General features: G+C 73.1%; 55 protein-coding genes and 2 tRNA genes (2 of these 57 running past the window's edge). 28 read left to right on the plus strand and 29 right to left on the minus strand.

Translation table 11 applies throughout. The features are described from left to right. The 4 genes from IH61_RS0115430 to snpA (IH61_RS0115445) form a co-directional block, all read right to left on the minus strand. Positions 1-982, minus strand: partial view of a phosphocholine-specific phospholipase C gene (locus IH61_RS0115430; protein ID WP_031069915.1) — the beginning only. It extends 1,094 nt beyond the left edge of the window; only the first 982 of its 2,076 coding nucleotides appear in the window; the start codon lies at positions 980-982; the stop codon falls past the left edge of the window. A 186-nt stretch (positions 983-1,168) separates the two neighbouring features. After that, complete coding sequence (locus IH61_RS0115435; RefSeq protein ID WP_031069917.1) at positions 1,169-1,828, minus strand: pentapeptide repeat-containing protein; 660 nt, start codon at positions 1,826-1,828, stop codon at positions 1,169-1,171. Positions 1,829-2,002: 174 nt separating this feature from the next. Beyond that, positions 2,003-2,638, minus strand: a complete 636-nt coding sequence (gene snpA / locus IH61_RS0115440; protein WP_031069919.1) for a snapalysin — start codon at positions 2,636-2,638, stop codon at positions 2,003-2,005. A gap of 310 nt (positions 2,639-2,948) precedes the next feature. After that, positions 2,949-3,623, minus strand: coding sequence for a snapalysin (gene snpA / locus IH61_RS0115445; RefSeq protein WP_031069921.1), 675 nt, complete (start codon positions 3,621-3,623; stop codon positions 2,949-2,951). A gap of 272 nt (positions 3,624-3,895) precedes the next feature. Between snpA (IH61_RS0115445) and IH61_RS0115450 the strand changes: the two genes are divergently transcribed. After that, positions 3,896-4,879 carry a LysR family transcriptional regulator gene (locus IH61_RS0115450; protein ID WP_234327190.1) on the plus strand — a complete coding sequence of 328 codons (984 nt, stop codon included), beginning with the start codon at positions 3,896-3,898 and terminating at the stop codon, positions 4,877-4,879. A 40-nt stretch (positions 4,880-4,919) separates the two neighbouring features. On the opposite strand, the gene IH61_RS0115455 is transcribed toward IH61_RS0115450, so the two are convergent. Next, positions 4,920-6,116, minus strand: a complete 1,197-nt coding sequence (locus IH61_RS0115455; RefSeq protein WP_031069925.1) for a low temperature requirement protein A — start codon at positions 6,114-6,116, stop codon at positions 4,920-4,922. 568 nt (positions 6,117-6,684) lie between these two features. Here IH61_RS0115455 and IH61_RS0115460 point away from each other — a divergent pair. The 4 genes from IH61_RS0115460 (at position 6,685) to IH61_RS0115475 (ending at position 10,791) form a co-directional block, all read left to right on the plus strand. After that, positions 6,685-6,758 (plus strand) — tRNA-Lys (locus tag IH61_RS0115460). A gap of 175 nt (positions 6,759-6,933) precedes the next feature. After that, a tRNA-Lys gene (locus tag IH61_RS0115465) sits at positions 6,934-7,007 on the plus strand. A gap of 259 nt (positions 7,008-7,266) precedes the next feature. Further along, positions 7,267-9,597: a transglycosylase domain-containing protein gene (locus IH61_RS0115470; protein WP_051837126.1), complete on the plus strand. Its 2,331-nt coding sequence runs from the start codon at positions 7,267-7,269 to the stop codon at positions 9,595-9,597. Between the two features lie 147 nt (positions 9,598-9,744). Further along, positions 9,745-10,791 carry an EamA family transporter gene (locus IH61_RS0115475; protein ID WP_078911126.1) on the plus strand — a complete coding sequence of 349 codons (1,047 nt, stop codon included), beginning with the start codon at positions 9,745-9,747 and terminating at the stop codon, positions 10,789-10,791. On the opposite strand, the gene lepB is transcribed toward IH61_RS0115475, so the two are convergent. Next, positions 10,758-11,525, minus strand: coding sequence for a signal peptidase I (gene lepB, locus IH61_RS43945; RefSeq protein WP_063763206.1), 768 nt, complete (start codon positions 11,523-11,525; stop codon positions 10,758-10,760). The two genes, IH61_RS0115475 and lepB, sit on opposite strands and share 34 nt — an antisense overlap. 182 nt (positions 11,526-11,707) lie before the next feature. Then, positions 11,708-12,043 carry a chorismate mutase gene (locus IH61_RS0115485; RefSeq protein ID WP_031069932.1) on the minus strand — a complete coding sequence of 112 codons (336 nt, stop codon included), beginning with the start codon at positions 12,041-12,043 and terminating at the stop codon, positions 11,708-11,710. A gap of 245 nt (positions 12,044-12,288) precedes the next feature. Between IH61_RS0115485 and IH61_RS0115490 the strand changes: the two genes are divergently transcribed. Both IH61_RS0115490 and IH61_RS0115495 read left to right on the plus strand, forming a co-directional pair. Further along, complete coding sequence (locus tag IH61_RS0115490; protein ID WP_031069934.1) at positions 12,289-12,714, plus strand: OsmC family protein; 426 nt, start codon at positions 12,289-12,291, stop codon at positions 12,712-12,714. A gap of 468 nt (positions 12,715-13,182) precedes the next feature. Continuing rightward, a complete protein-coding gene (locus IH61_RS0115495) occupies positions 13,183-15,273 on the plus strand; it encodes a putative bifunctional diguanylate cyclase/phosphodiesterase (RefSeq protein ID WP_234327191.1) in 2,091 nt (696 codons plus the stop codon). A gap of 20 nt (positions 15,274-15,293) precedes the next feature. Here IH61_RS0115495 and IH61_RS0115500 read toward each other — a convergent pair whose 3' ends face one another. Further along, the gene (locus IH61_RS0115500; RefSeq protein ID WP_031069938.1) at positions 15,294-16,388 is read right to left on the minus strand and encodes an LLM class flavin-dependent oxidoreductase; all 1,095 of its coding nucleotides are present in this window, start codon (positions 16,386-16,388) and stop codon (positions 15,294-15,296) included. A 177-nt stretch (positions 16,389-16,565) separates the two neighbouring features. On the opposite strand from IH61_RS0115500, the gene IH61_RS0115505 reads away from it, so the two are divergent. Together IH61_RS0115505 and IH61_RS0115510 are read left to right on the plus strand one after the other, a co-directional pair. After that, on the plus strand, positions 16,566-17,162 hold the full coding sequence (locus tag IH61_RS0115505; protein ID WP_051837128.1) for a DedA family protein: 597 nt from the start codon (positions 16,566-16,568) through the stop codon (positions 17,160-17,162). A 334-nt stretch (positions 17,163-17,496) separates the two neighbouring features. Beyond that, a complete protein-coding gene (locus tag IH61_RS0115510; RefSeq protein WP_031069942.1) occupies positions 17,497-18,816 on the plus strand; it encodes a hypothetical protein in 1,320 nt (439 codons plus the stop codon). A 78-nt stretch (positions 18,817-18,894) separates the two neighbouring features. Here the strand turns inward: IH61_RS0115510 and IH61_RS0115515 are convergent, their stop codons facing one another. Continuing rightward, positions 18,895-19,776 (minus strand): alpha/beta fold hydrolase, encoded by an 882-nt coding sequence (locus IH61_RS0115515; protein ID WP_031069944.1) that lies wholly within the window; start codon positions 19,774-19,776, stop codon positions 18,895-18,897. Between the two features lie 275 nt (positions 19,777-20,051). Here IH61_RS0115515 and IH61_RS0115520 point away from each other — a divergent pair, with 275 nt between their 5' ends. Continuing rightward, positions 20,052-22,172, plus strand: a complete 2,121-nt coding sequence (locus tag IH61_RS0115520) for a glycosyltransferase family 2 protein (protein ID WP_051837130.1) — start codon at positions 20,052-20,054, stop codon at positions 22,170-22,172. Continuing rightward, positions 22,169-24,103, plus strand: a complete 1,935-nt coding sequence (locus IH61_RS0115525) for a kelch motif-containing protein (protein WP_031069947.1) — start codon at positions 22,169-22,171, stop codon at positions 24,101-24,103. Before IH61_RS0115520 ends, IH61_RS0115525 begins: the two co-directional genes overlap by 4 nt. A gap of 71 nt (positions 24,104-24,174) precedes the next feature. Here IH61_RS0115525 and IH61_RS0115530 read toward each other — a convergent pair whose 3' ends face one another. From IH61_RS0115530 to IH61_RS0115545, 4 genes are all read right to left on the minus strand, one after another. Continuing rightward, positions 24,175-25,203 carry a glycoside hydrolase family 6 protein gene (locus IH61_RS0115530; protein WP_031069949.1) on the minus strand — a complete coding sequence of 343 codons (1,029 nt, stop codon included), beginning with the start codon at positions 25,201-25,203 and terminating at the stop codon, positions 24,175-24,177. Between the two features lie 225 nt (positions 25,204-25,428). Then, positions 25,429-26,157 carry a uracil-DNA glycosylase gene (locus IH61_RS0115535; RefSeq protein ID WP_199823322.1) on the minus strand — a complete coding sequence of 243 codons (729 nt, stop codon included), beginning with the start codon at positions 26,155-26,157 and terminating at the stop codon, positions 25,429-25,431. A 57-nt stretch (positions 26,158-26,214) separates the two neighbouring features. After that, positions 26,215-27,396, minus strand: a complete 1,182-nt coding sequence (locus tag IH61_RS0115540; RefSeq protein ID WP_063763207.1) for a low temperature requirement protein A — start codon at positions 27,394-27,396, stop codon at positions 26,215-26,217. A gap of 149 nt (positions 27,397-27,545) precedes the next feature. Next, positions 27,546-28,325: an HAD-IIA family hydrolase gene (locus IH61_RS0115545; protein ID WP_031069956.1), complete on the minus strand. Its 780-nt coding sequence runs from the start codon at positions 28,323-28,325 to the stop codon at positions 27,546-27,548. Between the two features lie 167 nt (positions 28,326-28,492). On the opposite strand from IH61_RS0115545, the gene IH61_RS0115550 reads away from it, so the two are divergent. Then, positions 28,493-29,566 (plus strand): Gfo/Idh/MocA family oxidoreductase, encoded by a 1,074-nt coding sequence (locus IH61_RS0115550; RefSeq protein WP_031069958.1) that lies wholly within the window; start codon positions 28,493-28,495, stop codon positions 29,564-29,566. 44 nt (positions 29,567-29,610) lie between these two features. Further along, positions 29,611-30,225 carry a hypothetical protein gene (locus IH61_RS42900; protein ID WP_051837132.1) on the plus strand — a complete coding sequence of 205 codons (615 nt, stop codon included), beginning with the start codon at positions 29,611-29,613 and terminating at the stop codon, positions 30,223-30,225. Here IH61_RS42900 and IH61_RS0115565 read toward each other — a convergent pair. Together IH61_RS0115565 and IH61_RS0115570 are read right to left on the minus strand one after the other, a co-directional pair. Beyond that, positions 30,212-30,634: a type II toxin-antitoxin system VapC family toxin gene (locus IH61_RS0115565; RefSeq protein WP_037972789.1), complete on the minus strand. Its 423-nt coding sequence runs from the start codon at positions 30,632-30,634 to the stop codon at positions 30,212-30,214. The two genes, IH61_RS42900 and IH61_RS0115565, sit on opposite strands and share 14 nt — an antisense overlap. Continuing rightward, positions 30,627-30,911 carry a type II toxin-antitoxin system Phd/YefM family antitoxin gene (locus tag IH61_RS0115570; protein ID WP_031069963.1) on the minus strand — a complete coding sequence of 95 codons (285 nt, stop codon included), beginning with the start codon at positions 30,909-30,911 and terminating at the stop codon, positions 30,627-30,629. The genes IH61_RS0115565 and IH61_RS0115570 overlap by 8 nt, the downstream gene beginning before the upstream one ends. A 139-nt stretch (positions 30,912-31,050) precedes the next feature. Here IH61_RS0115570 and IH61_RS46965 point away from each other — a divergent pair, with 139 nt between their 5' ends. Both IH61_RS46965 and IH61_RS0115580 read left to right on the plus strand, forming a co-directional pair. After that, the gene (locus IH61_RS46965; protein ID WP_037972791.1) at positions 31,051-31,341 is read left to right on the plus strand and encodes a DUF6412 domain-containing protein; all 291 of its coding nucleotides are present in this window, start codon (positions 31,051-31,053) and stop codon (positions 31,339-31,341) included. 72 nt (positions 31,342-31,413) lie between these two features. Next, positions 31,414-32,103 (plus strand): YidC/Oxa1 family membrane protein insertase, encoded by a 690-nt coding sequence (locus IH61_RS0115580; RefSeq protein ID WP_031069967.1) that lies wholly within the window; start codon positions 31,414-31,416, stop codon positions 32,101-32,103. A gap of 14 nt (positions 32,104-32,117) precedes the next feature. On the opposite strand, the gene IH61_RS0115585 is transcribed toward IH61_RS0115580, so the two are convergent. Both IH61_RS0115585 and IH61_RS0115590 read right to left on the minus strand, forming a co-directional pair. Continuing rightward, positions 32,118-32,810 (minus strand): HAD family hydrolase, encoded by a 693-nt coding sequence (locus IH61_RS0115585; protein ID WP_031069969.1) that lies wholly within the window; start codon positions 32,808-32,810, stop codon positions 32,118-32,120. Positions 32,811-32,832: 22 nt separating this feature from the next. Then, positions 32,833-33,378, minus strand: coding sequence for an NUDIX hydrolase (locus IH61_RS0115590; RefSeq protein WP_037972792.1), 546 nt, complete (start codon positions 33,376-33,378; stop codon positions 32,833-32,835). A gap of 228 nt (positions 33,379-33,606) precedes the next feature. On the opposite strand from IH61_RS0115590, the gene IH61_RS0115595 reads away from it, so the two are divergent. The 4 genes from IH61_RS0115595 (at position 33,607) to IH61_RS0115610 (ending at position 36,872) form a co-directional block, all read left to right on the plus strand. Continuing rightward, entirely contained in the window at positions 33,607-34,374 is a 768-nt protein-coding gene (locus tag IH61_RS0115595) for a CDP-alcohol phosphatidyltransferase family protein (protein WP_031069974.1), read from the plus strand. A gap of 183 nt (positions 34,375-34,557) precedes the next feature. Beyond that, positions 34,558-35,151, plus strand: a complete 594-nt coding sequence (locus IH61_RS0115600) for a hypothetical protein (protein WP_234327192.1) — start codon at positions 34,558-34,560, stop codon at positions 35,149-35,151. Positions 35,152-35,385: 234 nt separating this feature from the next. Next, positions 35,386-36,114 carry an RNA polymerase sigma factor gene (locus tag IH61_RS0115605; protein ID WP_037972794.1) on the plus strand — a complete coding sequence of 243 codons (729 nt, stop codon included), beginning with the start codon at positions 35,386-35,388 and terminating at the stop codon, positions 36,112-36,114. Further along, positions 36,111-36,872: a hypothetical protein gene (locus tag IH61_RS0115610; protein ID WP_031069981.1), complete on the plus strand. Its 762-nt coding sequence runs from the start codon at positions 36,111-36,113 to the stop codon at positions 36,870-36,872. Before IH61_RS0115605 ends, IH61_RS0115610 begins: the two co-directional genes overlap by 4 nt. Here IH61_RS0115610 and IH61_RS0115615 read toward each other — a convergent pair. Beyond that, a complete protein-coding gene (locus IH61_RS0115615; RefSeq protein ID WP_051837134.1) occupies positions 36,838-37,221 on the minus strand; it encodes an ArsR/SmtB family transcription factor in 384 nt (127 codons plus the stop codon). The two genes, IH61_RS0115610 and IH61_RS0115615, sit on opposite strands and share 35 nt — an antisense overlap. Before the next feature lie 111 nt (positions 37,222-37,332). Here IH61_RS0115615 and IH61_RS0115620 point away from each other — a divergent pair, with 111 nt between their 5' ends. The 3 genes from IH61_RS0115620 to IH61_RS0115630 all read left to right on the plus strand — a co-directional run bounded on the left by IH61_RS0115620 (position 37,333) and on the right by IH61_RS0115630 (position 40,154). Next, on the plus strand, positions 37,333-38,319 hold the full coding sequence (locus tag IH61_RS0115620) for a quinone oxidoreductase family protein (protein ID WP_031069986.1): 987 nt from the start codon (positions 37,333-37,335) through the stop codon (positions 38,317-38,319). A gap of 72 nt (positions 38,320-38,391) precedes the next feature. Next, positions 38,392-39,324: an alpha/beta hydrolase gene (locus IH61_RS0115625; RefSeq protein WP_031069988.1), complete on the plus strand. Its 933-nt coding sequence runs from the start codon at positions 38,392-38,394 to the stop codon at positions 39,322-39,324. 29 nt (positions 39,325-39,353) lie between these two features. Further along, the gene (locus IH61_RS0115630; RefSeq protein ID WP_051837135.1) at positions 39,354-40,154 is read left to right on the plus strand and encodes a helix-turn-helix transcriptional regulator; all 801 of its coding nucleotides are present in this window, start codon (positions 39,354-39,356) and stop codon (positions 40,152-40,154) included. Here IH61_RS0115630 and IH61_RS0115635 read toward each other — a convergent pair. Both IH61_RS0115635 and IH61_RS40920 read right to left on the minus strand, forming a co-directional pair. Further along, positions 40,111-40,899, minus strand: coding sequence for an SDR family NAD(P)-dependent oxidoreductase (locus IH61_RS0115635; protein WP_051837138.1), 789 nt, complete (start codon positions 40,897-40,899; stop codon positions 40,111-40,113). The genes IH61_RS0115630 and IH61_RS0115635 overlap by 44 nt on opposite strands. A 62-nt stretch (positions 40,900-40,961) precedes the next feature. Beyond that, a complete protein-coding gene (locus IH61_RS40920; RefSeq protein WP_051837140.1) occupies positions 40,962-41,759 on the minus strand; it encodes a serine/threonine-protein kinase in 798 nt (265 codons plus the stop codon). A gap of 130 nt (positions 41,760-41,889) precedes the next feature. Here IH61_RS40920 and IH61_RS0115645 point away from each other — a divergent pair, with 130 nt between their 5' ends. Further along, complete coding sequence (locus tag IH61_RS0115645) at positions 41,890-42,729, plus strand: SDR family oxidoreductase (RefSeq protein ID WP_031069993.1); 840 nt, start codon at positions 41,890-41,892, stop codon at positions 42,727-42,729. Between the two features lie 98 nt (positions 42,730-42,827). Here the strand turns inward: IH61_RS0115645 and IH61_RS0115650 are convergent, their stop codons facing one another. Then, positions 42,828-43,763: a DUF6891 domain-containing protein gene (locus tag IH61_RS0115650; RefSeq protein WP_031069995.1), complete on the minus strand. Its 936-nt coding sequence runs from the start codon at positions 43,761-43,763 to the stop codon at positions 42,828-42,830. Positions 43,764-43,884: 121 nt separating this feature from the next. Between IH61_RS0115650 and IH61_RS0115655 the strand changes: the two genes are divergently transcribed. Further along, positions 43,885-45,033, plus strand: a complete 1,149-nt coding sequence (locus tag IH61_RS0115655) for a hypothetical protein (RefSeq protein ID WP_031069998.1) — start codon at positions 43,885-43,887, stop codon at positions 45,031-45,033. Between the two features lie 469 nt (positions 45,034-45,502). Here the strand turns inward: IH61_RS0115655 and IH61_RS0115660 are convergent, their stop codons facing one another. Continuing rightward, positions 45,503-45,718: a hypothetical protein gene (locus IH61_RS0115660; protein WP_031070000.1), complete on the minus strand. Its 216-nt coding sequence runs from the start codon at positions 45,716-45,718 to the stop codon at positions 45,503-45,505. A gap of 138 nt (positions 45,719-45,856) precedes the next feature. On the opposite strand from IH61_RS0115660, the gene IH61_RS0115665 reads away from it, so the two are divergent. Continuing rightward, positions 45,857-46,402: an AAA family ATPase gene (locus tag IH61_RS0115665; protein ID WP_199823323.1), complete on the plus strand. Its 546-nt coding sequence runs from the start codon at positions 45,857-45,859 to the stop codon at positions 46,400-46,402. Here the strand turns inward: IH61_RS0115665 and IH61_RS0115670 are convergent. Beyond that, positions 46,392-46,556 carry a hypothetical protein gene (locus IH61_RS0115670; RefSeq protein WP_158844999.1) on the minus strand — a complete coding sequence of 55 codons (165 nt, stop codon included), beginning with the start codon at positions 46,554-46,556 and terminating at the stop codon, positions 46,392-46,394. The two genes, IH61_RS0115665 and IH61_RS0115670, sit on opposite strands and share 11 nt — an antisense overlap. Positions 46,557-46,699: 143 nt before the next feature. On the opposite strand from IH61_RS0115670, the gene IH61_RS0115675 reads away from it, so the two are divergent. Together IH61_RS0115675 and IH61_RS0115680 are read left to right on the plus strand one after the other, a co-directional pair. After that, complete coding sequence (locus IH61_RS0115675; RefSeq protein ID WP_199823324.1) at positions 46,700-47,479, plus strand: class I SAM-dependent methyltransferase; 780 nt, start codon at positions 46,700-46,702, stop codon at positions 47,477-47,479. A gap of 244 nt (positions 47,480-47,723) precedes the next feature. After that, positions 47,724-48,857, plus strand: a complete 1,134-nt coding sequence (locus tag IH61_RS0115680) for a serine hydrolase domain-containing protein (protein ID WP_031070006.1) — start codon at positions 47,724-47,726, stop codon at positions 48,855-48,857. 102 nt (positions 48,858-48,959) lie between these two features. On the opposite strand, the gene IH61_RS0115685 is transcribed toward IH61_RS0115680, so the two are convergent. Further along, positions 48,960-49,964, minus strand: coding sequence for an NADP-dependent oxidoreductase (locus IH61_RS0115685; protein WP_031070008.1), 1,005 nt, complete (start codon positions 49,962-49,964; stop codon positions 48,960-48,962). Positions 49,965-50,102: 138 nt separating this feature from the next. On the opposite strand from IH61_RS0115685, the gene IH61_RS0115690 reads away from it, so the two are divergent. Further along, positions 50,103-51,002 carry a LysR family transcriptional regulator gene (locus IH61_RS0115690; RefSeq protein ID WP_031070010.1) on the plus strand — a complete coding sequence of 300 codons (900 nt, stop codon included), beginning with the start codon at positions 50,103-50,105 and terminating at the stop codon, positions 51,000-51,002. Positions 51,003-51,185: 183 nt separating this feature from the next. Here IH61_RS0115690 and IH61_RS0115695 read toward each other — a convergent pair whose 3' ends face one another. The 5 genes from IH61_RS0115695 to IH61_RS0115715 all read right to left on the minus strand — a co-directional run. Next, on the minus strand, positions 51,186-51,971 hold the full coding sequence (locus IH61_RS0115695) for an ABC transporter permease (RefSeq protein ID WP_031070011.1): 786 nt from the start codon (positions 51,969-51,971) through the stop codon (positions 51,186-51,188). Further along, a complete protein-coding gene (locus tag IH61_RS0115700; protein ID WP_031070014.1) occupies positions 51,968-52,921 on the minus strand; it encodes an ATP-binding cassette domain-containing protein in 954 nt (317 codons plus the stop codon). Before IH61_RS0115700 ends, IH61_RS0115695 begins: the two co-directional genes overlap by 4 nt. Next, positions 52,921-53,760 (minus strand): DUF4097 family beta strand repeat-containing protein, encoded by an 840-nt coding sequence (locus IH61_RS0115705; RefSeq protein ID WP_031070016.1) that lies wholly within the window; start codon positions 53,758-53,760, stop codon positions 52,921-52,923. Before IH61_RS0115705 ends, IH61_RS0115700 begins: the two co-directional genes overlap by 1 nt. Before the next feature lie 134 nt (positions 53,761-53,894). Continuing rightward, complete coding sequence (locus IH61_RS0115710) at positions 53,895-54,476, minus strand: toxin-antitoxin system HicB family antitoxin (protein WP_031070018.1); 582 nt, start codon at positions 54,474-54,476, stop codon at positions 53,895-53,897. Between the two features lie 273 nt (positions 54,477-54,749). Continuing rightward, on the minus strand, positions 54,750-55,283 hold the 3' portion of the coding sequence (locus IH61_RS0115715) for an adenosine deaminase (RefSeq protein ID WP_420713932.1). It continues 537 nt past the right edge of the window; 534 of the gene's 1,071 nt are visible here — the last part of the coding sequence; its start codon lies beyond the right edge, outside the window; the stop codon is at positions 54,750-54,752.

The raw sequence follows: 55,283 nt of genomic DNA on the forward strand, positions 1-55,283 counted from the left end.
TGTGGACGAAGTGGGCGCCGTCGGCCGGGGTGGCGTACGGGTGCTCGGAGGAGCCCTGGTCGGGGACGATCCAGGAGACCTGGGGCAGGGTGCCGGCGAGGACGTCGGCCTTGATGGCGGCGACGATGTCGTCGGGGGTCCGGCCGGTGACGGCGGGCACGGAGCCCATGCCCTTGACCGCCAGGGCGCTGCCCGCGGGGGCGTTGGCGAACTGGCTGAAGTAGGCGAGCGCGTTGTCGCCGTAGTTGTCGGAGGCGTTCTGGTAGACCTTCCAGCTGACGCCCGCCGTCTCGAGGGCCTCGGCGTAGGTCTGCCAGCGCAGGCCCTTCTCGTCGCCGCCGTCGTACGCCGGGCCGCCCGCGGCGCCGGCCGGGTCGATCTGGCCGGACCAGTGGTAGGTGCGGTTGGGGCCGGTCGCGCTGAGCACCGAGCAGTGGTACGCGTCGCAGATGGTCCAGTTCTCGGCGAGCGCGTAGTGGAACGGGATGTCCTGGCGGGTGAGGAAGCCGAGGGTGCGCACGTTGCCCTTGGCGGCGACCCAGGAGTCCATCTTGCCGCTGTTCCACGCCCTGTGCTGGTCGCTCCAGCCGTGGGAGAGGTCGCCGTTGCACTGGGCGAGGCGCTCGGGGTCGGCGCCGCCGGCGGGCTTGGTCTGGCTGAACTGCCACGGGTACTGGCGGCCCAGGCCGTTGGGCTGGTTGAAGACGCTGTAGCCGTTGGCGATCTGGATGGCGCTGCGGTCCGCGAAGCCGCGCACGCCCTTCAGCATGCCGAAGTAGTGGTCGAAGCTGCGGTTCTCCTGCATGAGGATCACCACGTGCTGCACGTCGGTGATGGTGCCGGTCGTGGTCAGGGTGGTGGTGGAGGCGGGCGCCGCCGCGTTGCCGGTGGTGGCCCCGGCGGCGCCGGTACCGGCGATCGCGAGGCCGGCGGCGGCGGCGCCGGACAGCGTGACGAACTTCCTACGACTCAACTCGGCCATCAGCCCAGTCCGTCCCTTCACTGGCGATGTTGTGTACACAAGTCGGGGCTTGGATCGCGCAGCAGTCTCCACCGCGGCCTCGGCGGCCCACCAGATGCCCGCGGCAGGGTTGGCGGACTGTTCGCCCGGCCGTCACCGAGCGACGCCGGGCTGAACGAGGGACGGATGGAGGAAGGGGGTGCTGCGTCAGCGGTCCTTGACCTCGATGCCCAGCGCGTGGGCGAACTGCGGTGCCAGCTCCATCAGTTGGAGGGAGTTGATGACCGCCCCACGCAGGCCCTCGTGGCCGTCGGCCAGGCCCAGGCGGGAGGCTCCGCGCAGGTCGACCTTGCTGAGCCTGGCCCCGCGCAGCCGGACCTCCTCCAGCGTCGAGCCGGGGAAGGACACCTCGGTCAGCTTGGCCTCGCCGAAGTCCACGTCGCGCAGCAGGCAGTCCTCGAACACGACGTCCCGCAGCACGGCCGCGCGCAGGTTGACGGCCTCCAGCTTGCAGCCGCGCAGCACCACCCGGCGCAGCGCCGAGCCGTACGCGGAGATCCCGGCCAGCACGCCGCCGACGATCGCGCCGTCCTGCCACTCGCTGTCGCTCAGGTCGCAGGCGACCCAGCGGCCGGCCTGCACCCAGACCTCGTTGAACCGGGCCTGGCGCAGCTTGACGCCGCTGAGCGCGACGCCGGTGAAGGCGCACTCGAGGAAGGACGCCCCGGAGGCGGACTCGTCGGTGTGCTCACCGCCCTCGAAGTGCACGGTGTCGTAGCGCTCGTCGCTGCGCAGCGGCCCGGCGTGGGGGCGCAGGAGGTCGGCGTACGGCAGGTCGGTGAGCTGCTCGGGGGCGGGACGGGGCATGGCGGTGGCACCTTTCGGACGGGTCTCGCCCGCATGCTCGCACGCACCGCCGACAACGCCCCGCCGACAACGCCCGGCCGGCAACGCGCGGCCGACAACACCGGGCCGACACCGCCCGGCCGACAACGCCCCGGAGCGGCGAGGCTCCGGGGCGTTGCCATGGCGGCAAAGGGCTCAGCCGCGCGCCCACAGGGAGTTCACCCGGGTGCGCTCCGCACTGTTCGGGTACGGGTTGGTGCAGCTGGTGCCGGGGCCGCCGCCGGACATCAGCTCGCTGCACGGGCCGGAGTAGTGGTCCGGCAGGCCCAGCACGTGCCCGGTCTCGTGGGCGGTGACGCGGACGGAGTTGTACTGCCGGTTCTGCTGGTAGTCGAGGAAGATGTAGCCGCGCCCGTGGCCGTCGGTGCTGGCGTAGGAGCCGCGGCTGTCGTTGCCCTCGTAGTACTTGAAGTCGCCGCCGGAGCCGGCCCTGAGCTGGACGTTGCGCACCGAGCTGTTCCAGATCTGCGCGGCCTGGGCGATCTGGTTGCGGAAGGTGGGCGCCGAGCTGGCGTCGTAGGTGACGGTGACGGTGGCCAGGCCCGGATCGGCGGCCTGCTTGGCCTTGGCAGAGGCCATCACGGCCTTGAAGAACGCCTCGTTGTTCGCCGTCTCGGCGACCGAACCGGCGTACTGGGCACCGGAGTTGACCGAGGCGGTGTACCCCTGGACGGCCGGGGCGGGCGCGGCCGAGGCGGCGGTGGCGGGCAGGACCGCGAGGCCGGCGGCGAGGGCCAGGCCGAGGGTCGCGGACAGCAGGGATCGCTTCATGTGGGGGCTCCGATTCCTGTGGCGCCGCGGCCGGTTGGGGACGGCCGGTGGGGTGGCGCCTGGTGAACGGTGGGTGTCCCCAGAGCTTCGGGCAGGCCGGCGCGCGAGCGGATGATGCCAACCCGCGATAGCCCGGACCAATAGCCCGACTCCTCCGGCGATTCGAGTCGTCTTTAATCAGCCTTGACCCGACCATGTCCCTGGCATTCCCTTCGGGCGGCGGCTAGGCTCCCCGGCGGGGAAGTAACCGAGCGGCGGGCCGACCGCTTCCGGCCGGCCCGCCGCGCGCCCACTTCCCCTTGCCCGGGCCTTAGTTGTCCACGCCGTTGGCCCACAGGTAGTCGACCTGGCTGCGCTCGTTGCCGTCGGGGTACGGGTTGGTGCAGGACGGGCCGGGGCCGCCGCCGGACATCAGCTCGCTGCACGGGCCCTCGTAGTGGTCCGGCAGGCCCAGCACGTGGCCGGTCTCGTGCGCGGTGACGCGCAGCGAGTCGTACTGCTGGTTCTGCGAGTAGTCCAGGAAGACGTACCCGTGGCCGTGGCCGTCGGTGCTGGCGTACGAGCCGCGGCTGTCGTTGCCCTCGTAGTACGAGAAGTCGCCCTGCCCGCTGGACTGCTGGAGCTGGACGTTGCTCACCGAGCTGTTCCAGATCTGCGCGGCGTTGGAGATCTGGCCGCTGAAGGAGGGCGCGTTGGAGGTGTCGTAGGTGACGGTGACGGTCTGCAGCCACGGGTTGGCGGCCTGCCGGGCCTTGGCGGAGGCCATCACGGCCTTGAAGAACGCCTCGTTGTTCGCCGTCTCGGCGGCTGAACCGGCATAGCCCGTACCGGAGTTCGCCGTAGAGGAGTTCGCCTGCGCGGTGTAGCCGCTCACGCCCCGGGCGGCGTGGACGGCGGGCGCGGCGGAGGCGGCCGCGACCGGCAGGGCGACGAGGCCCGTGGCGAGGGCCAGGCCGAGGGTTGCGGACAGCACGGATCGCTTCATTTCTGGGGGCTCCGTAGTTCGCGGCGCGCCTGCCGGCCGCAGCCGGTGGGGGCCGGGCCACGGCGGCGACGCGCGGTGGGGGCCGCCCCGGCGTGGGCCGGGACGGTTCGTTGCCCCAGAGCTTCGACCCGTCGGGGGCCGGAGCGGATGATGCCAATGCGCGATAGTGCGGCCGCATACCGGTGGGAATCCGCCGTGCACCGGAATCATCCTGCGATCGATCGACTGTCATGTCCTTGGCGAGACAGGCGTTCGGCGCTTATGCTCCCGGCGTGGAGCTCGACGTGAGACACCTCCGGGTGCTGTGCGCGATCGCCGACACCGGCAGCCTCCGCAAGGCCGCGCTCCAACTCGGCATGACCCAACCCTCCCTCACCACCCAGCTGCACCGCATCGAACGGGCCATCGGCGGAACGCTGTTCACCCGCGAGCAGACCGGAAGCCGCCCCACCGCGCTCGGCCACTCCGTGCTCTCCCGGGCCCGCCCGGTGATCGCCGAGATGGCGGCCCTGGTGGCCGCCGCCCGCCAGGAGGCCAGGGAGGCCACCGGTCCCGGGCGCCAGCGCCGGCTGCGCATCGGCAGCGTCGGCAGTCGCGCGGTCGCGGCCTGGCTGCGCCGGGTGCACGACCGGCTGCCGGACACCGACACCACCATCCACGTGGACATCTCCGCCAGCGCGCTGGTGCGGATGGTCGCCGCCGACCAGCTGGACGTGGCCTTCGTGTACGAGAGCGAGGGCTTCCCGCTACGGGTGCCGCCGGACGCCGAGCACCGCGTGCTGATGGCCCGCGAGCCGCAGTTCGTCGCGCTCTCCACCGGGCACCCGGCCGCCGGCCGTCCGGTCGTCCACCTCGCCGACCTCGCCGAGGACACCTGGATGGTGGACCCGAGCGCCGACCACGAGTACGCGGCGATGCGCCGGGTCTTCAGCGAGGCGGGCCTCAACCCCCGGGTCGTCCAGGTGCGGGACAACGCCACCGCCGCCGAACTGGTCGCCTCCGGCGAGGCCGTCCGCCCCTGCCAGCCCACCTCCCTGCCCGGCCCCGGCACGGTCGTGCGCCCGGTCTTCGGGGACCCGCTGGCCGTGCGGCTGCTCTTCACCTGGCGGCCCCGCGGCCTCAGCCCGACCACCCTGGACGCGCTGTACGGGGACCTGCGCGCCGCCTACCTGGACCTGGCCAAGGTCAACCCGGCCTACCTCGCCTGGCTGGCGCGGCACGAACCCGTGCTGCTGGAACGGGCGCAGCCCGCCTGAAGGCCGTCAGCCCCTCTCCTTCCGATCTCGCCGGGCGTGCCTAGCCCTCCCGGCCGTGCACCAGCAGGCCCGCCGAAACCATCAGCGCGCAGACCAGCCCGGCCGCGAGCACCCCCGAGGCGCCCAGCGCCGTACAGGCCAGCACCAGGACGGCCCCGGCCGGCGCGATCGACTGGGCGAGCGCCCCGCGCTTGGTGTGCCGGGAGTGCAGGAACCAGACCGTGAGCAGGTAGACGGCGGTGGGCACGGTGACGGTCGCGGCGGCGGCCGTCTCGGAGATCTCCGCCTTGTGCACGGCCGACTCCACCGCCACCTCCAGCCCGGTGCCGATCGCCGCCGCCGAGGCGAACACCACGTAGTGGCCGTAACCCCAGGCGAACGCCTGCCGGTTGGAGCGCAGGTGCGCGTGGACGGACCGGGCGAAGTAGATCCACCAGGCGGCGAAGCAGATCAGCAGCCCGCCGACGGCCACCGGCACCAGTCGGCCCAGCTCCTCGTGCTCGTCCACCGCCGACTGCACCGCCACCGTCGCCGCGGCCACCGTCTCGCCGAGAACGATCAGGGTGAACAGCCCGTACCGCTCGGCGATGTGGTGCGGGTGCCAGGCGGTCTGCATCCGCAGCTCGGCGACCACCGGCACGGCCAGCTCGCACACGACCCCGACCGGGATGACGTACGGCCTGGCGGCGTCGGGCAGCACCAGCATCACCACCCAGCCGGCCTGGCACAGGGTGATCCCCGCCGCGTACCGCAGCGCGACCCCGCGCGCCTCGCCCCGCTCGCCGGCCGCCGCGCGCAGCCACTGGGTGACCATCGCCAGCCGCATCACCACGTACCCGGTGATCGCGAGCACGAAGTCCTGGGCGGTGAACAGCCTCGGCACCCCGGCCGCCAGGATCAGCACCCCGGCGATCTGCACCAGCGTGGTGAGCCGGTACGGAACGTCGTCGACGTCGTACGCGGAGGCGAACCAGGTGAAGTTCATCCAGGCCCACCAGATCGCGAAGAACGCCAGCGCGAAGCCGCGCAGACCCTCCCCGTAGTGCCCGGCCGCCAGGGAGTGGGCCAGTTCGCGCCCGGCCTGGCCGACCGCGACCACGAAGCAGAGGTCGAAGAACAGTTCCAGCGGGGTCGCCACCCGGTGCGGCTCGTCGCGGTCGCGCGGGACCATCCGGCGCACCGGGCGCGGGTCGACGGGGTGCGGGCGGGGTGCTCCTGCGGCGGGGTCGCTGGCCATCGGTGCTGCTCCACGGGGGTGCGGGCGCGGGTACGGGCGCGGGCGCGGGTACGGGCGAAAGGTACGGACGAGGGGTGCGGGCGGGCTGTCCCGCGCATCCTGGCAGTGGCACGGGCCCGGCGCACGCACCGGCGCGGTGTGCCGGTGCGCGCCGACCCGACCCCGGTCAATTCCGGTCATTCCAGACACAGATGGTCACGAATGTCCCTTTTCTCCCTTGCCGTCAGCCGTAGTTGACGCCCCCGTGCGCGAAGTGGGTGACAGCACGGCGGGATTCCTGGCGCGCCCCGCGCGCTGCGAGGCGACCGACCCGGACACCCCGCTACATTCGTCCCCGGTTGGATGCGGACGCGGGCCCTGCGGGGCCCCACGACACGGGCGGCACGCGGGCAACGCGGAAGGTCAAGACTGGTGGCACGGCGACGGGGGCGGCGAAGCCGACCTCCCCACGCCCGCCCCACCGGCCTCGCGATCACCGCGCTGCTCGCCAGCGCCTCACTTTGCGTGCCCGCCCGGACACGATTCGGCGGATCGGCCGGGTGGCATGTAAAGTCTTCGACGTCAGCAGGCGCCGCTAGCTCAGTTGGTTAGAGCAGCTGACTCTTAATCAGCGGGTCCGGGGTTCGAGTCCCTGGCGGCGCACAGACAGCTCTCAGGCCGTCCACTCCGGTGGGCGGCCTGAGGCGTTTCCGGGCCGCCCCACAGGCCAGGACCGCCCCCGGGGCCGCCCCTCGCGGCCACCCCCCAGGACCGCCCTTCAGGACCGCCCCGATTCGAAGCACCCCCGCGAACCGTGTATTGTTCTCCGGGTCAGCAGGCGCCGCTAGCTCAGTTGGTTAGAGCAGCTGACTCTTAATCAGCGGGTCCGGGGTTCGAGTCCCTGGCGGCGCACAGACAGTTGGGGAGTCTCTCGCATCAGCGAGAGGCTCCCTGATTTTTTGCCCTTCGACGTCCGATTTGTGTGTGATGTCGGTCTCGATTCCCCTTTCGACGGAGTCGACCGGCCCCTTCCGGACGTCCTGGGCAGTACACCGGAATCGGGACAAAGGTCCCCATCCGTTCCCCCCGCCCGTGCAGGCCGGCCAGGTCCGCCCGCAGGAAAGGCCGCGCTTTGTCCCGAAACGCCCAGAGCGGCCCTCGCACGCCGTCGATGAAACTCAGGCCGATCAAGCGCCTCAAGCGCCCGACCGCGGGCGGAACAGGCGGCAAGAGGCCCCGGCGCACCGGCTGGCGCCGGCTGATCCCCACCTGGCGGATGACCCTGCTCGGCTTCGCCTCGGCGATCCTGCTCGGCGTCGGGCTGTTCGCCCTGGGCATCGCCCTGGTGAAGGTGCCGGACGCGCACGCCACCGCCGTCGCGCAGAGCAACACCTGGCTCTACTCGGACGGCTCGGTGCTCACCCGCACCGGCCAGACCAACCGGCAGAACGTGAGCCTGGACAAGGTCTCCCCCGCCGCCCAGCACGCCGCCCTGGCCGCCGAGGACCGCAACTTCTACAACGAGGGCGCGATCAACGTCCAGGGCCTGGCCCGCGCGGCCCTCAACACCGCCAAGGGCGAGGGCACCCAGGGTGGTTCCACGATCACCCAGCAGTACGTGAAGAACACGTACCTGAACCAGAAGCAGTCCGTCACCCGCAAGGTGAAGGAGCTGTTCATAGCCATCAAGGTGGACGCCACCGAGAGCAAGGACGACATCCTCGCCGGCTACCTGAACACCTCCTACTACGGCCGCGGCGCCTACGGCATCCAGGCCGCCGCCCAGGCGTACTTCGGCGTCGACGCCTCCGCCCTCAACGCCGCCCAGGGCGCCTACCTGGCCACCCTCCTGAACGCCCCCAGCGCCTACGACGTCGCCACCGCCACCCCGGCGGGCAAGCAGAACGCCGTCAACCGCTGGAACTACGTGATGGACGGCATGGTCAAGGAGAACTGGCTCCCGGCCGACGAGCGCGCCAAAACCGTGTTCCCCGAGGTCAAGGACCCGCAGCCCAACCCGGGCCTGTCCGGCCAGGCCGGCTACCTGGTCGACGCGGCCACCCAGTACCTCACCGCGAACGGGATCGTCAACGAGACCGAGCTCGCCAAGGGCGGCTACACGATCAAGCTGAGCATCGACCCGAACCGCCAGCAGGCCCTCCAGGACTCCGTCCAGGCGCAGCTGCACGACAACCTGAACCCGGACAAGCGCAAGAAGGACGCGACCGCCCAGGCGGGCGCCGTCTCCGTCGACCCGAGGACCGGCGCGGTCGTCGCCCTGTACGGCGGCGTCGACTACGTCAAGCACTACGTCGACAACGCGACCCGGCGCGACTACCAGGCCGGCTCGACCTTCAAGCCGATCGCGCTGGCCGCGGCCTTCGAGAACAACGCCCGGACCCAGGACGGCCGCACGATCACCCCGCGGACGGTCTACGACGGCACCAGCGGCCGCAAGGTCCGCGGCGGCAAGGGCACCCCTTACGCGGCGCCCAACGAGGGCGACAAGAGCTACGGCCAGATCAGCCTCCAGCAGGCCACCGACTGGTCGGTCAACTCGGCCTTCACCCAGCTCGCGCAGGACGCCGGACTGCAGAAGGTGAAGGACACCGGCATCGCGCTGGGCCTGCCCTCCAACACCCCGGGGCTCGACCCGGTGGCCTCGATCCCGCTGGGCACGGCCACCCCGAGCGTGCTGGACATGGCCGGCGTGTACGCCACGCTGGACAACGGAGGCAAGCAGATCACCCCGTGGCTGGTCGCCGCCGTGGACCGCGAGGGCGAGGCCGTGCCGCTGCCCGCGCACAAGACCACCCAGGCGATCAGCGCGGACACCGCGAACCAGGTCACCTCGATGCTCCAGGGCGTGGTGAGCGACCCGGGCGGCACCGGCTGGCGAGCGAAGGCGCTGGGCCGCCCGGTGGCGGGCAAGACCGGCACCACCGACGAGCAGAAGTCCGTCTGGTTCGTCGGCTACACCCCCGAGCTGGTCACCTCCGTCGCCCTGTTCGGCCAGGACCCGGCCACCGGCGCCCAGGTGTCGCTCAGCGGTGTCGGCGGGATCGACGGCGCGGCGGGCGGCCAGTTCCCGGCGCAGATCTGGACGGGCTACATGAAGGCGGCGCTCAAGGGCCAGCCCGTGAGCGACTTCGCGACCCCGGCCGACGGTGGCGAGGACGCGGGCGCCACCGACGCCCCCACCACGCCGTCCACGCCGTCCACGCCGAGCGCGAGCCCGTCCACCGGCACCCCCGGCGGGGCGACCGGCGGCACCACCCCCGGCGACGGCTCCTCCTCGGGCGGCTCCGGTGGCAAGCCGACCACCGACCCGACCACTCAGCCCACCACCCAGCCGACGACCCGGCCGACCAACCGCCCCACCACCCGGCCGACCCCGACCACCCCGCCGACCGGCCAGCCGACGACGCAGCCGACCAGCCCGGCCACGGGCGGGACGGGCGCGCTCGCGGGCACGGGGGCGGGCACCGGCTCGGGCGGGTGAGGTTGGCGGCGGGTGAGTCCGGCGGGCGGGTGAGCACCCCACCGGCCCGGCGGGCGGGTGAGCACTCCACTGCGGAGCGTTCGAGGCAGGACCGAATGACGGAATGGCACCTTACCGAGGCACCGGTATGACTGTCAGAATGCGTCGGTGCACAGCTCAACCGCCTCACCCGCCCGCCCCTCCGGCCGATCCCTCGGCCTCGGCCTCGCGCTGGTCTCCGCCTTCGCCTTCGGAGGCTCCGGCACCGCCGCCAAACCCCTGATCGAGGCGGGACTCTCCCCCCTGCACGTGGTGTGGCTCCGGGTCACCGGCGCCGCCGTGGCACTGCTGCCCATCGCCTACAAGCACCGGGACGCCGTCCTACGCCGCCCGGGCCTGCTGCTCGGCTTCGGCCTGCTCGCGGTGGCCGGCGTCCAGGCGTGCTACTTCGCGGCGATCTCCCGCATCCCGGTCGGCGTCGCCCTGCTCATCGAGTACCTCGGGCCGCCGCTGCTCATCGGCTACGTGAAGTTCGTGCAGCGCAAGCCGATCAGCCGGGGCGCGGCCATCGGCGCGGGCGTCGCCGTCACGGGCCTGGCCTGCGTGGTCGAGGTGTGGAACGGCCTGAGCTTCGACGCCGTCGGCGTGCTCTTCGCCCTCGGCGCGGCCTGCTGCCAGGTCGGCTACTTCGTACTCGCCGACGCCGGCGGCCGCGGCGAGCGCCCCGTCGACCCGCTGGCCGTCAGCGCCTTCGGACTGCTCGTCGGCGCCGTGCTGCTCACCGCCTTCACCCGGCCCTGGCAGGCCGACTGGGGCGTGCTCGGCGGCTCGGTGGTGATGAACGGGCACAGCCTGCCCGCGCTGATCCCGGCCGCCTGGATGGTGCTGATCGCCACCGTGCTCGCCTACCTGACCGGCGTGACCTCCGTCGGCCACCTCTCACCGCCGGTCGCGGGCGTGGTGGCCAACCTGGAGGCGGTGGTCGCCACCGTCCTGGCCTGGGTCCTGCTCGGCGAGCACCTGGGCCTGCCGCAGATCACCGGCGGCCTGCTGGTCCTCGCCGGCGCCTTCGCCGCGCAGGCGAGCAAGCCGGCCCCGGCCGAGGCCCTGCCCTCGCAGGAGCCCCCGGCGCCTCAGCAGCCTCAGGTCCCGAGGGAGAAGGTCACCGCCGACCGCGGCGGTCAGCGACCGACCCAGCCGAACCAGTCGAAGTGACCGAGCGGCCACACGACCGCCGACACCGGCCCGACCACGTTGTCCACCGGCACGGCCCCGCCGCCCGGGCCCTGCCGGTGGTAGCGGGAGTCGGCCGAGTCGCTGCGGTGGTCGCCCTCGACCCAGACGTACCCGGCGGGCACCGTCACCGGGCCGAAGTCCAGGCCCGCGCAGGAGTCGTCCCCGGGGTGCAGGTACGGCTCGTCGACCTTCTTCCCGTCCACCGTCAGCGCGGTGCCCTTGCACTCCACGGTGTGGCCGCCGGTCGCGATGACCCGCTTGACCAGGTAGTTGTCGTCCTTCGGCGGGACGAGCCCGACGAAGCTCAGCACCGAGGTCGCGGCTCCCGCGACGGGGTTGGAGTCGGCCGGCTGCGGCGGTAGCCAGCCGCCCGGGTCCTTGAACACCACCGGCTGCCCCGGCTCCGGCTCCCAGCCGGTCAGCGGGGCCAGCTTGTTCACGGCCACCCGGTCGCCAACGCGCAGGGTGTTCTCCATCGAGCCGGACGGGATGGTGAACACCTGGAACAGGCAGGTCTTGATCAGCAGCGCGACCGCCAGGCCGACCACCACCATCACCGGCAGCTCGATCCACCACGGACGCGGCTTGCGCCCCGCCCGGCGGGCCTTGCGGCCACCGGCGCGACGGCCACGGCGGCGCGCCTCGGCGCGGCCGCCGGGGGCGGTGGTCTCGGACTCGGACTCGCCGGTCGTCCCGGGCAGGTTCACCGCCATCGTCGCTGCTCCACTCTCCGGCCGGGGAAGACTGCACGCTACGCCAACCGTGGAGTGTCACGAAATCGGACGTTTACCCGACCCCGACAGCGCGGGGCCGGGTGCCCGGCCCGGCAGGGATTCAGGCGGGGACCCCGGCAGGGATTTCAGGCGGGGACTCCGGCAGAGGTTCAGGCCGGGGCTCAGGCGCGGGCGATGGCCTCGTGGTGCCTGATCACCTCGGCGATGATGAAGTTCAGGAACTTCTCGGCGAAGACCGGGTCCAGCTTCGCCCCGGCCGCCAGCTCCCGCAGCCGCTTGATCTGGTCCCGCTCGCGCGACGGGTCGGCCGCCGGCAGCTTGTGCTCGGCCTTGAGCCGGCCCACCCGCTGGGTCGCCTTGAAGCGCTCGGCGAGCATGTGGACCACCGCGGCGTCGATGTTGTCGATGCTCTCGCGCAGGCTGGTCAGCTCCGCCCGCACCTCGTCGTCGATCCCCCCGGACGTGCCGGTGGCGGGGGTCGTGGAGTGGTCCGTCATCGGGGTGGCTCCCGGTGTCTGGTGTGGGCGCCCGACCGTACGGCGGCCGGGCTCGGGCCGGCGCCAATCTAACAGGGTGCCCGCACCGGGCCTCCGCCGTCACCCGATCCGTCCCACGATCCGGACACGCCGCCGGACGATCCGGACGGGGCTCCGGACCGCCCGCCCGGCGGCGGCTGCCCGTAGGCTGGGCGTGCATGACAGGAAGTGACGACTGCAGTCCCTCAGTGATGGAGGCACCGATCGTGGCAACCACCCGCACCGCGCACACCGAATGGGAAGGCGACCTGCTCCACGGCAACGGGCTGGTCACCTTCGACTCGTCCGGCATCGGCGAGTACCCCGTCTCCTGGCCGGCCCGCGCCGAGCAGCCGAACGGCAAGACCAGCCCGGAGGAGCTCATCGCCGCCGCGCACTCCGCCTGTTTCTCGATGGCCCTCTCCAACGGCCTGGCCGGCGCCGGCAACCCGGCCACCAAGCTCGACACCCGGGCCGACGTGACCTTCCAGCCCGGCACCGGCATCACCGGCATCCACCTGACCGTCGTCGGCCGGGTGCCCGGACTCGACGAGGCTTCCTTCGTGAAGGCCGCCGAGGACGCCAAGGCCAACTGCCCGGTCAGCCAGGCCCTGACCGGCACCACCATCACGCTGACGGCCTCCCTGGCCTGACGCCCCGGGACGGCGGTGGCGCGCACCGCCACGAGTCCGCTCCCGACCGACCCGGTTCGTTCTTGATTCCACGGCGTCAGATCCGTGGCTGAATCGGACCGTTCGGGGCGCAAACGGTGACCACTTCGGCTCGTTCCGGCGCACAACCGGCGCCCCAGGGGCGCGGAGTCGGCGCACACGCCCCCGGCGCACGTCATGTGATGTGCACCGGGGGCGTCCGCACGTATCGGGACACAAGATCGCAAGGCAGGCGAATCACCCTGGCGGCGGTCACCGCGCGTTGCCGTCGCGGCCTATGATCGGCCGCAGCGCCCTGTTCTTCACGCGGGTCTCCGCGCGACAGCGCCCCACGGGCGCCCCGCACCGGACCGTCTGCGAGGACCCCGACAGAGTGCGGAGCCGGCCGCCGGAGTCTCCGTCCGGTCGGACTGACCAGCGTCAAGCGTCAGCAGCGGACGGGAGCATGCCGTGCCGGGCCAGAACGAGGGGGCCGACGCACACCACCCGGTCGTGCGGCACGAGGAGTCGCCACACCACCGCCACCTCGGCGCGCCGGTCCCGGCGCCCGCCGCCGCCCACCCCGCGGGCACGGCCTGCGGCACCCTGGACGGCCCCGAGCGGCGGTTCTGCCCCACCTGCTCCGCCCCACTGGCCGGCCCCGCCGACCCGACGGGCACCGAGCCGACGGGCGACCGGACCGGCGCCGACCTGACCGGAGACGGCCCGACCGGCGCCAACCCGACCGGCGACGGCCCGAGCGCCACCGACCGGCCGCTGGACGCGCTGCGGGCCAGCGAGTCCCGGTTCCGCACCGCCTTCTGCAACGCCGGCATCGGCATGGCCCTGATCGGCCCCGACGACCGGATCATCGAGGTCAACCCGGCCCTCGCCACCCTGATCGGCCGCGGCGTCACCGACCTCGTCGGCACCCACCTCCACGAGATCATCGACCCGGAGGGCCTGCCGAACCGGCTCTTCTCCGAACTCGTCCACGGCGGGCGGGAACGGTTCCGCGTGGAGAAGCAGCTCAGGCACCGGGCCGGCCACGCGGTGTGGAGCAAGGTCACCGTCTCCCTGATCCGCGACGGCGCGGGCGAACCGCTCTACACCCTCGCCCTGGTCGAGGACATCACCGAGCAGCGCCGCCTCGGCGACCGCCTGGAGTACCAGGCCCTGCACGACCCGCTCACCCGGCTGCCCAACCGCACCTTCTTCTTCGAGCGCCTCGACGCCGCCTGCCTCACCGTGGAGGGGCCCTCCCCCGCCGAGCCGGACGGGCGCCGCGTCGGCGTCTGCTACCTCGACCTCGACGGCTTCGCCGCGATCAACGAGACCCTCGGCCACCACATCGGCGACCAGCTGCTGATCGCCGTCGCCACCCGGCTCCAGCACGGCCTCACCGACTCGCACCCGCACCCCGGCTCCCATCTCGTCGCCCGGATGGGCGGCGACGAGTTCGCCGTCCTGGTCACCGACAGCGCGGGCAGCGAGCAGCTGACCGGGCTCGCCGCCCGCATCCTGGAGGCGCTGGAACGTCCCTTCGACGTCGCCGGGCACCGGCTGGTGATCACCGCCAGCGTCGGCGTCGTCGAACGGTCCGTCCACGAGACCACCCCGACCGACCTGGTCAAGGACGCCGACGCCACCCTCTACTGGTCCAAGGCCGACGGCCGCGCCCGCTGGACCCTCTACGACCCCGACCGCGGCGCCCACCAGCTCACCCGCCAGCGCCTGGCCACCGCGCTGCGCCCGGCCCTGGAGCGCGGCGAGTTCACCATCGAGTACCAGCCGCTGGTCGGCCTGGCGGACGGCACCGTGCACGGCGCCGAAGCCCTGGTCCGCTGGCGCCACCCCCGCTACGGGACGCTCTCCCCCGACCGCTTCATCCCGCTCGCCGAGGAGTCCGGCGCGATCGTGCCGCTCGGGAAGTGGGTGCTGGAGGAGTCCTGCCGTCAGGCCCGGCAGTGGCTCACCGAGTTCCCCGACACCGAGACCTTCGTGAGCGTCAACCTGGCGGCCCGCCAGATCTGGGACTCCGACGTGGTCGCCGACGTCGCCCGGGCCCTGGAGACCACGGGCCTGCCGGCCCGGCTGCTCCAGCTGGAGATCACCGAGAGCGCCCTGCTCGGCCCCGGCGGGCGGCCCTCCCAGGCCCTCCAGGCGCTCGCCGACATGGGCGTGCGGATCGCCATCGACGACTTCGGCACCGGCTACTCCAACCTGGCCTACCTCTCCCGGCTGCCGGTGCACGTGCTCAAGCTCGACGGCACCTTCATCAAGGGCTTCCGCGACCCGTCCCCGGCACCCCTGCCCGACCCGCCCAGGCACGGCGCCCGCCGCAGCGACGCGGACGAGCAGATCGTCGGCGCGATGGTGCAGCTGGCGCACACCCTCGGGCTGACCGTCACCGCCGAGGGCATCGAGAGCGCCGCCCAGGCCGAACGCCTGCGGCTGACCGGCTGCGACACCGCCCAGGGCTGGTACTTCGCCCGCCCCGGCGAGGCGGAGCGGGTCGCGGCCATACTCCGCGAGGCCCGCCCCGCCCCGACCGGCGGCTAGACCGTGTCGGGGGCTGCTGCTCAGCCCGCCGTCGGCAGCCCGTACGCCTCGGCGATCAGGCCGTAGGAGCGCAGCCGGGCCTCGTGGCCGTGGATGTGCGAGGTGACCATCAGCTCGTCCACCCCGGTCCGCTTGCGCAGGGCCTCCAGGCCGTCCGCGACCTCGCCGGGCGAGCCCAGCACCACGTTCTCGAACCAGTGGTCGACGAAGTCCGCCTCCACCGGGCTGTACGGGTACTCCTCGGCCTCCTGCGGGGTGGGGATCGGGCCGGGGGTGCCGCGGCGCAGCCGGAGCATGCCGAGGGCGGCGGAGCGGGCGAGGCGGCGGGCCTCGGCCTCGTCCCCGGCGGCGACGGCCGTCACGCCGATCAGCGCGTACGGCTCGGAGAGCACCGCGGAGGGGCGGAAGGAGGAGCGGTAGAGGTCCAGCGCGGGCAGGGTGTTGGCGGCGCTGAAGTGGTGGGCGAAGGCGAAGGGCAGGCCCAGGCGCCCGGCGAGCTGGGCGCTGAAGCCGGAGGAGCCGAGCAGCCAGACCGGCGGGCGGTCCTCGCCCCTGGGGACGGCGGTGAGCCGGGCGTACGGGTGGCCGTCGGGGAAGTCGCCGTCGAGGAAGTGGGTCAGCTCGGCGAGCTGCTGCGGGAAGTCGTCCGCGCCCTCGCCGCCGAGGCCCCGGCGCAGTGCGCGGGCGGTGGCCTGGTCGGTGCCGGGGGCGCGGCCGAGGCCGAGGTCGATCCGGCCGGGGTGGAGGGCCTCCAGCAGGCCGAACTGCTCGGCGACGGTCAGCGGGGCGTGGTTGGGCAGCATGACGCCGCCGGAGCCCAGCCGGATGGTGGTGGTGTGGGCGCCGAGGTGGGCGAGCAGGACGGCCGGGGTGGAGCTGGCCACGCCCGGCATGCCGTGGTGCTCGGCCACCCAGAAGCGGTGGTAGCCCCAGCCCTCGGCCCTGCGGGCCAGTTCCGTGGTGGCGGCCAGGGCTTCGGCGGGCGTGTGGCCGACCCCGACGGTGGCGAGGTCGAGGATGGAGAGCGGGGCGGGGGCGCTTCCCCGTGCGGTGCCTCTGATCGCCGCTCCGGGCTCCGGCGCGGTCCGCTGCCCCTGCTGGTCCTCGGTGGTCATGCCCGTCCGTCCCTTCGGCTCTGCTCGGGGCGGCCTGGCGCCGGCCCCTGTTCGCCGACGGGGGTCAACCACGGAGGCGGGCCTCCTGTTCCCGGGGTGCTTCAGGGCATGAAAAGTCGACACGCTAGCGTTGACGGAGGCATCTGCTCCCCGGGCGACGTGAAGGAGGGACGGACCTTGGACTTCCTGACGGCGATCGGTTCCTCGTGGATCTGCGCCCTGGCGATCTGCGCGGTGCTCGGGGACGCCCTGCTCCCGTTCATCCCCAGCGGGACGCTGGTCATCCTGGCGGTGCTCAAGACCGCCCAGGTCGAGGGCGCCCCGATCATGCTCGGCCTCGGCGTGGCGGTGGCCTCGTTCCTCGGTGACGTGCTGCTGCTCCAGCTGGCCCGAAGAGGGGCGCCCGTCCTTCAGCGGCGTCTCGCCCGGCGGCCGAAGCTGGCGGCCAGCGTGGCGCGGGTGCAACAGGCGCTGGTCGAGCGGCCGCACGGCGCGGCCGCGGCGATGGTGGTGGTCGCGCGGTTCGTCCCGGCGGGGCGGACGGTGCTGGACGTGGCCATCGGCCACGGGCCCCACCACCATCACCGGTTCCTGCACTGGTCGGCGCTGGCGGCGCTGGTCTGGGCCGCGTACATCGTGACGCTGGGCTGGCTGAACAGCCACTGGTTCAACACGGCGTGGCTGAGCCTGGCCGTGTCCTGCGCGGCGGCCACGGCCGTCAGCACGGCGATCGCGCGCGTGGTGCGCCGCAACCGGCGCCCGGCCACGCTCTGACGGATCCCCGGCTGTCCCTTCGGGGCAACTCCGCTGCCCGGAAGGGCGACGGAGGGCACCGGGCGCTGACGAACTCCGACCGATTCGTCCCGACCGGCGGTACGGTACTGCCCTGACGGCCCTGCGAGCGAAGCGTCACAGGACCGCAACAGAGCGCCGGTTCCCGCAGCCGGGCCGGCCCACCGTGCGTGGTGACTGTTGTCGGGGTCCAGTGGCCTTGGTCGCGACTGCGGCCGCATGACATGCTTACGGCGGATAATTCATCAATTGCCCGATTTGACCGGTACGGCCTACGGGCCGCCCTCACCACCGGCGTCGGCGTCCAGGGGAGACCATGACCAGCATCTCGCGCAGGACGGTGCTCAGTGCGACCGCCGCGACCGCCGCCCTCGGCGCGGTCACGGCCTGTTCCAGCGGCGGATCGGGTTCGACGGGCTCCACCCCCGGTTCCGGCGGCGACGCCGGCACCCCCCGGAACACCACCGGCGACCCGACGAAGACCGTCGTGCCCAAGGGCACCCCGATCGGCGACGGGTCCAACGCGGACACCGGCCCGCAGCCGAACCAGCCCAAGCCCGAGAAGCTCAAGCCGGGCGAGCGCCCGCCGCAGTTCGTGGTCTTCTCCTGGGACGGCGCCGGCGGCACCGACGACAACCAGTTCCCCCGCTTCCTCAAGCTCGCGGAGCAGTACAAGGCGTCGATGACCTTCTTCCTCTCCGGCATCTACGCGCTGCCGAAGGGCAAGTCCGACCTGTACCACCCGCCGAAGCACTCGGTCGGCGCCTCCGACATCCCGTACCTCTCGGACGGCGCGGTCAAGAGCACCCTCAAGCTCATCAGCCAGGCGTGGCTGGCCGGGCACGAGATCGGCACGCACTTCAACGGGCACTTCTGCTCCTCCCGTCCGGACAAGAACGGGGTCAACATGTGGACCCCGGAGGACTGGCAGAGCGAGATCGACCAGGCCATCGGCTTCGTCACCCAGTGGAGGACCAACACCGGCTTCACGGACGTCGACCCGCTGCCCTTCGACTACAAGAAGGAGCTGATCGGCGGCCGCACCCCCTGCCTGGAGGGGCAGAAGGCGCTGCTGCCGACCATCGCCAAGCTGGGCTGGAAGTACGACGCCAGCTCCCCCGGCGGCCTCCAGATATGGCCGCAGAAGGTGCAGGACGGCAAGGTCTGGGACTTCCCGCTGCAGTCCATCCCGTTCCCCGGGCACCCGTACCAGGTGCTGTCGATGGACTACAACATCCTGGCCAACCAGTCCAAGGGCAGCACCAAGGGCGACCCGAACATGTACGGCGCCTGGCGCACCGAGGCCGCCGGCGCGTACGTCGCGGGCTTCGAGCGGGCGTACAACAGCAACCGGGCGCCGTTCTTCGTCGGCAACCACTTCGAGCAGTGGAACGGCGGCATCTACATGGACGCCGTCGAGGAGGCCCTCAAGCAGATCGCGGGCAAGCCCGACGTGAGGCTGGTCTCCTTCAAGCAGCTCGTCGAGTGGCTCGAGGTGCAGGACCAGTCCATGCTGCGCAAGCTCCGCTCGCTCAACGTCGGGCAGGCGCCGGCGGGCGGCTGGGAGGCGTTCCTCGGCTCGGCGGGGGCGGCGGGCGCTCCGGCCACACCGGCCGCTCCGGGCGCGACGGGCTGATCCTGCTCCTGGGCCTGGACCTGTTCCTGGGCCCCGAACGGTCGTTGCCGTTCGGGGCCCAGGCACGGCCCGGGTGCGTCACCGGGCCAGGAGGCCGCGCACGATCCGGTCGGCGCCCACCTCGCCCCAGAGGATGGAGTAGTGGTTGCTGCCGGGCACGGGAGAGGCGGGCACCCGGGTGGTGTCCAGGCCCGCGAGGGCGATCCGCCCGGCGTCGTACAGGCCCTGCGGCTCGTCGAGCAGTCCGCGTTCCGCCCACAGGAGTTCGGCCGGGCAGGGCAGGTGGTGGACGGCCGCCGCCGCCTCCGGGTCGAGCAGCACCTGGGTGCCGTCGGTGCGGACGGCCTCGGGCACGCAGGAGGAGCGCAACTCCGGTTCCTCGCCGACCAGGTCGCGCTGGGTGTAGTCGTCGATCTCCCGCGTCCACGCGCTGCCGAAGGCCGGGTGGCGGCGCCAGAACGCCCGGTAGGCGTCGCGGTCGGGGAAGGTCGTCGACAGCCGGGCCAGGGCGGGGCCGAGCACGGCGGCCAGGGCGTCGTCCACACCGACGCCCGGCGGCAGCGGGAAGGACAGCGCGCCGTCCACCAGTAGGGCCCTGCGCACGAGTTCGGGGTGGCGCACGGCGGTCAGGGCGGTGACCCATGCGCCCATCGAGTGGCCGACCACGGTGACGGGCCCGGTGCCCAGGGCGGTGATGAGGGCCGCCACGTCGTCGGCGTGCCGGGACAGGCCGTACGGGCCGGAGACGGTGCGGCTGGCGGCGCGGCCGCGCAGGTCGGGCGCGAGCAGGGTGGCCCGCCCGTCGAGCCTGCGGGCGACCTCGAACCAGGACAGGCCGTTGGCGGTGATGCCGTGCACCGCCACGACGACCGGGTCCCCGGGATCGGCGGCCGGCCAGCGCAGGACGGCGAGGTCCCCGCCGGGCACGGGGACGGTGAACTCCTCGGGGCGCGGGCTCACGCGGGGGTACCTCCGGTGGGTCTTTCGGCGGGGATGCCGGAACCGTAGGTGTGCGGTGGAAGCCACAACATGTGTCCGAACGACATAACGGCCGAGGGGAATGTGGGGCCGGGCGATATGCCATCCGGCACATTCACGCCCTTATCACCCGAGCCAGCCAGCATGGCCAAGAACCATAGTATCTTCACGCTTGAGTGGTGATCATTTCTCCTGATGCTTGCGATCGCCCCTGTGTTCCATGAGAGTTGAAGCCGCCAACTCCGGGGGGAGCAACCATGACCTTGCCGTTCTCACGACGAGGGGACGTCGGAACGGCCCACGAGGGGACCAGCGCAAAGGGGTACGGCGAAGCCCCGGCCACCGAGCCCGAGCCCGAAGCCCCGTACGACTACGCCCACTTCAGCCGCCTCGCCGGCCCGGCCTACGATCCCGACGAGCCGGACGCCCTGGGCGATCCGGACGGCCCGAACGACCCGGACGAGCACGACGGCTTCGGCGGAGGCGTCTACCGGCCGGAAGCCCGCTCACCCGGCCCCGACCGCACCGCCGCGCCCTACCGCGTCCGCTACCGCAGCCTGCTGCGCCACGAGCCGCACCGCCTGCGCGCCGCCCTGTTACTGGTCGCCGCGCCCGTGGTGGAGGCGATCCTGCTGGTCTGGCTGCTGCTGCCGGAGCACTGGCCCGAGCGCGCCGACGAGACCAACTCCCTTGTGCTGCTGGGCGACAAGGTGATGATCGGCATCATCGCGCTCGTCGAACTGTTCCGCCTGGTCAACGTCGTCTCCAACGTCCACGCCACGCTCGCGGCCCGCGACCCGATCCCGGTGACGCCCGAACCCGGCACCCGGGTCGCCTTCCTCACCACCTGCGTCCCCGGCAAGGAACCGCCGGAGATGGTCCGGGCCACGCTCCTCGCGGCCCGCTCGGTCCGGCACGAAGGACCGTACGACGTCTGGCTGTTGGACGAGGGAAACGATCCTGCAATGCGGTCCCTCTGCGCCGAGCTGGGCGTGCGCCACTTCAGCCGCGCCGACCGCCCGCACTGGAACACGCCCAAGGGCCGCTTCCGGGAGCGGACCAAGCACGGCAACTACAACGCCTGGCTCCAGGCCCACGGCGAGGACTACGAGTTCTGGGTCTCCGTGGACACCGACCACGTGCCGCTGCCCGACCTCTGCGAGCGCATGCTCGGCTACTTCCGCGACCCCGACGTGGCCTTCGTCGTCGGCCCCCAGGTCTACGGGAACTACCGCAGCTCCGGCTCGGTCGTCACCAAGTTCTCCGAGAGCCAGCAGTACCTCTTCCACGCCCTCATCCAGCGCGCCGGAAACCGTTACGGCGCACCGATGTTCGTCGGCACCAACAACGCCGTCCGGATCGGCGCGCTCCGCTCGATCGGCGGACTGTCCGACTCCATCACCGAGGACATGGCCACGGGCCTGGAGTTCCACCGCAGCCGCAACCCCGACACCGGCGAGCGCTGGAAGTCCGTGTACACCCCGGACGTCCTCGCCGTCGGCGAGGGCCCGTCCTCCTGGACCGACTTCTTCTCCCAGCAGCTGCGCTGGAGCCGCGGCACCTACGAGACCCTGCTCACCCGCTACTGGCGGGTGATGTGGCGGCTCTCGCCCGGCCGGCTGCTCAACTACACGCTGATGCTGTGCTTCTACCCGATGGCCGCGCTCACCTGGCTGCTCGGCGGCGTCTCCAGCGTGCTCTACCTGGGCTTCGGCGCCTCCGGCGTCCACGTCTCCTCGGAGATCTGGATGATGCTCTACAGCGACGCCGCCGCACTCCAACTCCTGCTCTACACCTGGAACCGCAAGCACAACGTCAGCCCGCACGAGCCGGCCGGCTCCTCCGGGGTGGCGGGCATGGTGATGTCGGCGCTGTGCGGCCCGATCTACGCGGCCTCGCTGCTCCAGGCCCTGGTGCGCGGGCGCGGCCGCTTCGTGGTGACGCCCAAGGGCCGCTCGGCCAGCACCGACCGGCCCGGCACCTTCCGCTACCACCTGTTCTGGGCGCTGGTGTTCGGCGGCGCCGTCACCGCCTCCTTCTTCACCGGCTACGACCACGTCGCCATGCGCACCTGGGCCTGCATCGCGCTCGCGCTCACCGTCCTGCCGATGCTGCTGCCGGCCGCCGACGCCGTGCGGCGGCGGCGCACCCGGCCCACCGCGTACCTCGCCTTCACGGGCGGGCCGGGGGCGCCGAGGGTCGTCCCGGAGAAGCGGGACACCCCGACCGTGCCGCTCCAGCTCGCCCGGGGGCCGCTCGTCGAGGGGCCGCTCGAGGGGCCGTTCGTCGAGGGGCCGCTCGTTGAGGCCCCGTTCGTCGAGGGCCCGCTCGCCCATCCGTCCGCTGAGCTCGTCTCCCGAGGGGACTCCACCACGTGAAGATCCGCAAGGCCGGGCGGACCAGGCGCTTCGCCCTCGGCAGCACCGTCGCGCTGACCGTCGCCGGGATGAACGCGCCCGCCGTCCTCGGCTTCGCCAACGACCGGTACCACCAGTACGTGATCAACCGCCCCGAGTACAAGGCGGAGTTCGGGCACTGGCAGACCCTCACGCTGCCCGCGAAGTTCCGGGTCAACGCCGTGCACGCCACGCTGCTGCACACCGGCAAGGTGCTGATCATCGCCGGTTCCGGCAACGACGAGAAGCAGTTCAACGCGGGCACCTTCAAGAGCCTGCTCTGGGACCCGGCGAAGAACACGTACAAGATGATCCCCACCCCCGCCGACATGTTCTGCGGCGGCCACGCCTCCCTCCCGGACGGCCGGGTGCTGGTGGCGGGCGGCACCGCCCGGTACGAGAAGCTGGACGGCGCGGTGAAGAAGGCCGGCGGCGTGATGCGGGTGCGCAACGAGAGCCCCGACGGCGCCCGGACCTTCGACAAGGGCACCGTCTTCGTCGGCCCGAACGGGCGCGAGTACGTCTCCACCGCCCCGGTGACCGTCCCGGCCGCGACCAAGACCGGCGCCGGCAGCCAGACCGTCGTCACCGCCGGGGAGCAGCACGTCTACGTCGAGGCCCTCGGCGAGGGCCGCGACTGGGTCGCCGCCGCGCCCGCCCAGTACCGCGTCAAGGGCCTGACCGGCGCCGACGCCCACAACCTGTACGGGCAGAGCGCGAAGATCACCCTCGACAAACAGGAGTACCAGGGCATCCGGGCCGCCTTCGAGTTCAACCCGGACACCGAGCTGTACGAGCAGGTCACCGACATGGCGCACGCCCGCTGGTACCCGACGCTCACCGGGCTCGGCGACGGCCGGGTGGTCACCGTCTCGGGCCTGGACGACACCGGCGAGATCCTCAACGGCAACGACAACGAGGTGTACGACCCGAGGACCAAGTCCTGGTCCAAGGGCCCCGACCGCTACTTCCCGACCTACCCGTCGATCTTCCTGACGGCGAGCGGCAAGCTCTTCTACTCCGGCTCCAACGCGGGCTACGGCCCCGCCGACAAGGGCCGCGTCCCCGGAGTGTGGGACCTGGCGACCAACGCCTTCCAGCCCGCCCCGGGCCTGCGCGACCCCGGCCTGACCGAGACCTCCGCCTCGGTGCTGCTGCCGCCCGCGCAGGCGCAGAAGGTGATGGTGCTCGGCGGCGGTGGCGTCGGCGAGTCCCCGCGGTCCACCGCCCGTACCGACATCATCGACCTGACCAGGCCCAGGCCCGCCTTCACCCCCGGCCCGGACCTGCCCGCCGGCGGCACCCGCTACCTCAACAGCGTGATCCTGCCGGACGACACCGTGTTCACCACCGGCGGCTCCAGCGGCTACCGGGGCCGGGGCGAGAGCGACCTGCTCAAGGCCCAGGTGTACCACCCTGATTCCAACACCTTCACCGGGGCCGCCGAGCCGACCGTGGGCCGCGACTACCACTCCGAGGCGCTGCTGCTGCCGGACGGGCGGGTCGCGGTGCTCGGCTCCAACCCGCTGTTCGCGGACAAGGCGGAGACCCAGCCGGGCGGCTTCGAGCAGCGCATCGAGATCTGGACCCCGCCGTACCTGTACCGCAGCGGGCGCCCCGAGGTGAGCACCGCGCCGGAGACGGCGAAGCTTGGCGGCACGGTGAAGGTCGGCACCTCCCGGCCGGACGCGGTGGCCACCGCCAAGCTGATCCGGCCGAGTTCGGTCACCCACGTCACCGACGTCGAGCAGCGCTCGGTGGCGCTGGACATCACCGGGCGCGGGCCGGACGGCGTCTCGCTCGCCCTGCCGAAGAACCCCAACCTGCTGCCGCCGGGCTGGTACATGCTGTTCCTGACGGACGCCGCCGGGACGCCTTCGGTGGCGCGCTGGATCGAGGTCGGCGCCCCGTAGTCCGGCTCACCGCCCGGCGGGTTCACTGCCCGGCGAGTTCACCGTCCGGCGGGTTCACTGCCCGGCGAGGTTCACTGCCCGGCGCGGGCCAGCCCCAGGGCGTACGGCAGCCAGAACTCGCCCGCCCGGGGCTCGCCCCGGCCGCACTCGCCGTCCGACTCGCCCGGGTTCTTGATCCACAGGTAGGCGTCGATCCCGGGGCGGCCGGTGTCGGCGGTCGGCGCGGTGCCGAGGGCGCGTCCGGGCGGGTTGCACCAGGCGTCGGCCCCCGCCGAGCCGTTGCCGTTGCGGCTGGTGTCGACGACGAAGTGCTTGCCGTCCAGGGCGGCGGAGAGCCTGGCTCCGTAGGCGGCGTCGCGCTCGGTGTCGTAGAAGTTGGAGACGTTGACGGCGAAGCCGTCCGCCGCCGCGACACCGGACTTGCGCAGGGCTCCGGCGAGCTCGGCCGGGTCCTGCACCCAGCCGGGGTTGCCGGCGTCCAGGTAGACCCGGACGTTGGGGCGCTTCTTCAACTCCTGGACGGCGAAGGCCAGGAGGCCGTAGCGCTCGGCGGCCACGTCGCCCTTGACCCCGCAGCCGTCCAGGGTGTGCGCGACGGCGTCCGGCTCCAGGACCACCCAGGCGCGGCGGTCGCCGAGGGCCTGCGCGACCTCGGTGATCCAGGCCCGGTAGGCGGCCGCGTCGGCGGCGCCGCCGGCGGAGTAGAGGCCGCAGTCGCGGTGCGGGATGTTGTAGGCGACGAAGACGGCCGTCCGGTTCGCCTCGGTGGCGCGGCGGCCGATCTCCTCGGCGATCCGGCCGGCGCCCTGCTCGCCGAGCCACTGCGAGGAGGGCTGGGCGGCGATCCTGGCCAGGGCGTCGGCCTCCGCCGTACGGCCCTGGGCGCGCAGCTCGCCCAACTGGCGGGCGGCGTTGGTCCGGTCGGAGACGTAGAAGGTCTGGCCGGGCAGTTGGGGCAGGGTTCCGGGCGGTGTGTTCGGTGTCGCCGTCGCCGGGGGTGCGGCCTGGACGGCCGAGCCGCCCGTGGCCCCACCGGAGTCGCTGCAGCCCACCAGCAGCCCGGCGAGAACCGCTCCCGCCGACCACCGCCATGTCCCCACCCGGCGCACGTGATGCCCCTCCCCAACCGGTGCTGCCCACCGGCCGGGCACAAGCTAAGCACATCCGGAGCCACGCGACTGGCCCGGGCGGTGAACGCCGGGTGGCCGTGCGCGGGCGTAACGATCCGCCCGCGCACGGCTCCTGTCCGGCGGTCAGGCCGTCTGCCAGACCTTCCGTCGGACCTTCCGTCGGACCTTCCGTCGGACCTTCTGTCAGCCCTTCTGTCAGTCCTTCTTGAGGTCCGGCACCCGCCAGTCGATGGCCTCGGCGCCGAAGCCGTCCAGCGCCGCGTTGATCTGCGAGAACGGGCGGCTGCCGAAGAACAGCTTCGCGGACAGCGGCGACGGGTGCGCGCCCTGCACGACCACGTGCCGCTCGGTGTCGATCAGCGGCAGCTTCTTCTTGGCGTAGTTGCCCCACAGCACGAAGACCACCGGCTCCTCGCGCGCGCTCACCGCCTTGATCACCGCGTCGGTGAACTTCTCCCAGCCCTTGGCCTTGTGCGAGTTGGCCTCGTGGGCGCGGACGGTGAGCACCGCGTTGAGCAGCAGCACGCCCTGCTCGGCCCAGTGCATCAGGTAGCCGTTGTCGGGGGCGGGGATGCCGAGGTCGGCGTCCAGCTCCTTGAAGATGTTGCGCAGCGAGGGCGGCGTCCTGGTGCCGGGCAGCACCGAGAAGCTCATGCCGTGGGCCTGGCCGTCGTCGTGGTACGGGTCCTGGCCGAGGACGAGCACCCGGACCTTCTCGTACGGCGTGGCCTCCAGGGCGCTGAACTCCTGGCCGCTGGGCGGGAACACCTGGTGCTCCGCGCGCTCGGCCGCCACGAAGGCCGCCAGCTCGGCGAAGTACGGCTTCTCCGTCTCGGCGCCCAGCACCTCGCGCCAGGACTCGGGCAGCTCCAGCCCGCCGCCCTCACCGGCGTCGACCGCGCTCGCCTGGACCGTGTCCGTCACGACATCTACCTCCCACACTGCGGCTCCCGCGCCGCACACCCTCTAACACCCCGAACGCTACACAGGCCCACCGACAGCCCGCTCCGCTGTCTCGTAACTCTCCTCCGCGGATACGGCGGCCGCGGCCGCACGCTCGACCTTCAGGTGCTCCACGACGTTGAGCGCCACCAGCAGCACGGCCAGCGTGACCAGCACCACCAGCGCCGGCAGGCGCACCATCGCGGGCGCCAGTGCCAGCACCAGCGCCGCCGCGACCACCCGGGTCGTGGCGACGGTGCGGAACATCATCCAGCGCGTGTACCCGAAGGTCGTCAGGTAGAGCGCGCAGCCCCCGTACAGCAGCGCCACCGCGCCGGGCTCGAGCACCCGCCAGGGGTCGGCGACCGTCTCCCCGAAGCCGACCGCCACCCCGATCACCCCGGCGACCAGCGCGAGGTGCCCGTACTGGAAGACCCGCCGGATCACGTCCCGCCGCGAGTCGGCGACCTCGACGGCGTGGCGCATCGCGTCCGCCGCGTAGACGAAGTACTGCCACCACAGCCCGGCCGAGATGGTGAACGCGGCGGCCACGGCGGCGAGTTCGGCCGCGTCCAGCCGGGCGCCGGCCGCCGTGCCGCCGATGCCGACGATCGACTCCCCCAGTGCCACCAGCAGGAACAGCGCGAACCGCTCCGGCATGTGGGTGGGGTGGTAGGCCACCACGGCCAGCCTGCGCCGGAACACCACCGGAACCGAGAGGTCGCACAGCGCGGCCGTCGCCCACAGCGCCAGCCGGGGGCCGTCCGGCAGCAGCCCGCCCAGCACCAGCAGCGGCCCGCTGACCAGCACCCCGGCTCCGTACGGGCCGCGCCAGACGCCGGGGATGCGGATCAGCAGGAGCAGCAGCACCACCCGGGCCAGCCAGTACGCCAGGCCCAGCAGCAGCCCCCGGCCGCCCCAGGCTCCGGGGACGGCCAGCGCCATGAACAGGCCCGCCAGGGCGACGAACAGGATGCCGAGGCGGTCCCGCAGGTTGTCCACGTCGCGGATGTTGGCCTGCACGGTGGTGCCGACCCAGCACCAGTACACCGGGACGAAGACCACCAGCGCCTGCACCAGCCCGAGGGGGCCGTGGTCGTGGTGCAGCAGCCCCGAGACCTGGGTGATCGCGAAGACGAAGACCAGGTCGAAGTACAGCTCGGCCCAGGTGACCCGCTTCTCCTCCTGGCCGCCCGCCTCGACTACACCTGTCGTGCTCATCCGCCCGTTCCTCCCCGCCCGCCCCATGACTACATCCGTAGTGCCACTACTCCTGTAGTGCCACTACAGGAGTAGTGGCACTACACCCGGCGTACGAAGGCCCCGCTCCGGCGACGGCCGGAACGGGGCCCACGACAGCACCGCAGAAACTAGACCAACTCGACGAGGTCCGCGATCGACTTGACCACCCGGGTCGGCCGGTACGGGAACCGCTCGACGTCCTCGGCGGCCGTCAGACCGGTGAGCACCAGGATGGTCTCCATCCCGGCCTCCATGCCCGCGACGATGTCGGTGTCCATCCGGTCGCCGATCATCACGGCGCTCTCCGAGTGCGCCCCGGCCGTGTTCAGCGCTTCGCGCATCATCAGCGGGTTGGGCTTGCCGACGAAGTACGGCTCCACGCCCGTCGCCTTGGTGATCAGCGCCGCGACCGACCCGGTGGCCGGCAGCACCCCCTCGGTGGAGGGGCCCGTCTCGTCGGGGTTGGTGCAGATGAACCGCGCGCCCTGGTTGATCAGCCGGATCGCCTTGGTCAGCGCCTCGAACGAGTACGTCCGCGTCTCGCCCAGCACGACGTAGTCCGGGTTGTTGTCCGTCAGCACGTACCCGGCCTGGTACAGGGCGGTGGTCAGGCCCGCCTCCCCGATCACGTACGCCGTTCCGTTGGGGCGCTGACCCTTGAGGAAGCTCGCGGTCGCCAGGGCCGAGGTCCAGATGCACTCCTCCGGCACCTCCAGCCCCATCCCGGCCAGCCGGGCGCTGAGGTCACGCGGGGTGTAGATGGAGTTGTTGGTCAGCACCAGGAACGGCTTGCCGGACTCCCGCAGCCTGCGCAGGAACTCCTTCGCCCCCGGAATCGGCGTGCCCTCGTGGATGAGGACCCCGTCCATGTCGGTCAGCCAGGACTCGATGGGCTTGCGGTCTGCCACGTGCGTGTCTCCCGAAGTGTTGCAACGTCTTGCGAGGGGGCCCTGACGCGCCCCAGCCTAATCCGCCCACCCCGACGAGGACAGGACGTATCGCCCCCCGGACGCCCACCCCAACACCCGGCGGCCGAACCGGGAGGAAGGGGGCGCCGTGTGGTTGGGTGGGCGGCATGAGCGGTGAGACGGCGGGTGCGGCGCGGGTCGGGCTGATCGGGTACGGGCTGGCCGGGTCGGCCTTCCACGCGCCGTTGATCGCGACGACGCCCGGGCTGCGGCTGGCGGCCGTGGTCACGGCCAATCCGGAGCGACGGGAGCAGTTGGCGCGCGAGCATCCCGGGGCCCGGGCGGTGGACACGCCCGAACTGCTGCTCGCGGACCCGGAGGGGCTGGACCTGGTCGTCATCGCCTCGCCGAACCGTACGCACGCACCGCTGGCGAGGGCGGCGCTGCGGGCGGGGCTGGCCACGGTGGTGGACAAGCCGCTGGCGGGGACGGCCGCCGAGGCGCTGGAGCTGTGCCGGCTGGCGGATTCGCGCGGGGTGCTGCTGTCCGTGTTCCAGAACCGGCGCTGGGACGGGGACTTCCTCACGGCGAGCCGGCTTGTGCGCGGCGGCGCGCTCGGGCGGGTGCACCGGTTCGAGTCCCGGTTCGAGCGGTTCCGTCCGAAGCCGAAGCCGGGCTGGCGGGAGCTGGCCGATCCGGCCGAGGCCGGGGGCACGCTGTACGACCTGGGCAGCCACCTGGTCGACCAGGCGCTCACGCTGTTCGGGCCGGTCGAGACGGTGTACGCGGAGGTGGACGTGCGCCGCGACGGCGCGGTGGTCGACGACGACGCCTTCCTCGCCCTCACCCACGCCTCCGGCACCCGCTCCCACCTGTGGACCAGCGCCCTCACCCCGCTGACCGGCCCCCGGCTGCGGGTGCTCGGCGACACCGCCGGCTACGTCAAGGCGGGCATGGACCCGCAGGAGGCCGACCTGCGCGCGGGCCTGCGCCCCGGCAACGACCGCCCGTGGGGCGCGGACCTGCCGGAGCGCTACGGCACCCTGGGTACCGACGAGTCCGCGATCTCCCTGCCCACCGACCCCGGCGACTACCCGGCCTTCTACGCCGGCATCGCCGCCGCCCTCGCCTCCCCCGGCACCCCGCCCCCGGTCGACCCGTACGACGCGGTGGCCGCCCTGACCGTCCTGGAGGCCGCCCGCGCCTCGGCGGCGACGGGGACGACCGTCCGGCTGGCCTGACCGACCCCTTATCCCTCCTTGATCGCTGCCCCTACGATGACCGGATGACCACACCCGGGGGGCGGCCGCTGAGCCACGACGAGCAGCGGGAACGCGAACGGGCCTGGTCCGCGCAGCAGAAGGAACGCGAGCGGGCCTGGACCGAGGAGCACCGCAAGCGCCAGGCCGCCCTGGAGGTCGAGCAGCGCGAGCAGGAGCGGGTTGAGTTCGCCGCCCGGGAACGCACCGCCTGGGCGCTGGGCAAGCGCGGCGGGCGCATCGGCCACCTCGACGTCACCGCGCCGGACGGCGAGCAGGTGCGGATCGCGGTGGTGTGGCTCGGCCGGTTCCGGGCCACCCGCAAGCCGCTGGACGACTACGCCCCGCTGCGGCACGTCATACCGGACGGCGAGGGCGTCCTGCTGCTCATCCCGATCGCGGCGCTCATCGGCCTCGACTTCGCACTGCGCTGGGCCGTCCTGGCCCTGCTCGGCCGCCCCCGCTGGGCCGTCGGCGCCGCGGTGGGCGACGACCGGGGCAAGGGCGGGGACAACAACCTCGTCCTCCTGCGCACCCGGCACCGGGACACCGCCCTGCGGCAGGCGTCGGCCCTGGCCGACGCGGTGGAGCGCACGGGGCGAACCGCCCTCACGCCCCTCACGCCCCTCACACCCCGATGACCTCCACCGCCGAGGCCAGCCCCCGGAAGTCCCCCACGTTGCGGGTGTACAGCGGCAGCCCGTGCGCGGAGGCGACGGCGGCGATCATCAGGTCGATCCGCCGCGGCCGGGGCTGGCGCCCGGCGGCGATCGTCAGCGTGACCAGCGTCCCGTACCGGGCGGCGGCCGCCGCGTCGAAGGGCAGCGGCTCGAAGTCGGCCATCGCCGCCCCGAGCACCTCCATCCGCGCGGCCCGGCTGGCCGGGTCCCGCGCCATCGACACGCCCTGCTGCAGCTCCGCGAAGGTGATGGCGGTCAGCTCCGGGACGGCCGGCAGGTCCGAGGGCCGCAGCAGCGCCAGATCGATGTAGACACACGTGTCCAGCACCCCGGCCGGCCTGCGCCGGGACGCCCGCCTGCGCTCAGCCACGCGCCCGCTCGAACGGATCGTCGCCCTCGTCCCCGACCAGCTCCTCGGGCCCGAAGTACTCCTCCGCCTCCTTGCGCATCTCCTGGTAGTCCACCCGCGGCAACTTCACGTGCCGCGCCACCAGTTCCTCCGCCGTCAACCGCCGCCGCCCCGAAACCGGCCGCAACTCCGCGACCTCCACCCCGTTCCTGGTGATGTGGAAGGTCTCCCCCGCCTCCACCTGATCCATCACCGCGGCGGAGTTGTTCCGGAACTCCCGCTGGGTAATCGTCCTCATCCCCCCAAGGTAGCCCCGCGTAGCACCACTGGCTACACCTCCGCCCGCCGTGCGGGAACCCGGCGGACCCCACGATCGTCCTGCTGGACGAGCAGGCCGGGAACTCAGGTCCCGGAAGACACCGAAGGGGGGCACGGGCATGGCGATCGTCGCGATGGTGCTCGGGCTGCTTCGGGTGTTGACCGGGGATGTGGTGGGTGACGGCGGGGCGTTGGCGGCGGTGGCTGCGGCGGCGGTGGTGCTGCTGGCCGGTACGGCTGCGGTGGCGTTGGCCGGGGCCCGGGTGCTGGGGGTGCGGGCGCCGGCGGTGGTGCGCAGCGGGGTGCTGCGGCGGCGGGCGTTCCGTACGGCGTTCCTGCCGCAGCGTGATCCGGACGCCCGGGGCAGGCGGCGTCCGAGGGCTCCGGGTGCGGTCCCGGCGGCCGTGTAGATCTGCTTTCGGCTTCGCGGCCGTCCTCCGTCGACCACTCATGTCCTGAGACCCCGGAGGGCTCGCTCCACCATGTCCGTTCTCGCTGTTCTCGACCCTGCCGTCGCCGTCGCCCATGCGGCCGTCGCCGCGCTCGCCCACGTCCTGCCGACCGCGCTCGCGATCGTCCTGTTCACCGTCGCCGTACGGCTGGCGCTGCATCCGCTGGCGCGGGCGGCGGCGCGCGGGGGGAAGGCGCGGGGGAGGCTGGCGCCGAGGGTCGCGGAGTTGCAGAAGAAGCACGAGGAGCGCCCGGAGCGGCTGCGGGAGGCGCTGGCGGAGCTGTACCGGGAGGAGCAGGTGTCGCCGGTGGCGGGGTGTCTGCCGATGCTGGTGCAGATTCCGTTCTTCTCGGTGATGTACCGGCTGTTCACCACGCCGAACGACCTGCTGGACCACACCCTGTTCGGCGTTCCGCTGGGGCTGCACGTCGGGGGCGCGCACGGTGCCGGGCAGGTGGCGGTGTTCGTGGCGCTGGAGGTGGGGCTGGCGGCGGTCGGGTTCGTCAACTACCGCCGGGCGCGGCGGGCGGCCGCGGCGCAGGCGACTCCGCAGCCGGGGGCGCGGGTGCTGCCGTACCTGTCGTTCGGGTCGGCGCTGTTCGCGCTGCTGGTGCCGGTGGCGGCCGTGCTGTACCTGCTGACGACGGGCGTGTGGTCGACGGCGGAGCGGGCGTGGCTGTACCGGGGTGTCCCGGTGCCGGCGGCCGCTCTCGCCGTCTGACCGGCGCGGAAGTGTCAGAAGTGGCGCAGCAGTTCGGGGAACGCCCCGAGCTGCAGCGTCACCTCCTCCGGGCCGAGTTCGACGTGCTCGAGCACCCAGGTGCGCTCGTGCGGGATGAAGACGGTGCGCAGCCCGGCCTTGCGGGCGGGGGCGATGTCGGACTTGGGCGAGTTGCCGATCATCCACGTCCGGTCGGGGTCGAGGCCGAGGTCGGCGGTGAGCTGCAGGTAGGTGTCGACGGACTTCTCGGCGACGATGTGGACGCCCCGGAAGTGGTGGTCGACGGTGGAGGCGTCCACCTTGGCCTGCTGCTCGTCCCGGTCGCCCTTGGTGAGCAGCAGCAGGTGGTGCCGGCCGGCGAGGGCGCCGAGGGTGTCGGCGACGCCGGGCATCAGCTCGATCGCGCCGCGGTCGGTGAGCGGGGTGAGCAGGGCGTCGATGCGGGCCACGTCGGCGGCGGTCACCTCCCGGTCGGCGCCGTACAGGTGGTGCAGGCAGTCGACGAGGCTCTGCCGGAAGACGCCGGCGCCGTAGCCGTGGGCGGCGGAGTTGTCGGCCTCGATCCGGTCGAGCAGGGCCGTGACGCCCTCGCGCTCGGAGGGGGTGGCGACCCAGTCCAGGAAGCCGTCGGTGACGCGCTCGAAGAGGACGTTGTTCTCCCAGAGGGTGTCGTCGGCGTCGAAGATGAGGATCTGGTCGGTGTGCATCGGGGTCCTTGGTGGTGGTGGGTCAGGCGAGCGTGCGGGCGGCCCGGTCGAGGGTTTCGCGGAGGTTCTCCTCGCTGGTCCGCAGCCGCGCCTCGTCGAGGGTGAGCCACTCCAGCGGGGCGTCCGGGTTCTCGGGGCGGACCCGGTCGGGGGTGTCGGTGGCGAGGAGGAAGCGCAGGTCGACGTGCTCGTGGGCGGGTTCGACGGCGTTGGCGGGCACCGGGACCACGACGAGGTGGGCGAGCGCGGCGTCGGGCCAGGGGGTGAGGTCGGTGAGGCCCGTCTCCTCGCGGCCCTCGCGCAGGGCGATGTCCAGCGGCAGGGTCTCGCCCGGGTCGCCGTGGCCGCCGACCTGCAGCCACGCCTGCTGGCGCACGTGCCAGCGCAGCAGGACGCGGCGGGTCGGCGGGTGGACGATCAGCGCGGAGGCGGTGAAGTGCAGCGGGGTGGCGCGGTCCCAGGCGTCGGGGGCGCCGACCAGGGGCAGGGCTCTGGCGTGGTCGGCGGTCTCGGCGGGGCCCTGCGGGCGGTGGTCGTCCAGGAGTCGGGCCAGCTGGGGGCTCTGCACGGTGGGGATGCTCCTCGTTCCGCTGCCGGCCGCGTCGACCGGGCAGGAGGGTCGGGTGGTCAGGGTCCGGCGAACCCGCGCAGCCTAGCTTCGCGCCGTACCGGCGGCCCAGCGGTTTTCACCCGGATGCCGGACCGTACGGGCGGCGCGTACCGGTGGTCGGGGCGGGCTCCCGGAGGCCGTAGCCTCTGTGGTGATCATTCAGGGCCAGGTGGAGGGAAGTTCGTGATGGTGGCTGCTCCGGCACTCGCCGAGCTGCGCGAGGTGTGCCAGCCGCAGGCCAAGCTGCAGAGCCGCAACGGTGAGCACTGGGCGGGCCGGCTGTACATGCGGGCGGTCTCGCTGCGGACCACCCGTCAGCTGGTGCGCACCTCGGTGTCGCCCAACACCCTGACCTGGGTGATGGTGGTGTGCGGCGTCGGCGGCGGCGCGGCGCTGCTGATCCCGGGCCTGACGGGCGCGGTGCTGGCGGCGGTGCTGTTCCAGCTGTTCCTGCTGTTCGACTGCGTGGACGGCGAAGTGGCGCGCTGGAAGCGCCAGTTCAGCATGGCCGGGGTGTACGTGGACCGGCTCGGCGCCTACCTCGCGGACGCCGCGCTGATGATCGGCGCGGGCGTACGGGCGGCGCGCGGCGGCTCGGACCTGTGGGTGTCGGCGGGCCTGGCGGCCGCGCTGGGCGTGGTGCTGCTCAAGGCGTCGACGGACCTGGTGGACGTGGCCCGGGCGCGCAGCGGCCAGGCCCCGGCGGACGAGGAGTCGACGCAGCCACGTTCGCAGGGCATCGCGACGGCCCGCAGGCTCGCCTCCATCTTCAAGATCCACCGGGTGACCAACGGCATCGAGGCTTCGCTGGTGCTGCTGGCGGCGGCCGTGGTGGACGCCGGGCTGCACAACCTGGACGCGACCCGGTGGACGCTCGCCGGGATCGCGGTGATCACCTGGGGGATGGTGGTGGCGCACCTGGCGTCGATCCTGTCCTCCTCCCGGCTGCGCTGACGGCTGAGGCGTCGCGGCTGCGGTGACGGTTCTGGCGTCGCTGCGGCGGTGGCGGCCCGGGCGGCCCGGCCGCAGTGGCGCGCGGCGGTCGGAGACCCCACTCCCCCGCGCGGGGGAGGGCCCGCGCCGAAGCCCGTCCACGGGCGGACGCGGCGGGCCCGGGCCGCGCGGGAGGGTGGCGACATGACGACGACCCAGCCCCTCCCCGCCCTGGCCGCCACCGCCCCGGTGCTCGACGGGGTGCTCGACCGGGTGCTCGACCCGGCCGCCGTGCCGGCCGCGCCCCGGTGGGCCGTGCGCGCCGCGCACCTGGCCGCCGTCACTGCGCTTCCGGCGGGCCTGTGGCGGCTCGGGCTGGTCGCGGGCTGGCACGGCGGGTACTCCGACGCGGGCTACCACGCGGTGGGCTTCACCGGCTGGGACGCCGTGTGGCCGCTCACCCTGAGTGTGCTGACGGAGGCGCTGGCGCTGCTCACCCTCGGGCTGGTCCGCCCCTGGGGCACGGTGCCGCCGCGCTGGGTGCCGTTCGTCGGCGGGCGCCCGGTGAACCCGCGGGCCGTGGTGCCGGCCGCCTCGCTGGGCGCCGCGGGGCTGGTGGTGATGTGGACGCCGTTCGCCGCCTGGTGGAGCGTGGAGCACCCGTACATGACCCCGACCGGGCACCTGCTGGTCGGCTTCCTCTACCTGCCCTCGGTGCTGTGGGGGCCGCTGCTGGCCGCGGTCACCGTCTCGTACCGCCGGCGCCACCGCGCCGCCACGGCCGTACGGCCCTCCTGACCCGGGCCCGCCCCTTCGCTCCCCCTGCGTCTGCCCGGAGGCGGGGGTGCGGAGACGGGCCCGAGGGCGGACGCCGGTCCGCCCTGCCGCCGACGCCCCCGACCGCTCCCCCGCGGCCGGGGGCGTCGGCGTTCCGGGGCGTCGGCGTTCCCGGGCAGCGGAGTTCCGGGCGACGACCGCCGTACAGTGACGCAGGTCACGGCAACGGCGGGGCGGGCGCGGACAGGACGGGGTGTGGAGACATCGATACGCGCGCGCATCCGCGCCGGGGACGCCGCCGCCTTCGGGGCACTCTTCGAGGATCACGCCCGGGCGGTGCACCGGCACGCCCTGCGGATGACCGGGGACCGGACCGCCGCCGAGGACGTGGTCTCGCTGACCTTCCTGGAGGCGTGGCGGCTGCGCTCCCGGGTCGATCCGGAGGGCGAGAGCCTGCTGCCGTGGCTGCTGGGCATCGCCGGGAACGTCATCCGCAACACCCGCCGGGCCGCGCGCCGTCACCACCGGGCCATGGCCGCGCTGCCGCCGCGCGAGGAGGTGCCGGACTTCGCCGGCGAGCTGGCCTCGCGGATCGCCGACGCGGAGGAACTGGCCGCCGCCAAGGCCGCGTTGGAGCAGCTGCGCCCGGCCGACCGTGAGGTGTTCGCCCTGTGTGTGTGGGAGGGCCTGGACCACGCGGCGGTCGCCGAGGCGCTGGACCGCCCGGTGGGCACGATCCGCTCGCGGCTCTCGCGCGCCCGCGCCCGGCTGCGGGAGCTGACGGCGCGGGAGCTGGCCGGGGCGCGGTCCGTACGGGCGTCGCGGCCACTGCCGGGTGCGGCGCCGTCGGGTGCGGCGCCGTCGAACGCGGTGTCGTCGGGTGCGGCGCCTCCGAGTGGGGTCGTGCAACGCGCCGGGGGCGGCGGACAGGTAACAGGTGACCGCACCCTCGCGGTTCGGCCGGACGAGGAGACGATCCGATGAACGCCACCCCCGACCGCCAGGCCGAGGACTCGGCCGCACGGGAGGAACTGGCCGGACGGGAGGAACTGGCCGTACGGGAGGAACTGGCCCGGCTGCTGCCGGCCCCGGCCGCCCCGGAACTCTCCGCGAGCCGCCAACTCCTCCTCAAGGAGCACCTGATGGACAGCATCACCGAGGCCCCGTCCCGCCGCCCCGCCCGCCGCCGCTTCGCCCTGGCCATCGCCCTGCCCGTCGCCCTGGCGGCGGCCGTCGCCGGGGTCCTCCTCGTGGGCGGGAGCGGCGACAACGGCGACAGCGGCGAGGCCGGCGGCCGGGGCGCCGGGCCCCGCATCCTGGGCAGCGTCACCAACGTCGCGTACACCCTGGAGAGCACCACGGACACCGTCCGCCTGATCATCCTGGAGAACAACAAGCCGGTGGACACCGACCAACTCCAGCGCGACCTCGACAAGTTCGGCATCCGCGCCCGGGTGTACGCCGGCGAGCCCGGCTGCAGGGCCAAGGGGCCGAAGATCGCCACGCACGACAACGACGACGGCTGGCACATGGAGATGGTGAAGGACAAGATGATCCTCACCGCCCGCCCGGACGCGATCCCGGCCGGCGAGAAGCTGTTCATCTACCTGCCGCTGGCCAAGAGCTCCCCGGAGAACGGCTTCCGCGAGCTGGAGTCCGGGCTGATGAAGTCCCCCGGGCCGGCCTGCATGCCGTCCAGGGAGTTCGTCAACCCGCTGGCGAGCCTGCTCCCGACGCCGTGACCGCCCCCTCCGCGCTCCCGCTTCCCCGGGCGTACGCGGCCAGGACGCTGTCGAGCAGTCCGGGGAAGCGGTGCTCCAGGTCGACGGCGCGCAGCGCGGAGATGCGCCGGTTGGCCTCCTCGCGCTGGGTGATCAGCCCCGACTCCCGCAGCACCTTGAAGTGGTGGCTGAGGGTGGACGGCGCGACGTCCACCGGGAAGGTGCCGCAGGGGCGCTCGGCCTCGGCGCGCAGAACGCTGACGATGGTCATCCGGGTGGGGTCGGAGAGGGCGTGCAGGACGTCGAAGAGGTCGATCTCCTCCGTCGCGGGGTGGGTGAGCGCCGGTCGGCGGCGGGTGCTTCGGGGCATGTCACGACCCTCCTGATCTGCGATGTTCGACAACCGTCGAAGCGTGGTGCTATCAATGTCAGCACAACAGCTTCGATGTTCGTAGAACATCGTAACGGAGGGGGTTCCGACATGCGTGCACTGGTGATGACCGCACCCGGCGGGAGCGAGAACTCGCAGGTCCAGGAGGTGGAGGTTCCGCGCCCCGACCCCGGCGAGGTCACGATCGACGTCGCCTACGCCGGGCTCAACTTCGTCGACGTGATGGCCCGCCGCGGCGACGGCGGCTACGTCCAGGAGTGGCCGTACCGGCCGGGCAAGGAGGTCTCCGGTACGGTCCGCGAGCTCGGCGCGGGCGTCACGGGCCTGGCCGTCGGGGACCGCGTGGTCGCCGCCCCGGTCGGCGGCGGGCTCGCCGGGACGGCCGTCGCCGAGGCGGCGCTCACCGTGCCCGCCCCGGACGGGCTCTCCCTGCGCGAGGCCGCCGCCGTCCCGCTCGGCCTCGCCACCGCGATGCTGCTGCTGGGCGACGCCGGCCGCTTCACCCCCGGCGACACCGTCCTGGTGCACTCCGCCGGCGGCGGCATCGGCCAGGCGATCGGCCAGCTGGTGCCCCTGCTCGGCGGCGGCACCCTGATCGGCACGGTCGGCCGCCCCTCGAAGGCCGCCGCCGTCACCGACTCCGGCTACCAGCACGCCTTCGCCCGCGACGCGGACCTCGCCGAGTCCGTCCGCGCCGCGACCGGCGGCCGGGGCGTCGACCTGGTGCTCGACCCGCTCGGCACCGAAGCCCTGGACCTCGACCTCGACCTCGCCGCCCCCGGCGGCCGCATCGTCCTCTTCGGCAACGCGGGCGGCGGCAGCCTCGACGCCCTCCCGCCCCTCGGCCGCCTCATGGCCGGCAACCTCACCGTCACCGGCTTCAGTCACCGCTTTCTCGCCGCCACCGCACCCGAGCGCCTGGGCCGCGCCATCCACCGCGTCCTCGACCTGCTCGCCACGGGCGGCCTGACCGTCCCCGTCACCGAACTGCCCGACCTCGACGCCGTCCCCGCCGCCCACGAGGCCATGCAGGAGCGGCGGGCCGTCGGCAAGTACGTGGTCCGCGTGGGCGGTTGACCGATCGGAGTGACGCAGGCCACAGGAAAAGGGTGACACGGGGCTGTCGCGCGGGGCCGTCACCATCGACGCATGACGATCACCGATGAGGACTGCCTCGCCGAAACCCTCGCCTTCAACGCCCGGTTCGAGGCCACGGCCGCCGAACGTCCCGTACGCGGGCGGGCGTTGGACCCCGAGACGCTGACGCACCTGCGGCGCAACCGGCTGGCCGGGGACGCGCCGCCGGTGCGGCTCGCGCAGGGGCAGGACCGGGTGCTGCCGTGCGGGGTGAAGGTGCGGGCGTTCGTGCCGGAGCGGGCCGAGGGGGTGTACCTGCACATCCACGGGGGCGGGTGGGCGTTCGGCTCCGCGGACGGGCAGGACGAGAGGCTGTGGCGGATCGCCGTCGAGGCGCGGCTGGCCGTGGTGAGCGTGGAGTACCGCCTGGCACCCGAACACCCCTTCCCCGCCGGGCCGGACGACTGCGAGGCCGCCGCGCGCTGGCTGGTGGAGCACGCCGAGGTCGAGTTCGGCACGCGGCGGCTCATGATCGGCGGCGAGTCGGCCGGCGCCCACCTGAGCGTCCTGACACTGCTGCGCCTGCGCGACCGGCACGGCGTCACCGGCGCGTTCCGGGCCGCCCACCTGCTCTTCGGCCCGTACGACCTGTCGATGACACCCAGCCAGCGCTCCTTCGGCTCCCGGCCGCTGCTGAGCAACTCCGACTCCCTGCGTGGGAGTTACGAGCTCCTCACGCCGGGGACCAGCCCGGAGCAGCGCCGCGACCCAGAGGTGTCGCCGCTGTACGCCGACCTGACGGGGCTGCCGCCCGCGCGGATCGTCGTCGGCACGGAGGATCCGCTGCTGGACGACTCGCTCTTCCTCGCGCAGCGGTGGCAGGCGGCGGGGGCGGACGTCCAACTCGGCGTCGTCGCCGGGGCGATGCACGGGTTCACCCTGTTCCCGCTGACGGTCACGGGCCGCGAGCAGCGGCGGGAGCGGGAGTTCCTGGCCGCCGCGTAGGCCGGGCGTGTGACGGTAGGTTCGGCGGCATGATCCGCACCCCTCGCCTCTACGCCCTGGTGGAGGAACTGCGCGCGGCGGCGCCGCGACCGCTGACGGTCGCCGCGCTCGCCGCGCGCTTCGAGGTGAGCACCCGCACCGTCCAGCGCGACCTCCAGGTGCTGATGGAGGCCGGCGTGCCGGTGCGCGCCGTCACCGGGCGGGGCGGCGGCTGGGCGATCGACCCGGCGATGACCCTCCCGCCGATCCGGTTCACCACCGAGGAGGCGTCGGCCCTGGTCGCCGCGCTCGCCGCCGCCGACGCCTCGGCGCCGTACGCGGGCGCGGTCCGTACGGCGTCCCAGAAGATCGCCGCCTCGATGACCGGCCCCGCCTCCACGGCCGCCCAACAGCTCGCCGCCCGGATCGTCGCCCTGCCCGCGCGGACGGCGGAGTCGGTGCGCACGGCCGTGGAGCAGGCGCTCACCGAGGGCACGGTGCTGCGGCTGTCCTACGTCGACGCGTCCGGGCAGGAGAGCGAGCGCGCCGTGGAACCGGCCGGGCTGCTGACGGCGGACGGCAAGTGGTACCTCATCGCCTGGTGCCGCACGCGCCGGGCCGGCCGGGGCTTCCGGCTCGACCGCGTCACGGCGGCCACCCCGACCGGGGAGAAGGCGCCGCCCCACGACCTGTCCGCCCTGCTGCACGGCTCGGCGGCTGCGGGCGCGCGGCGGCCCGGGGCGCTGGCTCCGCTCACGCCGACTGCGCCGCTCACGCCGACTGCGCCGCCCGCGCCGCCGCCGCCGCTTACGCCGCGAAGCCCCCGTCGACCGCCAGCTCCGCGCCCGTGATGTACCGGGCGCTCTCGCCGACCAGGTACGAGACGGCGTCCGCGACCTCCGCCGCCGTGCCGTAGCGGCCCAGCGCGGTGAACGAGCGCTGGAAGTCGGCGGATTCGCCGTCGCCCGGGTTCATGTCGGTGTCGATCGGGCCCGGGTGCACCAGGTTGACGGTGACCCCGCGCGGCCCGAACTCCCGGGCCATGCCCTTGGTGAAGCCGATCAGCGCGGCCTTGCTGGTCGCGTAGAGCACGCCTCCGGGGAAGGCCACGCGCTGCGCGATGCAGCTGCCGATGCTCACGATCCGCCCGCCGTCGGCCAGGTGCTGCGCCGCCGCCTGGGCGTAGAGGTAGGGCGCGCGGACGTTCACCTCCAACACCCGGTCGATCTCGTCGAGTTCCACGCCCTCGATCGGCCCGAAGGCACCCACACCCGCGTTGTTCACCAGGATGTCCAGCCGCCCGAACCGCTCGACGACCGCCGCCACCGCGCCGCGCACCGCCTCCGGGTCGGCGCTGTCCGCGCGGACGGCCCAGCCGGTGCGGCCCATCGCCGTGATCTTGGCGGCCACCTCGTCGGCCGCCTCGGCCGAGTTCTGGTAGGTCAGCACCACGTCCGCGCCGTCCTCGGCCAGGCGCAGCGCGACCGCTGCCCCCATCCCCCGGCTGCCGCCGGTCACCAGCGCCACCTTGCCGTCGAGCGCCGCCGCGTCGTTCATCGTCATCTCCACCGAATTCCTCGTTCCCGTCTTGGACATGACTCGATCCTCGACGGGAACGGCTCGGGGTTCCGGCGGTATTCAGACGTGACGTTCAATCTTCAACAGGGCGCCCGCGAACCTGCCGATCGGCTCCCGCAACCGCGCCACCGGCAGGCGCGGGAAGCCACCGTCGGGATACACCGGGCACTCGCCGTCCGGAGACCCGCGACGCTCGGCCGCGCCTCGGGGTTCGTCGCCGGCAGCGCCGCGAGCAGCGGCTCCAGCCGCCCTGCGCGCCGGGTTCGCCGTGGCGCCTGGGTCAGGGCGGCGACGGGGTTCTCCCTCGGGTACGGCGGTTCGCCCTCGACCGCCTCGTAGAGCGACACCCCGAGCGAGAGGAGGTCCGAGGCCCCGCTCGGGGGCCTGCCCTGCCACCGCTCGGGCGCCGCGTACCCGGGCGTCCCGATGACCAGGTGGCTCGCCGTCAGCCGGCTGTCGCCGTGCTCGACCGCGATCCCGAAGTCGGCGAGCAGCACCTCCCCCTGGTCCGAGAGCATCACGTTCGCGGGCTTGATGTCGCGGTGGATGATCCCCGCGCCGTGCGCGGCCTCCAGGGGCCGCAGCAGCGACTCGGCCACGACGACCGCCCGGCCCTCCCCCAACGCGCCGTTCGCGGCGAGCTCCTCGGCGAGGGAGTGCCCCTCCACCAGCTCCATCACGATCCAGGGCGCACCGTCCACCTCGACGACGTCGTGCACCGTCACGACGTTGGGGTGGCTGCGCAGCCGGGCGGCGTGCCGCGCCTCCCGCGAGGCGCGGGCGAGGAGGCCCTTCCGCTCCTCGGGCGAGGCGTGGCCGAGCCGCACCTCCTTGATCGCCACCCGCACGCCGAGCACCGCGTCCTCGGCCGCCCACACCTGGCCGAATCCTCAGGCGCCCAGCCGGTACCGCCCCCCCGTAAGCATCGACTGCCGCCCAACTCCCGGGCCCGCCGCCGGCGATCCCGGCGGAGAATAGACCGGGGGGCGCACGGTGTTGGAGTGCCTCGTGCGACGAATACTTGTGGTGGGGGCGACCGGCAGCGTCGGTCGACACGTGGTGTCCGGGCTGACCGAAGGCGGCCACGCCGTACGGGCGTTGGTGCGCGACGCGGGGGCGTCCGCCCTGCCGGAGGGGGTCGAGGCCGTCCAGGGCGATCTGGCGGACCCGGAGAGCCTGGCGGCGGCCCTGGACGGGGTCTCGGCCGTGTACCTGATGTGGCCGGGCCTGCCCGGCGTCGACCCGGCCGGGGTGGTCGCGGCGATCGCCGCGCACGCCGAGCGCGTGGTGTACCTGTCGGCGAACGTCACCGACCTCGCGGACGGCGAACCGGCCACCATCTACCACCAGGACATCGAGCGGCTGATCCGCGGGTCCGGCCTGGCCTGGACGTTCGTCCGGGCGATCGACTTCGCGGGCAACGTCCTCGGCTGGGCGGGCCAGGTGCGCGAGGGCGTCGTCCGGTGGCCGTACGGGCGGGCGCGCCGCTCGCTGGTCCACGAGCGCGACATCGCCGAGGTCGCGGTGCGGGCGCTCGTCGAGGACGGGCACGACGGGGCGAAGTACCTGGTCACCGGCCCGGAGTCGCTGGAGCACGCCGAGCTGGTGCGGATCATCGGCGAGGAGGCGGGCGTCGAGGTGCGCTGGGAGGAGCTGGAGCCGGAGGTCGCCCGGGAGCAGCTGACGGCCGCCTGGGGCAACGCGGCGTTCGTCGACGCCCGGCTGCGGGCGTGGGAGTCGTTCACCCGCGAGCCCGAGCAGGTGACGGACACCGTGCGCCAGGTACTGGGGCGCGCGCCGCTGGACTTCCGCGCCTGGGCGAAGGAGCACGCGCCGGCCTTCCGCTGACGAGCGGCGGGTGCTTGCACAGGAAGTCGGCGGGGCCGACTTCCTGTGCGCGCGAGCCTCGGGACTACGGATGTAGTGCCACTACTTGCGTAGTGGCACTAGCCGACCAGGCGGCGCCGCCAGTCCAGGGGCGTGACGGAGACGGCCTTGGCGGGATCGCCGTCCCAGTCGGTGCGAAGGCCCACGGCATCGAGGGCGGCCACGACCTCGCGGCCGACGGCGGCGGTGGTCTCGGACGAGCCGTCGAAGCCGCCGTAGAGCAGCATCAGCCCGTGGCCGGCCGCGGCGGAGTCCGTGCACTGGGAGTGGAAGTAGACGAAGCCGCGTGTGCTGCCCTCGTCCTCGGCCTCGGCGCCGATCTCGGCCTGGCCGCAGCTGCGGCAGCAGGTGAAGTTCTCGCGGGCGGTGATCCCGGCCTCCCGGAGGGCGTCGAACGCGCGAGTGAGCCGCTCGGGGTCGGTCTCGCCCTGCCAGGACGCCTGCTCCGCGACCCGCTCCAGCCACAGCCGGTCGGCCAGAGCCTGCGCCTGGTCGCGCGAGACGGGTCGGCGGTCCTTCGTGACCAGGTACTCCTCGGCGGTCTCGGCCAACTGCTCGCGGGAGGCGTAGCCGGCGGCCAGCACCTCGCGCACGTGCCTCTCCAGCTCCTCGCGCTCACCGGCCTCCAGCTCGAGCGGCGGCACCTCGCGGGCGGGCCCCATGTCCAGCAGCGACCAGTCCGGGCCGCCGTCCCCGCCGTCGTCCCAGCCGTCCTCCCGGCGGGCCCAGCCGGTCAGCGCCGCGATCACGCCCTCGGGCCCGTCCACCATCGCCTGGAAGTGCCGGTCGGCGGAACCGTCACGGTGCTCCAGCTCGTAGTCGCCGCCGGCCTTGTGCCAGACCTGAGCGAAGACGTCCGGCAGGTCGGGTATCCGCTGGACGATCAGGAACCGGTCCCCGTCCTCGCCGATCCGCCGGACCAGCCCGGCCAGCTCCTCGGCGGACACACGCTCGTGCCGCTCCCAGTTCTCCGTCTTCACCACGATCTCGAGCATGCGCAGACTGTGGCACACCCCCGTGACGGCGGAGGTGGCGGGATCGCCCCCTGGTCGGATCGTGCTCGAAGAACCTAGGGTGAATCGTCGTCAATTCCTTTTGAACTAGGGGTGGATGAGGATGATCAGGCGTCGTTCGCTGTTGGCTGCCGCAGGGCTCGGAGGCGTGGCGCTCGCACTGCCGGGCACCGTCGCCCAGGCCGCGCCCTCCGGGGCCCCGATCCACCTCCCCGCGCCGACCGTCGGACGGCCGGTCGGCACGGTGTCGCTCCACCTCGTCGACCCGAGCCGACAGGACCCCTTCGCCCCGACGCCCGGGCCCCGCGAGCTGATGGTCCAGCTCTGGTACCCGGCACGCGGGGCCGCCGGACGGCCCCGCGCCCCGTACACCACCGCGAAGGTGGCGGCCCTGATGGACCAGCGCGCCCACCTCGACCCCGGCACGCTCACCCGCGTATGCCCCACCGCCCGGCTCGCCGCCCCGGCCGCGCCCGGGGCCCTGCCACTCCTCCTGCTCGGCCACGGCCGCCAGGGCACCCGCACCGACTGCACCGCCCTGGCGGAGGAACTCGCCGCGCACGGGTACCTGGTCGCCTCGATCGACCACACCTACGACGCGGCAGCCGTCGAGTTCCCGGACGGCCGGGTGGTGCGGACAGCCCTCGAGGAGAACCCGGCCGACTGGGACGCCGCCGAGCACAAGGAGATCGCGGCAAGGGTCGCCGACCTGCGCTTCGTGGCCGGCGAGTTGACCAGCCGCCGCAGGGCGCTACTGCCGTGTGCCGATCCGGACCGGATCGGCGTGCTCGGCCACTCCATGGGCGGCGCGGCCGCCGCCGAGGCCGTCCGCCAGGACGAGCGCTTCGCGGCCGGACTCAACCTGGACGGCGGCCTCTTCGGCTCACCGGTCCCGCAGGTCGGCCTGGACCGCCCCTTCCTGATGCTCACCTCGTTCGCCGACCACGAGACCTGGCAGCGCTGGCGCGAACACCAGCACGCCTGGGGGCGGCAACTGCGTCAGCTCGACTCCGGCCACCTGAGCTTCACCGACTGGCCGCACGTGGCAGGGCCGGGGCACTTCGCGCAGAACACCTCGGCGGAGACGTACCGGCAGCTCTTCGGCACCATCGCCGCCGAGCGCACCACCGAGATCTCCCGCGCATACGTCCGCGCCCACTTCGACCGCTTCCTCCGAAACCGCCCGGCACCGCTCCTGGACGCCCCGTCGCCGCGCTTCCCTGAGGTCACCTTCGTGTGGTCCCACGACTGATCGGATCTCCCCAGCCGCACGCCAGAATCCCAGCAAGGGTCGCCGACCGCGTGAGCATGTCGATCGTCAGGAAACCGGCTCTGACGGTCGTCACCCGCCTGTGCAGCACCGCGCCGACATACGTTCGAGCCCAGTCCCGGCAGGGCATCGGCCAAGGACCGCGCCAACGCCCTCGCGAGGTAGCCTCACCCCGGCCACAACCAGGAGGACGGATGCGGGAGCCGGTGGGATTCGAACCCACGGGCAGGCTCGGAGCAGGACCGCTCCTCCCCACCAGTCGATACCCGGGGTTCCTCCGGTGTACCGATTGCAATTTGGCCACTCTGCCACGGGCCGCATCCTGCGGGACTGCGCGATCCCGCTCCCGTGATCCTACGGACCGCCGCACCGGCCGTGCGACCGGTTTCCACGCGCGGGACACGGCTTGCCCGGTCGCCCACCCACCGGTCCTGACGGTGCGACGGTTAGCTCAGCGGCAGATCCAGTAGCTGTCGCGGGCCGGGTAGCGGCGGCGCTCGCCGGTGGGGCGGGTCACCACAACGTCGTATCTCTCGATCGAGAGCCGGTCGCCTGCGGCGACGAACAGCGGCTCGTCGAGCTTGACCTGGAAGTCGGAGTGAAGCAGGAACTCGCTGAGGAGCAGCATCCGGGGCGCCGGGGTGACGCCGTCGAAGTTCACGCGCATACGCCGAGCATCCCGGAGGGGGCGGCGGCGGCGCGACCGATTTTGCTGCGGTCGAGCCACCTGCGGCCACGCCCAGGCCCTGGTGCTCCTTGCGATGCTTCGCGGCGGGGCTTGGGGCTGGCGGTCTAGCGTGGGGGTGTGACGGGACAACAGAGCACTGTGGTGTTGATGTGCGGGCTTCCTGGTTCGGGGAAGACGACGTATGCGCTGGGGCTGGTGGGGCGTGGGTACGTTCGGTTGTCGATCGATGAGGTGGTGTGGGAGCGGATCGGGCGGCGGGATGCCGGGCGGGTGTTGGCGCCCGAGGTGTTCGATCGGCTGAAGGAGGAGGTTCGGCGGGAGCAGCGGGGGGAGTTGGTCGAGCTGATGGTGGCCGGGCGGGATGTGGTGGTGGACTACAGCTTCTGGAGCCGGGCCGCCCGTGAGGACTACAAGGCGCTGGTCGAGGGCCACGGTTGCCGGTGGGAGCTGATCCATCTCAAGGTCGACCGGGAGACGTTGGAGCGTCGGCTCCGGGTGCGGAACGGGCGGGAGGGTGCCAATGCCGTCACCGTGGACGGGCCGCTGTTCGAGCGCTATGCGGCCAACTTCGAGGAGCCGAGGGGTGAGGGCGAGCGGGTCATCGTGCACAGGAAGTCGGACGGGCCGACTTCCTGTGCACCGCAGGACACGCCTATGCCTTGAGGGCGAAGCCCGTCACGATCACCGCCGCGCAGACCAGGGCGCCGACGCGCTGGCCGTTCGTCCACTGCTTCCAGGCGAACATCTTGCCCCGGCTGACGGCCGCGAGGCCGATCCAGCCCAGTGCGAGAACGATCCACCCGAGAACTTTCATCATCGCGTACCCCCTGCGGTCGCCGGACGGCGGCCGGCCTCGGTTGTGACGGTTCCAGCGGTCACTGGGGCCCATCCTGCCCGCCTTCGGGCGCCGGCGGCAACGAGCGGCTTTTACGGACGACTTGGGGCCCGTGACGTGCCAGGATGCTGGGCATGACGGAGCGTGCGCGGAGTTTCGGGGCGATGGCAGAGGCGTACGAACGGTTCCGGCCGGGGTATCCGGACGAACTGTTCGCGTTGGTGGCGGGGTACGCGGGGCGGCCGTTGCGGACGGCTTTGGAGATCGGCGCCGGGACGGGCAAGGCGACGCGGTTGTTCGCCGCGCACGGGGTCGCGGTCACGGCTACCGATCCCGATGCGGCGATGCTCGCGGAGTTGCGGAGGAACGTGCCGGCGGGCGTGCGGGTGGAGCAGGGCGCGTTCGAGGAACTGGGGCTCGGCGAGCGGGAGTTCGGGCTCGTGTACGCGGCGGCTTCGCTGCACTGGACGGAGGCGGCCGGGCGGTGGGAGCGGGTCGCCGCGATGCTGGAGCCGGGCGGGGTGTTCGCCTGTTTCGGGGGGCCTATCGTGCTGGCCGATCCGGAGGTGGCGGAGGCGGTGCGGGTGGCGCGGGCGCCGTTCCTGGCGAGTGATGACGTGCCGTCCCCGGACGGGACTCCGGCGGAGCAGGCGATGCAGTGGCCGGGGACGGAGCTGGAGCGGTCGGCGTGGTTCGAGGACGTCCAACAGCACGTGATCGAGCGGCGGTTGGAGGTCGGTGCCGAGGAGTACGTCGGGCATCTGTCGACGGTTTCGGCCTACCTGATGCTGCCGGTGGAGCAGCGGAGAGAAGTGTTCGCGCGGATCGCGGGGGTGCTGCCGGAGCGGGTGGAGGTGGACGGGGAGATCACCGTGCACCTCGCCCGCCGTCGCGACCTCGCTTGAACTCGCGCAGGACCGCGAGGAGGTCGATGACGGTGCCGGCAGGGACGTTGCCGACGTTGCCGACGTTGCCGACGTCGCCGACGTTGCCGAGGTCGACGAGGCGCTGACCGGCGACCTCTGAAGCAACACCTCGCCCCGCCGGGTCTCGACCCGGCGGGGTGAGGACTCTGCTCCCAGAGCCGCCTCCTGCGTTCGTTCAGCAGGGGGACGTCCGGCGACACCCTCCGATGACACCGTTTTCCGTATGACGAACCGTCGAATCGCCGCCGCAATCCTCGCCGCCGCCGCGCTCACCGCGCTCGCGGCCCCCAGCGCCCAAGCCTCCCCCCGAGGCTTGCAGCCCGAGTTGAACGCCCTCCTCGACCAGGGCGCCGGCACTGCCGCGCTCGCCGAGGTCCGCGACCACGGACGTGTCGTCTGGCGGGGCGCCGCCGGCTCGGCCGACCTCGCCACCAACCGGCCGGCCCGTGCGGACGGGCGGTTCCGGATCGCCAGTGTCACCAAGTCCTTCGTCGCGACCGTCGCCCTCCAGCTCGCCGCCGAGGGCCACTTCAACCTCGACGACCCGATCGAACGCCACCTCCCCGGCACCGTCCCGAACGGCGGCGCCATCAGCGTCCGCCAACTCCTCAACCACACCAGCGGACTGCCCGACTACCTCGGCAACCCGAACGTCCTCTTCCACGACGAGGCCGGTGCCCGGACGTACGTCGCCCAGCGCCGCTGGGTCGCGTACACGCCCCAGAAGCTCCTGGACGTCGCCGCCGCCATGCCCCCGTACTTCGCGCCCGGCCAGGGCTGGCACTACTCCAACACGAACTACGTCATCCTCGGCATGCTCATCGAGCACGCCACCGGCCAGAGCTGGCAGGAGGAGGTCCGGGACCGGATCGTCCAGCCCCTCGACCTGCGCCACACCACCATCCCCACCACCTCCACCGACATCCCCGGCCCGCACGCGCACGGCTACCTCAAGTTCCCCGAGGGCCCGGCGGACGTCACCCGCCTCTCCCCCACCATCGGTGACGCGGCCGGTGCCATCATCTCCACCACCGCCGACCTCGACCGCTTCCACCAGGCGCTGTTCGGAGGCGAGTTGCTCGGGCCGCAGCAACTCGCCGAGATGACCACCACCGTCCCCTCCCCCGGTCTCGGCGGCGAGTACGGGCTCGGCACGATCCGCTACACCTTCTCCTGCGGCGACTTCTGGGGCCACCTCGGCGGAATCCCCGGCTACACGACCGCGATGCTCGGCTCGCGGGACGGCACCCGCCAGTTCTCCCTCTCCCTCAACGAGTACGACAAGAGCGACCGCGAGAAGTCCGAACGCCTCTACCAGGCCCTCGCCGAGAAGGCCCTCTGCGGCACCTCCGGCTGATCCCGCCACCCCGGCCCGGACGGCGGCCGGCGGCCACCCCCTCCCGGGCCGCCGTCCGCCGCCCTGGGACGGCGCCGTGAACTCCCAGGCGATCGCCCGGGCTCACTCCCCCAGGCGGACGATCATCTTGCCGGTGTTGGCGCCCCGCAGCATGCCGAGGAACGCGTCCACCACGTTGCCGAAGCCGTCCACAACGGTCTCGTCGGCCACCACCGCGCCGGAGCGCAGGTGCGGGACCAGGAAGTCGTAGAGCTCGGGGCGGGCGTCGAGGTGCTCGCGCACCAGGAAGCCTTCCAGGCGCAGGCTCTTGCCCACCACGTCGTAGAGGTTGCGGGGCGCGGCCGGCGGGTTCCGGAGGTTGTCGTACTGGGCGACGGCGCCGCACCAGGCGATGCGCCCGTGGTCGCGCAGGACGTCGATCGCGGCCTCCAGGTGGTCGCCGCCGACGTTGTCGAGGTACACGTGCAGGCCCTCCGGGGCGGCCTCGCGCAGGCGGGCGGCGATCGGGCCGTCGTGGTAGTCGAAGCCGGCATCGAAGCCGAGGTGTTCGACGAGCCGCGCGGCCTTCTCCGGCGAACCCGTGCTGCCCACGATGCGGCCCGCGCCGAGCAGCCGGGCGAGCTGCCCCGCCGCCGTGCCGACGCCCCCGGCCGCCGCCGAGATGAAGATCGTCTCACCGGCCTGGAGGCGGGCGATCCTGGTCAGCCCGACCCAGGCGGACAGGCCCGTGCCGCCCAGGACGGACAGGTGGTTGCTGAGCCGGACGCCGTCGAAGTCGGGCAGCAGGAAGGCGCGCTCGGCGGTGACCACCGAGTGGGTGCGCCACGCCTGGCGGTGGAAGACCAGGGCGCCGACCGGCAGGGCGTCGGCGCGGGACTCGACCACCCGGCCGAGGGTGCGGCCCTCCATCGGGGAGTGGAGGGCCCAGCCGCCCTCGTCCATCTCCTCGCGCATGTACGGGTCGACGGACTGGTAGAGGTTCTCGACCAGTGCCTCGCCCGCCTCGAGTGCGGGGATCGTCTCCTCGACGAAGGCGAAGTTCTCGGCGGTCGCCGCGCCGACGGGGCGGGAGACGAGGTGGACGGCGTGGGCGGTGGGGCGGGACATCGGGTGCTCCGAACTGACGGCGGCGACTGCTGACCGTGCTCACGGTAGGAAGCCGGACCCCGCCCCGGGCAGGGGTCCGCGTCGATGGAAGAGCCGCTTCCATGAGCAGGATCGATGGATACCGGTAGGCTCCCCCGCATGACCGATCTCGCCCCGCACGAGCTGCGCATCCTGGTCGCGGTCGAGGAGGAGGGCGCCTTCACCGCCGCCGCCACCCGCCTGGGCACCACCCAGTCCGCCGTCTCGCACGCCGTACGCGGCTGCGAGCGCAAGCTCGGCGCGGTGCTGTTCGAACGCGGACGCCACGGCGCGCGGCCCACCGAGGCGGGCGCGCGGGCGGTGGCCTACGCCCGGCGCCTGCTGCGGCTGATGGCCGCGATGCGGGCGGAGGTCCGGAGCACGAACACGGACGAACCGCTGACCGGAACCCTGCGGATCGTCGCCTTCCGCAGCGCCGCCGCGCACCTGCTGCCGCCCGTCCTCTCCCGGCTCGCCGAGCGGCACCCGGGGCTCAGCGCGCGGGTGCGGATCGTACGGGAGGTGGGGCGCGGCGCCGCCGGGGAGGTCGCGGACGGGCGGGCCGACCTCGCGCTCGCCACCCTGAACGCCGACGGCCCGCCGCCGGTGCCGGGCGTGGTGGCGGCCCGCCTGTACGAGGAGACGTACGCGCTGGCGCACCCGCGCGGGCACGCGGAGCCGCGCCGGCTGCCGCTGGTCGACTGGGAGGAGAACTGCGGCTCCTACACCAGGAGTTGGTGGCGGCGGCAGGACTGGATCCCGCCCGCGACCGTGGACGTGGAGGACGACGCGGTGGCCGTCTCGATGGTCGCCCAGGGGCTCGGGATGGCCATCATGCCCGCCACCGCACTGCTCGGCGCCCCGACCGGGCTCGCCGTCACGCCCCTGGAGCCCGACCCGCCCAGCCGCCTGGTCGGCTACGTCACCACCCCCGAACTGGCCCCGACCCCACCCGTCCGCGCCCTGATCCGCGAACTGCGCGACCTCCCCCTCCCCGAGGGCCTCACCCCCGCCCGATAACCCGATGGCAGCCGCCGGTCTGCGGGCCTCGGCCATCCTGTCCGGACGGCCGAGGGCCCGCGCCGGGACGGCTGGCGGCTGGCGGCTGGCGGCTGGCGGCTGGCGGCTGAACGACGCGCCGGGGCCCGGCCGGCGGATGGGTTCCGCCGCCCGGGCCCGGGGGGTCTACCGGCTGTACCCCCGTCACCGCCGGTAGAAGACGCTCCTCGACCAGAAGTAGCCGAGCAGGGTGAGGCCCGTGCACCAGCCGAGGGCGCTCCAGGCGGAGACCGCGCCGATCTCCGTGCCCATCAGCAGGCCCCGCAGGGTCTCGATGACGGGGGTGAAGGGCTGGTACTCGGCGAACCAGCGCAGGGCGGTGGGCATGGTGTCGGTGGGGACGATGGCGCTGCCGATGAAGGGCAGGAACTGCAGAGGCATCGGCAGGTTGCTGGCGCTCTCGACGGTCTTGGCGACCAAGCCGATTCCGGCGGAGATCCAGGTCAGGGCGATGGTGACGAAGAGCAGCAGGCCGATGGCGGCCAGCCATTCGACGACTCCGGCGTGCGGGCGGAAGCCCATCGCCAGGGCCGCGCCGACCACCAGGAGCAGTCCGATCATCGTCTGGATGACGCTGCCGACGACGTGACCGGCCAGGAAGGCGGAGCGTGAGATCGCCATCGTGCGGAAGCGGTTGACGATGCCCTCGGTCATGTCGGTGCAGATGCCGATGGCGGTGACGATCGAGCCCGAGGTGGCCGCCATCAGCACGATGCCGGGCGCCACGTAGTCGATGTACTTCCCGCCGCCGATGCCCGCGCCCAGGGCGTTGCCGTAGGCGTAGTTGAACATCAGCAGCATCATCACCGGCATCACCACGACGGCGAAGGTCAGCGACGGGTAGCGCAGCGCGTGCTTGAGGTTGCGCCGCAGCATGGTCATCGAGTCGCGCAGCGCGTACGTGGTGGTAGGAACGGCGGCCGTGCTCATCGCACACCCTCCCCGGTCAGAGTGAGGAACACGTCGTCCAGGTCGGCCGTCTCGACGACCAGCGACTCGGCGTGGACGGACGCGTTGTCGAGCGTGTCCAGCACCGCCTTGACGGTGAGGACGGAGTTGTCCCCCGGGATGTCCAGCCGCAGGGCCTCGACGTTGGCCTTGGCGTACTCGAACAGGTCGGCGGCGAGGCGCAGTTGGGCCTCGTCCGCGAACTGGAGCTTGATGTGCCCGCCGGGCACGATCCGCTTGAGCTCCTCGGCGGTGCCCTCGGCGACGATCCGGCCGCCGTCCAGGACGGCGATGCGGTCGGCGAGTTCGTCCGCCTCGTCCAGGTACTGGGTGGTGAGGAAGATCGTCACCCCGTGGTCGGCGACCAGGGCCCGGATCATCTCCCACATGGTGCGCCGGCTGCGCGGGTCCAGCCCGGTGGTCGGCTCGTCGAGGAAGATCACCCTCGGGTCGCCGACCAGCGTCATCGCGAGGTCGAGCTTGCGCCGCATGCCGCCGGAGAAGTCGGCGACGGCCTTGCCGCGTGCGACGTCGGTGAGTTCGAAGCGCCGCAGCAGGTCCTCGGCCCTCCTCCGCCCCTCCCGACGGCGGAGGTGGTTGAGGTCGGCCATCAGCAGCAGGTTCTCCTCGGCGGTGAGCAGGTTGTCGACCGCCGAGAACTGGCCGGTGACACCGATCGCCCTGCGCACGCCGTCCGCCTCGCGGACCACGTCGCACCTGGCGACGCGCGCCGTCCCGCCGTCGGCGGGGATGAGGGTGGAGAGGATCTGCACGGTGGTGGTCTTGCCGGCGCCGTTGGGCCCGAGGAGGGCGAAGACGCTGCCGGCCGGGATGGTCAGGTCGATGCCGTTGAGCACCGGTTTGCCGTCGTAGGACTTGGTGAGGCCGCGGACCTCGACGGCCGTCGCGGCGGCGAGGGCGGTGGTGGTCATCAGGCCCTCCGGACGGTGACGTTGCCGACCTGGGTGCGCCCGCGGACCTCGACGGTCTCCCGGGCGCCGCCCGGGCCCTCGGCGGGGCCGAGCTCGTTGCGGACGCCGCCGAACTTGCTGTGCACGTCCAGCCAGGCGGCGGTGCCCTCGGCGATGCCGACCTCCAGGTCCCCCACGCTGGTCTGCAGGGTGACCTGGCCGCGGACGACCCGGCCGATCCGGATGTGGCCGTTGGCCGACTTGGCGTCCACGTCCGCCCCGGCGTGGGCGACGTGGATGCGGCCGTTGGAGGAGTTGGCCTCCAGTTCGCCGCGCACCTCGTCGATCTCGGTGTCGCCGTTGGTGTTCTTGACCGTCAGACGGCCGCCGACGGTGCCGATCTCGATCCGGCCGGAGCCGGAGACCTCGGCGTCCCCGGTGACGACGCCGATCCGTACGTCCCCCTGGCCGGTCCTGAGCCGCACCTGCTCGGCCTGGTCGACCTGGATCCGGCCCATGGAGGTCTTGACCCGGCAGACGCCGAGCGGGCCCTCCGCGACGATGTCCGCCACAGGGGCTTCGACGTCCACCTGGGAGCCGGCGGGCAGCTCGACCAGGACCTCGATCGAGCCCTTCTTGCTGGTGAACACGGTGCGCTGCGCAGGGCCGTTCACGGTGAGGCGGCCACCGGAGAAGTCGACCTGGGTCAGCTCGGCGGCGCGGACGTCGGCCTCCCGGTCCGGGTTGGCCGGGCGGACGTCGACCGTGGCCTCGGCGCTCTTGCCGGCCTTGACCCAGAGGGCGCCGATGTTGAACTCGATGACTGCGGAGATCGGTCCGCTGGACTCGTACGAAGGCATGGCTGTGCCGTCCTCTTGGCTCTCGTGGCTGTTCCCGCTGGTCGGAGCGGGGTGACGTCGATGGGGCGGGTGGTCGGTGGAACGGATGACCGGTGGAACGGATGGCCGGTGAGACGGCCGGTGAGGCGGAAGCGTTACTGGACCCAGCCGGTGAAGCCCTGGCCGCCGATGCTGGGCGGAGTCCGGGTCGGGCCGAAGGCGGCGGCCGGGCGGGCAGCGGGCCTGCCTCCGTCCACCGCGCCGGCGACGGCCCGGACCAGCCAGGCGTTGAGGGAGAGCCCCTCCTGGTTGGCGGCCTCCTCCGCCCGGGCCTTGAGGTTCGCGGACAGCCGCAGGTTGATCCGGGCGGTGCCCGTCTCGTCCGCCTCCGGCGCCACCGATGGCACCACCGGCGGCGAGGTTGGCACCACCTCGGCCACCGACGGCGCCACGGGCGGCACCTCGCCGTGGAAGCTCCGGAAGCCCTCGGCGCCGGGCGGCGGCGTCACCACGAACTCCGGATCGACCCCGCGCAGGCGCACGTCCACCGAGCCGGGGGCGAGGTCACGGGTGACTTCGCCCATGGCGGCGGAGAGCGCGTTGAGCAGCGTGAGCCGTGCGGCCGACTCCAGCGGGAGAGTCAGCCGGTCGGCCAGCGCGCGGGCTTCGTCCCCGCCTGCGGCGGCGGCGACCGCGAGCTCGTTCCGGAGGTTTTCGACGTACGGCGTGAGGTCCATGTCCAGAAGCATGACACGACCGTGGCGCCATGTCCAGCATTTATGGCACCACTTTGGCACCATCGTTGCGCCACCCGCGCACCATCCTCGTGCCATCCCGGTGCCACCCCTGCGCCGGTGGTGGCACCGGAACGCGGAACCGCCCCGTCGGCCGGAGCCAGCGGGGCGGTTCAGGGGTGCCTCAGAGATGAGTCAGAGATGCCTCAGAGATGTCTCAGGGCCGGTCAGGGGCGGGTCAGGGCGCCTCGGGCGCGTTCGACCTGCGAGGACGCGTCAGCGCTGCCAGCCCGCCAGGTGCGCGTCGATCTCCGCGACCAGCTTCGCCTTGCCCGGCGCGTCCAGGAACGACGCCTCTACGGCGTTGCGCGCCAGCGCCGACACCCCGGCCTCGTCCAGGCCCAGCAGCCGCGCCGCGACGGCGTACTCGGTGTTGAGGTCGGTGCCGAACATCGGCGGGTCGTCGCTGTTGACGGTGACCAGCAACCCGGCCTCCACCATCTGCTTGATCGGGTGGTCCTCCATCCGCTCCACCACCCGGGTGGCGATGTTGGAGGTCGGGCAGACCTCCAGCGGAATCCGGTGCTCGCCCAGGTAGTCGACCAGCGCCGGGTCCTTCACCGACTGGGTGCCGTGCCCGATGCGCTCGGCCCCGAGCTCCCGGATCGCGTCCCAGACGGTCTGCGGCCCGGTGGCCTCCCCGGCGTGCGGGACGGAGTGCAGGCCGACCGCGCGCGCCCGGTCGAAGTACGGCTTGAACTGCGGCCGCGGCACGCCGACCTCCGGCCCGCCGAGGCCGAAGCTGACCAG

The organism is Streptomyces sp. NRRL WC-3742 (assembly GCF_000720635.1).
In the GTDB taxonomy this organism is placed as follows: domain Bacteria; phylum Actinomycetota; class Actinomycetes; order Streptomycetales; family Streptomycetaceae; genus Kitasatospora.

Coding starts and splice junctions, on each gene's coding strand:
- IH61_RS42900 (WP_051837132.1), top strand. CDS start 29,611: ATGACCACACCCGGGGGGCGGCCGCTGAGCCACGACGAGCAGCGGGAA.
- IH61_RS0115600 (WP_234327192.1), top strand. CDS start 34,558: ATGACGACGACCCAGCCCCTCCCCGCCCTGGCCGCCACCGCCCCGGTG.
- IH61_RS46965 (WP_037972791.1), top strand. CDS start 31,051: ATGGCGATCGTCGCGATGGTGCTCGGGCTGCTTCGGGTGTTGACCGGG.
- IH61_RS0115670 (WP_158844999.1), bottom strand. CDS start 46,556: ATGATGAAAGTTCTCGGGTGGATCGTTCTCGCACTGGGCTGGATCGGC.
- IH61_RS0115660 (WP_031070000.1), bottom strand. CDS start 45,718: ATGCGCGTGAACTTCGACGGCGTCACCCCGGCGCCCCGGATGCTGCTC.
- IH61_RS0115585 (WP_031069969.1), bottom strand. CDS start 32,810: ATGCACACCGACCAGATCCTCATCTTCGACGCCGACGACACCCTCTGG.
- IH61_RS0115610 (WP_031069981.1), top strand. CDS start 36,111: ATGAACGCCACCCCCGACCGCCAGGCCGAGGACTCGGCCGCACGGGAG.
- IH61_RS0115675 (WP_199823324.1), top strand. CDS start 46,700: ATGCTGGGCATGACGGAGCGTGCGCGGAGTTTCGGGGCGATGGCAGAG.
- snpA (WP_031069919.1), bottom strand. CDS start 2,638: ATGAAGCGATCCCTGCTGTCCGCGACCCTCGGCCTGGCCCTCGCCGCC.
- IH61_RS0115655 (WP_031069998.1), top strand. CDS start 43,885: ATGATCAGGCGTCGTTCGCTGTTGGCTGCCGCAGGGCTCGGAGGCGTG.
- IH61_RS0115435 (WP_031069917.1), bottom strand. CDS start 1,828: ATGCCCCGTCCCGCCCCCGAGCAGCTCACCGACCTGCCGTACGCCGAC.
- IH61_RS0115470 (WP_051837126.1), top strand. CDS start 7,267: ATGAAACTCAGGCCGATCAAGCGCCTCAAGCGCCCGACCGCGGGCGGA.
- IH61_RS0115455 (WP_031069925.1), bottom strand. CDS start 6,116: ATGGCCAGCGACCCCGCCGCAGGAGCACCCCGCCCGCACCCCGTCGAC.
- IH61_RS0115550 (WP_031069958.1), top strand. CDS start 28,493: ATGAGCGGTGAGACGGCGGGTGCGGCGCGGGTCGGGCTGATCGGGTAC.
- IH61_RS0115710 (WP_031070018.1), bottom strand. CDS start 54,476: ATGGACCTCACGCCGTACGTCGAAAACCTCCGGAACGAGCTCGCGGTC.
- IH61_RS0115650 (WP_031069995.1), bottom strand. CDS start 43,763: ATGCTCGAGATCGTGGTGAAGACGGAGAACTGGGAGCGGCACGAGCGT.
- IH61_RS0115520 (WP_051837130.1), top strand. CDS start 20,052: ATGACCTTGCCGTTCTCACGACGAGGGGACGTCGGAACGGCCCACGAG.
- IH61_RS0115595 (WP_031069974.1), top strand. CDS start 33,607: ATGGTGGCTGCTCCGGCACTCGCCGAGCTGCGCGAGGTGTGCCAGCCG.
- IH61_RS0115630 (WP_051837135.1), top strand. CDS start 39,354: ATGATCCGCACCCCTCGCCTCTACGCCCTGGTGGAGGAACTGCGCGCG.
- lepB (WP_063763206.1), bottom strand. CDS start 11,525: ATGGCGGTGAACCTGCCCGGGACGACCGGCGAGTCCGAGTCCGAGACC.
- IH61_RS0115705 (WP_031070016.1), bottom strand. CDS start 53,760: ATGCCTTCGTACGAGTCCAGCGGACCGATCTCCGCAGTCATCGAGTTC.
- IH61_RS0115625 (WP_031069988.1), top strand. CDS start 38,392: ATGACGATCACCGATGAGGACTGCCTCGCCGAAACCCTCGCCTTCAAC.
- IH61_RS0115680 (WP_031070006.1), top strand. CDS start 47,724: ATGACGAACCGTCGAATCGCCGCCGCAATCCTCGCCGCCGCCGCGCTC.
- IH61_RS0115690 (WP_031070010.1), top strand. CDS start 50,103: ATGACCGATCTCGCCCCGCACGAGCTGCGCATCCTGGTCGCGGTCGAG.
- IH61_RS0115695 (WP_031070011.1), bottom strand. CDS start 51,971: ATGAGCACGGCCGCCGTTCCTACCACCACGTACGCGCTGCGCGACTCG.
- IH61_RS0115580 (WP_031069967.1), top strand. CDS start 31,414: ATGTCCGTTCTCGCTGTTCTCGACCCTGCCGTCGCCGTCGCCCATGCG.
- IH61_RS0115540 (WP_063763207.1), bottom strand. CDS start 27,396: ATGAGCACGACAGGTGTAGTCGAGGCGGGCGGCCAGGAGGAGAAGCGG.
- IH61_RS0115635 (WP_051837138.1), bottom strand. CDS start 40,899: ATGTCCAAGACGGGAACGAGGAATTCGGTGGAGATGACGATGAACGAC.
- IH61_RS0115510 (WP_031069942.1), top strand. CDS start 17,497: ATGACCAGCATCTCGCGCAGGACGGTGCTCAGTGCGACCGCCGCGACC.
- IH61_RS0115500 (WP_031069938.1), bottom strand. CDS start 16,388: ATGACCACCGAGGACCAGCAGGGGCAGCGGACCGCGCCGGAGCCCGGA.
- IH61_RS0115485 (WP_031069932.1), bottom strand. CDS start 12,043: ATGACGGACCACTCCACGACCCCCGCCACCGGCACGTCCGGGGGGATC.
- IH61_RS0115685 (WP_031070008.1), bottom strand. CDS start 49,964: ATGTCCCGCCCCACCGCCCACGCCGTCCACCTCGTCTCCCGCCCCGTC.
- IH61_RS0115570 (WP_031069963.1), bottom strand. CDS start 30,911: ATGAGGACGATTACCCAGCGGGAGTTCCGGAACAACTCCGCCGCGGTG.
- snpA (WP_031069921.1), bottom strand. CDS start 3,623: ATGAAGCGATCCGTGCTGTCCGCAACCCTCGGCCTGGCCCTCGCCACG.
- IH61_RS0115615 (WP_051837134.1), bottom strand. CDS start 37,221: ATGCCCCGAAGCACCCGCCGCCGACCGGCGCTCACCCACCCCGCGACG.
- IH61_RS0115620 (WP_031069986.1), top strand. CDS start 37,333: ATGCGTGCACTGGTGATGACCGCACCCGGCGGGAGCGAGAACTCGCAG.
- IH61_RS0115700 (WP_031070014.1), bottom strand. CDS start 52,921: ATGACCACCACCGCCCTCGCCGCCGCGACGGCCGTCGAGGTCCGCGGC.